Raw genomic sequence first — 49,164 nt, 5'->3', positions numbered from 1 at the left:
CCCCCSCCCACTTCGTCTGGGAAGTGCCGAGACCTCTGCCTGCGGTTCTTCAGACTGCTTGGCAGTAGAGATAGGTCATTCGACTCGCGGTGGTTTATTCCGGAGTGCGCGTGCCTTCTTGTATCGACCAAAGCCGAGGGCCATACAGATTGACGAGGGAACAACGAGTGCGTTCCCCAGAAAGTGGCTGAAGCCTGCAAAGACGGCGAAGCTTGCGTAGTAGCCGACCATCGAGAGTGCCCAGAACAGAATGGCCGTTTGCACGAGCCGTTCTCGAGACACCGCACGTTGCCTCACTTGGGGGCCGAGGTCCGGCACTGGATGACACTTCCGCCCCGCACGTCGTACCAGTACAGGGTTCTGTTTCGCGAGCACACCCCGGTCCTGTGAATGTAAGTGACTGCGAGTCCCACCTTGCGTTCCTTTCTCGGCGCCCAGTTCGCACCACCTCTCGAACTATTCCGAACATCTACGTCTATTCAAATATCAAGTTGGCACAGCTCGCTTAGGGGCTAGTCGCACGCGGAAGGGGTTATACCCCGAGGGCGCGTTCGTGGAATCGAGTAGTGCGCCTGGGTGTCTGATCGTGCCCTCTTGATGCATGGTGCCTCGGTTCGTCGACGGGGTGCCCTTGGCGGTCGCGCAGGCCGTGATCGTGGAAGCCCCTCATTGCGGTCCGGTTGAAACATATTGGATTCTAGATTCCCGACAAGGTCTACGCTTAGTCTGTGTCGAAATCCAACACCAGCTCGCTCTCGCGGCGCACACTCCTGACGACCGCGCTGGGTGCTTCGATCGCGGGTGCCCTCGCGCCGGCGTCGCCCTCACAGGCCGCGACGAGGCAACCGAGCCCCGAGCGACGGTTCTTCTACCTCGCTTCAACCGGCGACAACAGCGCCGACGGGCGCACACCCGCAACAGCCTGGCGGTCTCTCAACCGGTTGGGCACAGCTCTCTACACGGGCGCCGTAACTCGGGGCGACAGCGTCCTGTTTCGGCGTGGTGACACGTTCTACGGGCACATCGAGCACATCCCCGCCCTCGAATCGACGGCGGAGACGCCCGCCCCGCTCGTCCTCGACGCCTACGGCGAGGGCGACCGCCCGGTGATCTGCGGATACAAGATCTGCGACGACCCCACCCAGTGGAAGCCGGTCGGCGACGGCCTCTGGAGCCTCGACCTCACCCTGCGCTCCGGCGCATACACGGGCAACGTCGATTCGCAGAACGTCGACGTCGGCTTCGTAAAGGTCGACGGGATGATCCATGGCCAGAAACGCTGGAGCAGATCCGAGCTCGTCAACGACTGGGATTTCGTCTCGAACGCCAATCCGTTCGTCATCCGGTCGCAAGAAAACCCGTCGCTACACGGGCGGCGGGTCGAGATGGCGGTCGGCGAGCATCTCATTGCATCTCAGAGCGGAATGGCCGTCTCCGGTCTGGAATTGCGCGGTGGCGGAGCTCACGGGGTCCGCACGCCGTCCGGAGGAGTCCACAACCTCCACCTCAGTGATCTGGTAATCACCGAGATCGGCGGTGGGGAGCTGTTCGGCTCACCGGGGGCTCGCTTCGGCAACGGCATCGAGATAGGCATCGGAGCCTCGGGCGTTCTGGTCGAGAACTGCTCCGTGAGCCAGTGCTACGACGTCGCGTTCACCTGTCAAGGGCCGCAGACGCCGACCGCGCGGGGATGGCGTGACGTGGTGTTCCGCGGCAACACGGCCGTCGACAACACGCAGTCTTTCGAGGTGTGGTCGAGCGGCACCGACCGGGGCCCGGGCTCCGGCTTCGTCGATTGCGCCTTCGTCGACAACGTCTGCTCGAACGCCGGCGGTGGGTGGGGTGCGCGCGTCCGCCCCGACAACGTCGGTAAGAGCACCCACCTGCTCTTCTACGGAATGGAGCTCCCGTCACCCATCGACATCTCGGGCAACACCTTTCGTTACGCGGCTCAGAACTACGCGTACTTCCGTGCCGGCATACCGCCAGAGCTCCGACTCGATCGCAACACCATCGAACTGGACCCGACCACTCCGCTGCAGTTCGGCAAGCCCTTCACCGTCGCGACGGCCGCCGAATGGACGGCCGCCGCGGGGGTAGAGCGGAACAGCAGGTTTACTGCTCGGTGACTACTTCGCCTCCCACCACGGCGCGATGACGGCGCGCGCGAGGGTGTGCGAGAAGAGGTTGAAGCCGAGGAACGCCGGCGATGCGGTGTCGTCGATGCCGAGGGTCTCGACGTCGACGGCGTGCACGGCGATGAAGTAGCGGTGCGGGCCGTGCCCGGCTGGCGGTGCGGCGCCGAGGAAGTGCGCGAGACCACCGTCGTTCTTCAGCTGGAAGGCACCGTCGGGTAGCCCGGAGCCCTCGGCATCGCCCGCTCCCGACTCGAGCGATGTGACCGACACGGGCACATCGACGACGGCCCAGTGCCAGAAGCCTGCTGCGGTGGGCGCATCGGGGTCGTACATGGTGACGGCGAAGCTCTTCGTCTCATCGGGGAAGTCCGACCACGACAGCTGCGGGCTGACGTCGTCGCCGCCGGCCCCAAAGATGCCCGAGACCTGAGGCGTCGAAAGCGGGGCGCCATCCTGAACGTCGGTCGAGGTGAGGGTAAAGCTCGGAACGTCGCCGATGGCGTCGTACGGCGAGGGGGTCGAGGTGCTGCTCATGAAAACTCCTTCTGTTGCGTCTGTCGCCTTCGTTCTACACGAGCCCACCGGCTTTGCGCTCAGCTGCCGCCGCCCCGCCGCCTCTTGAGGCCCGCTGGTTTGCCGAGATCGCAGTTCGCGTCGGGTCATCGCGACCTGTACTGCGATATCGGCACCGGAGCTCGCCTGTGGAAAGCGCGAGCGAAGGATCCGGCAACTCACCAGGCTTGCCGAAATGAAAGCTTCGCGTCTTCCAGCGTCACTCCGTAACCAACCGTTTCGAGTGCGTGATGCCGTGCCGATTGTCGGGCGTAATCGCCTGCGGCGGTCAGACCTCATCGTCGTCACGCGTGGATTGCGCCTGCATAGATCGCTCCGCTCCCTGACGGATGCGCAGCGCTTCGCGCCCGGGCTCGGGGCGGATCAGTTCTTCAGCCATACGACAGCCGCGGGCATCTGGGGAATGCCCGTACCGGGAGGCCCACTTCACGTCACAACTCTCGGTAGTGGTCCGATCATGAGGCGTCGGGGCGTGACCGGGCATCGTGTCTCACGCGAACGTGCCCAAGTCGTCACAAAGAACGGTCTCCGGGTAAGTGATGCCGTCACCTCCTTCTTCGAATCCGCCGCACTCACTGGAGCGGACGAGGTGGACGACGACGATCTCGTAGCCTTGGCCGATTGGCTCGTGGGTAGGGCTTGTGGTCTCGATTTGGATGATCTGAGACGGACTGCCGCTCGTTCAAGGGGACAGCGTGGAGTCCTTCGCATTCGACGGGCCCTCGATCTCGCGAGGGTCGGCTCCGAGTCGCGGAGGGAGACCCGGCTTCGACTCCGACTCGGGCGCGCCGGCTTCCGGCCGCCTCTGCTCAACTGTGATGTCCACGACGCGGACGGTCGATTCATCGGCAGGCCCGACATCATCTACGGGCGAGAGCGCGTTTGTATCGAGTACGACAGCGATCACCACCGGACAGATCGTAAGACCTTTCGAGAAGACATCCGACGGCGTGAGCGGTTCTCGGCGGCAGGGTGGCACAGCATCCATGTGTCGGACGATGATCTGTTCGGTTCGAACTGGGACCAGTTCGTTCAGCATGCCGAGGCGGCGCTTGCCCGGGGGAGACGCGAGGCCGACGCGCGGGACGCCGCGCGAATCGCGCCGAGATCGCAGTAGTGGTCGGAGCCACCCGACCACAAGTGCGATCTCGACGTCCCGCGCGCGCCGGGCGCGCCACGGGACGCCCGCCACAACCGCCCGCACGTGCCACGATCAGACCATGAGCACACTCGCGACCGCAGCCGCAGCCGACGCCGTCAAGGGCCGCTCCCGGCTCCGGTTCGCAGCGATGATCGCGATCGGCGTCGTGGTCGGAGGAGCCGCGGGCCTGTTCGGAGCTGGCCTCTCGTCGATCGTGATCGGCTGGGCCGCCGCGTGCCTCAGCTACCTCGTCTGGGTGTGGCTCGCCGTCGGGCGCTTGAGCGGCGAGCAGACCCGTCAGCATGCGACCCGCGAAGACCCCTCGCGCCCCACGAGCCATCTGCTTCTCATCGTGGCGTGCACCGCGTCGTTGGCCGCGGTCGCCACGCTCGTCGTGTCGGCCAACCGCGCCTCGGGAGCGGAGGCTGGCCTCCTCGCGGGGCTCGCGGTAGTGAGTGTGGCGCTCTCGTGGTTCCTCGTGCACACGCTCTTCATGCTCCGCTACGCCGTGCTCTATTACAGCGGCACCGCCGAGGGCGGAATCGACTTCAACCAGCCCGAGCCGCCCGACTACGCCGACTTCGCCTACCTCGCGTTCGATCTGGGGATGACGTTTCAGGTGAGTGACACCACGGTGTCGTCCAGCGCGATTCGGCACGTCGTGCTCCGGCACTGCCTCCTGTCGTACCTGTTCGGCACGGTGATCCTGGCGACCCTGATCAACCTGGTCGCCGGGCTCGGATCCTGACCGGCGACGCTCGGAGTATCGCTCGATCCGCTCCTGTCAACCCGTGCGGCTGCACCCGAGTGAGCGCTCACCCGCGGAGTAGCGTTGGCGCGGGCGCACCGACGCGCCCACGACAAGGAGCATCGTTCGCATGGAATTCAGGTATCTCGGCAACTCGGGCCTCAAGATCTCCGAGCTCACCTACGGCAACTGGCTGACGCACGGCTCCCAGGTGGAGAACGACACGGCTACCGCGTGCGTGCGTAAGGCGCTCGACGTCGGCATCTCGACCTTCGACACCGCCGACGTGTACGCCAACACTCAGGCCGAGACGGTTCTCGGCGAGGCACTGAAGGGCGAGCGTCGCGAGTCGCTCGAGATCTTCACCAAGGTCTACGGGCCGACCGGGCCGAAGGGTCACAACGACACCGGTCTGAGCCGCAAGCACATCACCGAGTCGATCAACGGGTCGCTGAAGCGTCTCCAGACCGACTACGTCGACCTCTACCAGGCGCACCGCTACGACGTCGAGACCCCGCTCGAAGAGACGATGCAGGCGTTCGCCGACGTGGTCCGCCAGGGCAAGGTGCTCTACATCGGCGTCAGCGAGTGGAACGCGCAGCAGCTCCGCGACGGGTCCGCCCTCGCGAAGGAGCTCGGCATCCAGCTCATCTCGAATCAGCCCGAGTACTCGCTGCTCTGGCGCGTAATCGAAGACGAGGTCGTGCCGGCGTCGAAAGAGCTCGGTATCTCGCAGATCGTCTGGTCGCCCGTGGCTCAGGGCGTGCTCACCGGCAAGTACAAGAAGGGTGCAGAACTGCCCGCAGGATCCCGCGCGACCGACGAAAAGGGCGGCGCCGGCATGATCTCTCGCTGGATGGGCGATGACGTGCTCGACGCCGTGGCTCAGCTGGAGCCGATCGCGAGCGATCTCGGTCTGACCCAGGCGCAGCTGTCGCTCGCCTGGGTTCTGCACAACGACAATGTCGCGTCGGCGATCATCGGCGCGTCTCGCCCCGAGCAGGTCGAGTCGAATGCGGTCGCGGCCGGCGTGAAGCTCGAGGCCGACGTCGTTGCGCGCATCGAGGCGGTGTTCGAGGGGCTGGCCGAGACCGACCCGTCGAAGACGCAGATGCCGGTGGGCCGCGAAGCCTAGCGAGTTCGGGTTCGGCCCCGGCGCATGATGCGGGGCCGAGCCCGAGGATCCTTCGGGGTTACGAAGAAAGAAGGCTCAGCACGAAGAACGGACCGCCGTTGTCGTGCTGGATCGCCGCACTCCCCGCAAACCGAGCGAAGTCGCCCGTGCCCGAGCCCGGCACGATGTTGCCGAACTGACCGGAGTCGCTCGGAGTCTGCATCGCACCGTGGTGGATGGTGATGGCACCCGATCGACCGTCGTCGAGGGTTCCCGACAGGCGCTCGACGGCGACGTAGCCGCGACCGGTCTCTTCCTCGCCCGAGGTGAGAAAGACCAGGTCGCTCTGCCCGACGAGCCCGGCCGTGAACGTCTTGTGCATGGCCAGGCCCTGCACCCACGACGCGTCGGCGCCCGGGATCTCGACCGGTGTAGCCGCCGTGACGTCGAAGCGGAGGGTCAGGGTCTCGACGATGTCCATGCGCTCACGCTACCCGACGGCCCCGACGGCGAACCGGCCCCGATGGCGAACCGGGCACGACACCACAATTCGGCCCCGACACCGCAAATCGGGCCCGACCCCGCCGAAAGGCGGTGCCGGGCCCGAAAGGGAGTGTCGTTACGAGCTACGCGGGAATGCTCGCCGCTTCGAGGCGGCCGAACTCCTCGTCGCTTAGCTTGATCGACGCGGCTGTCGCCGAATCCATGATCGACTGCGGACGCGACGACCCGGGGATCGGGATCACGACCTCCGACTTCTTCAGCTCCCACGCCAGCGTGAGCACCTGCGGGCTGACCCGGCGGGCGTTCGCGATCTCGGCGAACACGGCGTGGTTCTGACCGAGGTCGGCCGCGTTGGTGATGCCGCCGAGGGGGCTCCAGGGGAGGAACGCGACGCTCATCTCGTCGCAGAGCTCGAGCTCGGCCGTCGACGACAGGAACGCCGGCGAGAACTGGTTCTGCACGCTGACGAGTCGACCGTCGAGGATGTCGTTCGCCTCGCGGATCTGGTCGACGTCGGCGTTCGAGATACCGGCCATCCGGATGACGCCCTCGTCGAGCAGTTCGACCAGTGCACCGATCGAATCGGCGTAGGGCACCGAGGGGTCGGGTCGGTGGAACTGGTAGAGCCCGATCGACTCGACGCCGAGCCGCTTGGCCGAAGCCTTCGCGGCCTCTTTCAGGTGCTCGGGGCGGCCGTCCTGATCCCAGCCGCCGTCTTTATTGTGGACGCGGGTGTGGCCGCCCTTGGTCGCGACGAGGATCTCGTCGGTGTTGCCGTGCCAGGCATTCAGGGCTTCGGCGATGAGGATCTCGTTGTGGCCCTCGTCGTCCAGCTTGCCCGACAGGCTGTAGGCGTCAGCGGTGTCGATGAACGTGATACCGGCTTCGAGAGCGGCATGGATCGTGGCGATCGACCGCTTGCGCTCGGGGCGCCCTTCGATCGACATGGGCATGGCGCCCAGTCCGATGGCGCTGACGGTGACGTCTCCGATGGTGCGTGTCTTCATGAGTTCTCTTTCGACGATGAAAAGAAGGGCTTGAGGATCCGGCTGGTCACCACGCGTAGTCCTCGGGAGCGGGCTGGTGGCCGGGGAAGATCGCGTCGAGCTTATCGAGGGCGTCCTGGTCGAGCTTGATGTCGACGGCGGCGACGGCCGAGTCGAGCTGCGCCATGGTGCGCGGCCCGGTGATCGGGCCGGTGACTCCGGGCTGGTGCAACAACCAGGCGAGAGCGAGCTCGCCGGGCTCGTGGCCGAGCTCCTTCGCCAGGTTCTCGTACGATTCGAGCTGAGCGCGGTGGCTGTCGACGAACTCCTTCGATCGACCTTCGAGACGACGCTTTCCGCCGTCTTCCTTGCCGATGATGCCGCCGAGGATCCCGCCCTGAAGCGGCGACCACGGGATCACGCCGAGGCCGTAGTGGCGCGCCGCCGGGAGCACCTCGAGCTCGATGTCGCGGGCGATGAGGTTGTAGAGCGACTGCTCGCTGACCAGCCCGAGGAAGTGCCTCGACTTCGCGGCCTCCTGCGCCTGGGCGATGTGCCAGCCGGCGAAGTTGCTCGACCCCGCGTAGAGGATCTTGCCCTGTGCGACGGCCACCTCGATGGCGCCCCAGATCTCGTCCCAGGGGGTGTCACGGTCGACATGGTGGAACTGGTAGACGTCGATGTAGTCCGTCTGCAGTCGCTTCAGGCTCGCGTCGAGAGCGCGACGGATGTTGAGGGCGGAGAGTTTGCCGTCGTTCGGCCAATCTCCCATGTCGCCGTAGAGCTTCGTGCCGAGCACCGTCTTCTCACGACGCCCACCGCCCTTGGCGAACCAGCGGCCGATGATCTGCTCGGTGATGCCCTCGCCCTTGGCCCAGCCATAGACGTTGGCCGTGTCGAAGAAGTTGACGCCCTTGTCGTGGGCGGCATCCATGATCGCGTGGGAGTCGTCTTCGGTCGTCTGCGGGCCGAAGTTCATGGTGCCGAGAATGGTTCGGGAGACGGAGAGTCCCGTGCGTCCGAGATGTGTGTAGTCCATACCTCCTGCCTAGACCCTCGGGTCGGCGTTCGCCCGTCTCGCGCACAGGCGCTGTTCACCCGGCGTGCCGGTTGTTCCCACGCAGGATCGGTACGATCCCCGAATGTCGATGCACGAGGAGAACCACCCCGCGCACCACCACCGACTTCGCAACTCGAAGGTGGCGAAGCGGGGTCGTCTCTTTCGCGCGCGCCTCAACCTCTACCCGCGCCTTCGTCTCGCCTACAAGATCCTCATCGGCGTGCTCGGGGTGACGGTCGTGATCATCGGGCTGATCCTGATCCCGCTTCCCGGTCCGGGCTGGCTCGTCGTCTTTCTCGGCCTGGCGCTGCTCGGCACCGAGTTCCCTGCCGCCCACCGGTTCAACATGTGGGTACAGCGCAAGGTCAAGGCAGTCATCGCCTCGTTCCAGGCCCGGCGTCGCCGTCGGGCGGCCGAGCGAGCGCAGCGCTCTCAGCGGGCCACTGCCCAGCGCTAGACCTCAGCGGTCGCTTCGGTGCCCCACGTCGTGATCTCGCGGGGAACGGCGAGTTCGTGGCCGCCGGCCTCGGCGAGCACTTCGACGGCCCGCACCCGGTCTGACACCACTCCGCCCGTCGACACCATCCACGATCCGACCAGCACGCTGTCATCGACGGTCGAGTGCACGGCGACACCAGCGATGTCGAACACCCCGTAGGCGGGTTCCGCGAACGTGACGCGCAGCAGCGCCCCGTGCGCCACAGTGTCGCCCACCGCGGGTGGCGAGGTCGGCAGTGCCTCTTCCGCCGCTGCGCGTTCGGCCGAGTGGTACGTGCGCAGCAGCTGAAGGGTGCGCTGCGGCTTCTTGTTCGAGTCGAGCGGGTGGCTGCCGAGCGTCGAGCCGGCGAGCGACGTCGAGTACATGACCGAGCCCCGCACGGCGAACACGCCGTACCGCTCGGTCGAGAAGGTCGCGACGACGGCGTCGCCTTGCTCGAGCTCGGCGAGGAACGCCGTCAGAGCCTTGACGTTGCGCTTCGCCGGGGGAGTGAGGTCGTCGTCAGTCACGGAACGAGCCTAACGAGAGATCGGTGGGCCGCGCTGACGTCGGGCCGGATCCTCGGTGTTGGCGGACTCCCGGGCTGCGCGCCGATGGTTTCCAGCGACCGCCCGGTATTCTCTCGATACTCATGTCTGACAGCCCCGCCGCCGCCACCCCGTACGAGGTTCTCGGCGTCGACGCGAGCAGCAGCCAAGACGACCTCCGCAAGGCCTATCGCCGCCTGGCCCGCGAGACGCATCCCGACCTCGGCGGCACCCCCGAGCGGTTCCGGCAGGTGCAGATCGCCTGGGAGCGCATCGGCACCCCCGAAGACAGGGCCCGCTACGACAGCGGCACCGCGCGTCCGCGCTCGTCGGCGTCATCCGAGGGCTCCGGCCACACCTGGGCTCCGCGACCCCCGCGACCGCGCGCCGAGTCGAAGCCGCGTGCCCGCGCCTTCGGGCACCCGGGCGGCCAGGAGCGCGTGAGGTTCCTCGAGCTGATGCGCGAGTGGGTCGGGCGAGGAGAGCCGCTCGACGATCCGTACGACCCGGCGCTCGTGCGGTCGGCACCCTCAGAGATCCGCAGGATCCTGGCGAAGGCCGTTGCCGAAGAGACCACCGCGACCGCTGTCGTCGACCTGGGCATCGCCTACACGATCTGGAGCAACGTCGCCTGCGGGCGCGAGCCCGAGCTCGACCACATCGTCCTTGCCCCCACGGGCCTCTATGCGATCAACTCCGAAGACTGGGGTTCGTCGGTGCGACTCGTCAGGGGGGAGGTCGAGACGGCCAACCTGGTGGCGGGGGAGCAGCCGGTGCGAACCCTCACCCGCAGCGCACGGGCGTTCGAGAAGTCGAGCCGGGTGCCCTTCACCGCGCAGCTCATCGTCGTGCCCGACGAGGCTCTCGACGACCCGGTCGAACCGGCGGGCAAGGGTCGGCGCAACTCGACGTTCCTCGTGCGCCGGTCAGTGCTCCCGCACGTGCTCCGTGGTGCTCTCACCGGGGGCGAGAGCACCGACCGCGTCGACGTGTTCGAGCTGCGGGACCGACTCCAGCAGGCAGTGCGATTCGTCTGATCCGCCTGTGGCTCGCAACGCTCCGCCCTCGGGTCTTCGGCACCGCCACGGTCCGGTGAGTGGCCCCGATCTGCTGGTGTGAAGCGAGCCGCATCATCAGATCCAGCACAATCACCCGGTGGAGCGACGGGTAGCCTGGAGGGCGAACCAGGAGGATCCGTGCCAGACGACGACGACGAGCTCGCCAGCAAGCCCGCCCGGCCCGTGACGTCGATGACGCTGCGTGCCGAGAGGCTGCGCCGCCAGTTCGCGCAGGCCGCGGGGGCGAAGGTCGACGCGTCGGATCCTGGTCTCTCGGTGGCGCCGACTCCCCGCGATCCCGAGCTCACCAACGTCTTCGCCGTGATCGGCTTCGTCGCCGGGATCGTCGCGATCTTCCTCGACTTCTATTTCGTGCCGACAGTCGTCGCGGCGGTGTTCTGCGTGCTCGCGCTCCGCCGTGCGCACGAGCTGGACGCCCGGGGCAAGGGCCCGTTCGGCCGTCGTCGCGCTCTCTGGGGTTTCGGCCTCGCCGGTTTCGGGGCGCTCGGCATCCTGTTCCAGCTGTTTGTCCGTCCGCTCTTCTGACGGGAGCGGGAGGCTTAGGGCGGCGTCTGCCTCTCCCGGAACGTGGCAAGCTCGTGTCGTGAGCATCCACGGACCCGCCGACGGTTGGGTCGTAGCGCCCGACGGCCGTAAATTCTGGGGCAAGGCCGGTGCGGCCGGTTTGCTGATCGTCGATGCGTCCGGTCGCGTTCTTCTTCAGCACCGCGTCGAGTGGAGCCACTTCGGCGGCACCTGGGGTATCCCCGGCGGGGCTAGGGCGTTCGACGAATCTGCAGTCGACGGTGCCCTGCGCGAGAGCGCCGAAGAGGCGAGCGTTCCGGCGTCGGCGCTTCGGCTCCTGTTCACCTCGGTGGTCGATCTGGGGTTCTGGTCGTACACGACGGTCGTGGCCGAGGCCGTCGTCCCGTTCGAGCCGGTCATCGGCGATGGCGAGAGCGAGGCGCTCGAGTGGGTGCCGATCGACTCCGTCGACGCTCTGCCCCTCCACCCGGGCTTTGCGTCGTCGTGGGCTCGGCTTCGGCCCCTGCTCTCGTCGCGGCTGACGCTCGTCGTCGACGCCGCGAACGTCGTCGGATCCACCCCCGACGGCTGGTGGAAGGATCGCGCCGGGGCCACGTCTCGCCTGGTCGGGCGGCTGTCCGCGCTCACGTCTGACGGACTCCCTGCGGCTTCGGTGGCCGACGACGACTCGGTCGCCGTCCGCTGGCCGTCGGTCGTCGTCGTCGTCGAAGGGCAGGCGAAAGACCTCGAGGATCCGCCGGCCGACCCCGCTCTCCGCATCGTCCGGGCCGCCTCCGACGGCGATTCCGCCATCGTCGCCGAGGCCGCTCGTGCTGTCGGCTCTGGGCGTACCGTCGTCGTCACCGCCGATCGCGGCCTCGCCGTGCGTGTCGAGGCACTCGGTGCCGTTGTTATGGGCCCCCGCGCCTTGCTCGACCTGCTGCCCTAGCTGCGCCCCTAGGCCCGTGCCCGGGGCAACGTCGCTGACGCACCCCCGCCTGGCCGGATTGACCCCGGCATTCGGGGGTTATCTGGCCATCCGGGGGTGCCTCACGCTCGTGAGGATGCGGGTGAGCCAGTTCCGGCACGCCTCCCGCGAGACCTGAGTAGTTGCGGGTCGTGCCGGCCCGCACCCACAACTACTGGAGTCTCGACGTGGCCCACGCCGCCGCTGCCACCGAGCAACGCAGTGAGACTCCGCAAATGGCCCATGGCGGCCGTCCGCATGGGCACATTGAGGAGTCTCGCGAGCGGGAGCGGGAGCAGGAGCGGAGTGGCAGCACCAACCGCACACAGCACGAGGCCGCCCTCCCGGCAGGGAGAGCGGCCTCGGAGCGACGCGGGGGTCAGGCGGCGGGGCCCTCACCGAGCGTCACGGTGACGGTCTTGCTGGCGCCGTTGGCGTCGGTGTAGGTGACCTTGACCGAGTCGCCCGGGTTGTACGACTGGATGGTCGACGTGAGCGAATCGGCGTCGGTGACAGCCTTGGAGTCGATCGCGGTGATCGTGTCTCCGGCGACGAGACCAGCCTTAGCGGCGGCGCTGCCCGAGACGGTGCCCGCGATGGTGACACCCGAGCCGGTCGTGCCGGTGCCCGTGCCGCCGTCGGTGCCGGTGCCCGATCCGGTACCCGTCGACGAGATCTGCGCGCCCAGGAACGCCGGGAGCCCGATCTGGATCGTGCCGGACTCGTTGCCGTCGAGGATGTTGCTGGCGATCGACAGCGCGCTCGAGATCGGGATCGCGTACCCGGTCGTGTCGGAGGTTCCCGACGACGCGGCCGTGATGATGCCGATGACGTCGCCGTCGGCGTTGCGCAGCGGCCCGCCGGAGTCGCCCGAGACCACGTCGGCGCTGACCTCAATGAGGTTCTTCAGCGACTCGGTGCCGGAGCCCGATTCGCTCTGCACGGTGATCGACTGATCGGTGGCGAGCACGGTTCCCTTGGCCGTGACGAGGCTTCCTGTGCCCTCGGCGTTGCCGGTCGAGTGCACGGTGTCACCCGCGGCGACGGTGTCGTTCTCCCCGAACGAAACCGTCTGCAGCCCGCTGGCGTCTTCGAGCTTGAGCACGGCGACGTCGTTCGTGGCATCGGTGCCGACCACCTTGGCCGTGTACGTCTTGCCAGTCGAGACAACGGTCACCTGGATGCTGGTGGCACCCTGCACCACGTGGTTGTTGGTAAGGATCTCACCGTCGCTGGTCATGACCATGCCGGTGCCGGCCGACTTCGACGACTCGTTGTAGTCGAGCGTCGACACGATGGTGACGACACCCTGCTTCTCGGTCGCGGAGGCGCTGGTGGCGTCGCTCGGTGTGGTGCCGGTTCCGCTCGAACCATCAGAACCAGAGGATCCGTCGGTCCCGTTGCCCTGGCCGAAGCCGTAGGCGCCGAAACCGCCCGAGGAGTCGCTGCCGCTCGAACCGGAGCCGCTCGAACCGCCCGGCAGCTGCAGGGTCTGGCTCTGACCGGCCGCATCGGCCGCCTTCTCGCCGGTCGAGTGACCGATGGCGTAGGCACCGCCGCCGGCGGCTCCGGCGATGATCACACCGGCTGCTGCGGCGCCGGCGATCGTCATCCAGCGCTTCGGGCGTCGCTTCGGGTTCTGGAACGCCGGGGGAACTGGTCGGGTGCCGTACGGCGACTGCGCGGCCGGGCCGTACTGGCCGGGAGCCTGCGGGTACTGGCCCGACTGCGCGTACTGGCCGGCGGGGGAGCCGCCCTGGTTCTGCGTGGCGTAACTGTCGTGGCCCATCTCGGCCCACTCGGATCCTGGTGTCGCCGACTGGGTGGGGTGCGCCTCGCTGACGAAGTGAGCGGGCGTCGGTCCGGTGCGGTACGGAAGCGTGTGCGCCGTCGGAGCCTCGACGGTCGGAGCCTCGACGGTCGGGGCGTCGTCGCCCGGCGTCGCTGCGAGGGGCTCGGTCGCCTGGTTCTGCTCGTTGGTTACGTTCTGGTCGTCGCCGGTGCCGTGGGATTCGGGGGTTCCAGGTGCACCGGGAGTGGTGTTGCCGCTGTCGTTCTTGCTGCTGTCGGTCATGATTGCCTTCCTGGGGCGGGGTGGTGACGTGCATTCATCCAATGCGCCCATGCATGGAAATCCCTATGACGACTCTGAGTGGCAGTGGTGAAGAGCGCAATAAGAGCCTTGGAGCCCAACCCGTGAATTGGGTGCTGAAGGCGCGTAACGATTCCGCTACGCTTGGTGGCCACAGGAGGTCCACGATGGCAGAGTCAGCCACCCCACCGAACGACGCGCACGATCAGCGTCGAGAGGTAGACACGACCCTCAGCTTCAATGAGGAGTTCCAAGCCCAGCTCGCCGCGCTCGAAGGGGGCGTCTCGTCCGACGAGCGCGAGGCGGTTTCGTCCCTCCCGTCGGGCTCAGCGCTTCTCGTGGTCCGCCGTGGGCCGAACATCGGTGCGCGGTTCCTCCTCGACGCCGACGTCACCGTCGCCGGTCGTCACCCCGACGCGGGCATCTTCCTCGACGACGTCACCGTCAGTCGCAAGCACGCCGAATTCCACCGTCACGGCACGTCGTTCAGTGTCAAAGACCTGGGTTCGCTCAACGGCACCTACTTCGACGGCGTCCGCATCGACGAGGCCCTCCTCAGCGATGGCGCCGAGGTCCAGGTCGGCAAGTTCCGCCTCACCTTCTACGCATCTCGAGTCGATCTCGCGAACCTGGCGACGAGGTAGTGCCCCGCGCACTGGCTCGGGCGGTTTCCGCCCCGGGCTCCTCCGACCTGTTGACGATCGGTCAGGTGCTGGCTCGTCTGAAGCCCGATTTTCCTGATCTGTCGAACTCCAAGCTGCGCTTTCTCGAAGAGCGCCAGCTGGTCACCCCGGTTCGCACCGAGTCCGGCTACCGCAAATTCTCGGGCGACGACGTCGAGCGGCTGCGCTTCATCCTGGGTCTGCAGCGAGACCACTACCTTCCGCTGAAGGTCATACGTCAGCACCTCGACGACCTCGATGCCGGTCGCCCCCTGTCTCTGCCCACCGGTGCGGCACCCACATCGATGCTGTCAGGCGGTCGTCGACTCGGCCGCGACGAGCTGATCGCCGAGTCGGGCGCCTCCGCGGCTCTCGTCGACGACGCCGTCCAGACCTCCCTTCTTCCGGCCGCCGACTACTACGGCGACGATCACGTCAAGGTCATGACCGCACTCGTCGAACTGGCCAAAACCGGCATCGAACCGCGGCACCTCCGGCCGTTCCGAGCCGCCGCCGAGCGTGAGATGGGTCTCATCGAGAGCGCCGTCGCACCGACGGCCAGACGCCGCGATGCGGCGGGTCGCGCCCGCGTGGCCGAGATGGCCCGCGAGATCTCCGAGCAGCTCGAGATCGTCCGCACTTCGCTCATTCGCTCGGCGCTCGGCCGCCTCGACGCTTAGACTTCTTTCGGGTTCGAGCCAATCCGAAGACACGCCGTCGTGTCGGAGCGGATGTGGCCCGGTCGGGTCGGGGTTGTCGCTACGGTTGACCTCGGTACAACCATCAACCCGATGTTGAACCTTAAAGTTGGAAGGCGCTTAATGAGTGAGTCAGGTTCCCCCGAGGAGTCCCTCGGCGACGCACCGCACCAGGCATCAGCGCCCCGCTCGTCGTACGGCGAAGAGCTCCTCTTCACCGACGGCATGATCGAGCTCGAAGACGACCACGGCTACCGCGGCACCGCCGCCGCTCGTGCCGCCGGCATTAGCTACCGTCAACTCGATTACTGGGCTCGCACCGGTCTCGTCGAACCGACCGTCCGCGGAGCCGCAGGATCCGGCACGCAGCGTCTCTACGGATTCCGCGACATCCTGGTGCTGAAACTCGTCAAGCGGCTCCTCGACACCGGCATCTCCCTGCAGCAGATCCGCACCGCGGTCAACCAGCTCCGTGAGTCGGGCGTCAATGACCTTGCACAGACCACCCTCATGAGCGACGGCGCCTCCGTGTACCTGTGCACGTCGAACGACGAGGTCATCGACCTCGTCTCGCGCGGTCAGGGTGTCTTCGGCATCGCCGTCGGCAAAGTGCTGCGTGAGGTCGAGAACAGCCTCGTCGAGCTCGACTCGACGCCGGCCGCCGACCCCGCCGACGAACTCGCAGCAAGAAGAACCCGCGCCTCCTAGCGCGAGACCTCAAAAAAGACCGCTTGGCGAGCTGCCAAGCGGTCTTTTTTGAGGTCTCGGCGCGCGAGCGCCGGGCTAGCGCTGAACGGCAGGCTCGGCGTAGTCGCCGATCTTCGCCGTGCGCATGATGCGCTCGAGCAGCTGGTCGAAGTTGCGCGCCATCTCTTGCGCGCTCTCGCCCGGCCACACGTGGAGCGGCTTCGCGGCTCCCTGAGCCTGCTGAAGCGAGGTGCGCTCCGGCAGCTGGGGGGAGAGCACGAGGGGCCCGAACATGTCGCGTAGCTCTTTGATGCGGAACTGGTGCTCGAGCGACTGCACGCGAGCGCGGTTCACGATGATGCCGAGGGGCTGAAGACGGGGGGAGAGGCCGCGACGGATCTCTTCGATGGCGCGGAGCGCGCGGTCGGCTGCGGCGACGGAGAAGAGGCCGGGCTCGGTCACGACAGTCACGCGGTCGGATGCGGCCCAGGCCGTCCGGGTGAGCGCGTTGAGCGAGGGAGCGCAGTCGATCAAGACGAGGTCGTAGTCGGCTTCGACGTTCGCGAGAGCCTCTTCGAGCTTCCAGATGTCGCGGATCGAGGGGTGGGGCCCGTCGAAGTTGATCGCCGAGGGGCTGCCGATCATCACGTCGATCTTGCCCGTGCGGCCCTTCGTCCAGCCCGACGGAGCGATGGCCGCGCGGACCGTCTTCTCCTTCGGCGAGGCCAGGACGTCGGCCACGTTGAGGTGCCCGGCTACGTTGATGTCGAGACCCGTCGACACGTCGGACTGGGGGTCGAGATCCACCACGAGGGTCCGGAGACCCTTGGCGAAGGCAGCCGACGTGAGTCCGAGCGTCACGGTCGTCTTGCCGACGCCGCCTTTGAGAGAGCTGACGCTGAGTACATGCACGAACAAGACGATACCTTCACTACTGTTGAAGCACCTAAAAGCGGGCCGCGAGGCGCGGCGAAGAAAGGCTCCTCCTTGTTCTCCAAGATCCTTGTCGCAAACCGCGGAGAGATAGCGATCCGGGCCTTCCGAGCCGCTTTCGAGCTGGGTGCGAAAACCGTTGCTGTGTATCCCTGGGAAGACCGCAACTCCATGCATCGGCTCAAAGCCGACGAGGCCTACCAGATCGGCGAAGTCGGGCATCCGGTCCGCGCGTACCTCGACGTCTCCGAGATCATCCGGGTGGCCGTCGAGTCCGGCGCCGACGCGATCTATCCCGGCTACGGCTTCCTGTCCGAGAACCCGGAGCTGGCCGAAGCCGCGACGAGGGCGGGCATCACCTTCATCGGTCCGGGCCAGCACGTGCTCGAGATGGCCGGCAACAAGGTCACCGCAAAAGAGAAGGCCATCGCGGCCGGAGTGCCGGTCTTGAAGTCGACGCCCGCGAGCCGCGACGTCGAGGCTCTGATCATCGGTGCCGACGAGATCGGCTTCCCCGTGTTCGCCAAGGCCGTCGCCGGCGGCGGCGGTCGCGGCATGCGCCGGGTCGACAAGCCGGAAGACCTCCGGTCGGCCCTCGAGGCGGCGATGCGCGAGGCCGACAGCGCCTTCGGTGACCCGACGATGTTCATCGAGCAGGCGGTCGTCCGCCCTCGTCACATCGAGGTGCAGATCCTCGCCGACGCGACCGGCGAGACGGTGCACCTGTTCGAGCGCGACTGCTCGGTGCAGCGGCGACACCAGAAGGTCGTCGAGATCGCCCCGGCACCGAACCTCGACGAGACCACCCGCCAGGCGATGCACCGCGATGCGATCGCCTTCGCCCGATCGATCGGCTACGTCAATGCCGGCACCGTCGAGTTTTTGCTCGACACGGCGGGGGAGCGCCGCGGCGAGCACGTCTTCATCGAAATGAATCCGCGCATCCAGGTCGAGCACACCGTCACCGAAGAGGTGACCGATGTCGACCTGGTGCTCTCGCAGATGCGCATCGCGGCAGGGGAGACCCTGCACGAGCTGGGCCTCACCCAGCCCGAGATCCACCTCCGCGGCGCCGCTCTCCAGTGCCGCATCACGACCGAAGACCCGAACGCCGGTTTCCGCCCCGACACGGGTCGTATCACGACCTACCGCTCGCCGGGTGGCGCCGGCATCCGACTCGACGGCGGAACGATCAACCCGGGCACCCAGATCAGCCCGCACTTCGATTCCATGCTGGCCAAGATGACGGCCCGGGGCCGCGACTTCCCCGCCGCCGTCGTGCGAGCCAAGCGCGGTCTCGCCGAGTTCCGCATCCGCGGCGTCTCGACGAACATCCCGTTCCTCCAGGCGGTGCTCGAAGACCCGGCCTTCGCTGCGGGCGACCTCAGCACCTCCTTCATCGAGGAGCGCCCCCAGCTCTTCGAGGGCCACGTCTCGAAAGACCGCGGCACGAAGATCCTCACCTGGCTCGCCGACGTCACCGTCAACAGGCCGAACGGCCCCGGCGAGGGCGCCATCGACCCGGCTGTGAAACTCCCGTCGATCGACCTGCGGTCAGAACCGACCGAAGGATCCCGGCACCGCCTGCTGACCCTCGGCCCGGTCGGCTTCGCGTCGGCCCTCCGCGCTCAAACCGCCCTCGCGGTGACCGAGACCACGATGCGTGACGCCCACCAGTCTCTGCTCGCGACGCGTGTCCGGTCGAAAGACCTCCTCGCTGTCGCGCCCCACGTGGCGCGCATGACGCCGGAGCTGTTCAGCGTGGAGGCCTGGGGTGGCGCGACCTACGACGTCGCTCTGCGGTTCCTCGGCGAAGACCCCTGGCAGCGTCTGGCGAGCCTCCGGGAGGCCCTGCCCAACATCGCCATCCAGATGCTCCTGCGCGGCCGCAACACGGTCGGCTACACGCCGTACCCGGTCGAAGTCACCGACGCCTTCGTCAAGGAGGCCGCGGCGACCGGTGTCGACATCTTCCGCATCTTCGACGCCCTCAACGACGTCTCCCAGATGCGTCCGGCTATCGACTCTGTGCTCGAGACCGGCACCACGGTCGCCGAGGTGGCGCTCTGCTACACCGCCGACCTCCTCGACCCGGCGGAAGAGCTGTACACGCTCGATTACTACCTCCGGCTCGCCGAGCAGATCGTCGAGGCCGGCGCGCACATCATCGCCATCAAAGACATGGCGGGCCTGCTCCGAGCCGGCGCGGCTGAGAAGCTCGTCGGCGCCCTCCGCGAGCGCTTCGACCTCCCGGTGCACGTGCACACCCACGACACCGCGGGCGGCCAGCTCGCGACCCTCCTCGCCGCGAGCCGCGCCGGGGCCGACGCCGTCGACGTGGCAAGCGCCCCGATGGCCGGTACGACGTCTCAGCCCTCGGCTTCGGCTCTGGTCGCCGCCCTCGCCCACACCGAGCGCGACACCGGCCTGTCGCTCGACGCCGTCAGCGATCTCGAGCCGTACTGGGAGGCCGTCAGGCGCGTCTACAAGCCCTTCGAGTCGGGTCTCGCGGGCCCGACGGGCCGGGTGTACAAGCACGAGATCCCCGGCGGGCAACTGTCGAACCTGCGGCAACAGGCGATCTCCCTCGGCCTGGGTGACCAATTCGAGAAGGTCGAGGACTGGTATGCCGCGGCCAATCGGATCCTCGGCCGCCCGACGAAGGTCACGCCGTCGTCGAAGGTCGTCGGCGACCTCGCTCTGCAGCTCGCGGCGGCAGACGCCGATCCGGCCGAGTTCGAGCGCGATCCGGCGAAGTTCGACATCCCGGACAGCGTGATCGGGTTCATGGCCGGCGAGCTCGGCGACCTGCCGGGCGGGTGGCCCGAGCCGTTCCGGAGCAAGGTGCTGGCGGGCCGCGACGTGAAGATCGGTGTGGAGCCCGTGGATCCTTCGGATCTCGCCCTTCTCGCCGAGCCCGGTCGTACCCGCCAGGAGACGCTGAACCGTCTGCTGTTCGCGGGGCCGACGAAGCAGTACCGCGAGATCGTCGACTCGTACGGAGACCTGTCGGTCGTCTCGACGCCCGACTACCTGTACGGGCTCAAGCCCGGTGTCGAGCACACGGTGCCGGTCGCGAAGGGCGTCAACCTCTACATCGGGCTGGAGGCGATCGGCGAGGCCGACGACAAGGGCGTTCGCACGGTGATGACGACGCTCAACGGGCAGCTGCGGCCGGTGTTCATCCGCGACCGGTCGATCGAGGTGTCGGCCCGTGCCGCTGAGAAGGCCGATCGGACTGCTGCCGGCGAGATCGCCGCACCCTTCTCGGGCGTCGTCACGCTCAAGGTGGCTGCCGGAGACCGCGTCGAGGCAGGCGCCCCGGTCGCTACCATCGAGGCGATGAAGATGGAGGCGGCGATCACGACACCCGTCGGCGGAATCGTGGAGCGTCTCGCGATCCCGACCACCCAGCAGGTCGACGCCGGCGATCTGCTCGTCGTCGTCAAGTAGCCCAGCCCTCGCCCGCCCGCCCCACCTGCAAATTTGAAGGAGATTCTCGACCCGGACCCCCGCCGATCGGCTTGTCTCCGTCGGCGACCGGGCGTTTTTCCTTCAAATTTGCACCGCTGCACCCGCACGACCAGCACCAGCACGACCAGCACCAGCATTACCAGCACCCGCTCGCCCAGCACCAGGAGAATTCTGCAGTGACCGACCGCCCCATCCGCCTCTTCGGCGACCCGATCCTCCGCTCGCCCTCCGACCCGGTCAAGCTCGATGACCCCGGGCTCGCCGGCCTCGTGAAAGACCTGATCGACACCGTGACCGTGCCCGGCCGCGCCGGGGTCGCCGCCTGCCAGATCGGAGTCGGACTCCGCGCCTTCAGCTACAACGTCGACGGTGAGATCGGTTACGTGCTGAACCCGGTGCTCGTCGAGGTGCGAGGCGAGGCCGATCTGGTCGACGAGGGCTGCCTCTCGGTGCCCGACTTCTACTTTCCGCGCCGTCGATACCCGTGGGCGCGAGTCGAGGGGGTCGACCTCGACGGCAACCCGGTCGTGCTCGAGGGCGAAGGGCTGATGGCTCAGGCGCTACAGCACGAGACCGACCACCTCGACGGAAAGCTCTACGTGATGGGCCTCGACCCCGAGATCAAGCGCGATGCGATGCGTCAGATCCGCGAGTCCGACTGGTTCTGATCGGGCTGACCGCACCTGCCCGAAGCACGCCGCGAACGGCTCAGGCCTCGTCGGGCTCGGGAGAAGACCCGTCGTCCTCATCGGCGTCTTGCGCCTTCACGACGACGAGGCTCTCGCCCACGAGAGTCACCTCGAGTGGCACGACGTCGAGACCCCGGATGACCCTGCGGAGCGGCTGAGGCAGCAGCGGATCACTGCCGATGGGCCCGCCGATCACGACGGCGGCACGAATGCGTCCGCCGACGGTCTTGCGGAGGCCCCGCAGCACGAGTGTGTCGGCCACGGCGTAGCGCGTTTTGAGCCCGCGTGACGCCGAGCCCTCGGCATTGGCGTCGGCGTACTCGATCGCGACGTCGAGCGCCTGCCGGAGCGCGGGGCCCCGACCGGCCTGGTCGGCGCGCTCGTACGTCGCCGTCTCGATCTCGACGTAGGTGCCGGGGTGGGCGACGAGAAGCGTGGGGCGGAACGAGGCCAGCGAGGCGATCAGCTCGTGACCGAGCGCGAGATGACCGAGCCGGGTAGACGTGGCCACCGCGAGAGTCGCCGTCAGACGCGCGAACGGGTCGGTCGGAGCGAGGATCTGCAGGATCCCGGAGTCGTCTGCATCAACGGCGCCGAGCCCATCGAGGGCGACTGCGAGGTCGGCCACTCGCGTGAGGATCGTCGAGTGGCTGACGGCCATGAGTCGATCGTCGTCGCGGACGAGCGCCGCAGCGGTGTCGGGCGTGACCATCAGGATTCTCCCGTCGAGGATCTCGTCGGCGACCGTGCGACCGAGGTCGGCGAGCTTGTCGAGGTCGGCGAGGCCGACCTGCCAGACGTCGGAGACGAGCGGGAGGTCGCCCTGGATCTCGTCGACCCGGGCGAAGTCGCGCACCGACTCGACGATCACGGCTCGGGCTCGGCTGCTCTCGAGGGTGGCGACCAGTTCGGCCTGCTCGGACTCCGGCTCGAGCGGGAGGACCGAGACACCGATCGCGGCCGCGGCGAAGTCGATGAGGGTCGTCTCGTAGCGGTTCGAGCAGAGCACCGCGACGGTGTCGCCCACCTGGAGTTCGGCCGCCAAGAAGCCCTTCGCCAGAGCCCGCACCCGGAGCACGAACTCGGCACCGGTCAGGTCGAACCAGCCGCCGAACGAGTCGGGGATCGAGAAGAGCCGAGCCGAAGGATCCTGCTCGGCCGTCTCGAAGAGAAGGTGCGTCAGCGTTCCGGCGGCTGCGGTTTCGGCTGCTGTCTCGTGATGCTCCACCGGTGGCTCCTCCCGGGTCGGTGACGGGTCGACTCACTGTACCGAAGGGGGTGACCGGAACGTGTCCGGCGCAAGCCCCGCGGTCCGCGAACGGGTCGCCGTGGCGCTCGGAGGTAGAGTGTCTGCTCGTGCAGGCCATCGGAATCGACATCGGCGGAACCAAGATCGCGGGGGGCGTGGTCACCGAACTCGGTGACATCGTCGCCGAGCGGAGGGTTCCGACTCCCGCCGGAGATTCCGAGTCCATCGTCTCGGCGGTCGTGTCGATGATCCGCGAGCTGCAGGACGCAGCTCCGGCGTCGGGTGGCGAGGTCGTCGCCGCCGGGGTGGCGGCGCCCGGCTTCATCGACGCCGCTCAGTCGACCGTCTACTACACGCCGAACATCCCGTGGCGGAACGAGCCGCTTCGAGCGCGCCTCAACGACCAGCTCGACCTGCACATCACGATCGACAACGACGCCAACGCGGCCGGCTGGGCGGAGTTCCGTTTCGGCGCCGGGCGCCTCGTGAGCGACATGACCATGCTGACCATCGGCACGGGCGTCGGCGGCGCAATCGTCACCCAGGACCGCCTCCTTCGCGGAGGCTTCGGCACGGGGGGCGAGCTCGGGCATATGCGCATCGTCCCCGGGGGCATCCTGTGCGGCTGCGGTGCTCGCGGTTGCATCGAGCAGTACGGTTCGGGCCGCGCCCTGCTCCGGATGGCCGGCGAGGTCGCCGATCGCGGGGGTGCCGCAGGCAAAGCTCTGGCCGACATCCGCGCAAAGAACGGCGTGCTGACCGGGCACGACGTCGCCGGGCTGATGAGTGCCGGAGACGCGGGCGCCCTCGAGGCTCTCCGCGAGCTCGGCTCCTGGCTCGGGCAGGCGGCGGCCTCGCTGAGCGTCATCCTCGACCCTCAGCTGTTCGTCTTCGGCGGCGGCGTCGCACAATCGGGCGAGCTGTTGCTGGCCCCGATCCGAGAGGCCTACGAAGCGCACCTGCCGGCCCGCGGCTTCCATCCCGAGCCCGACTTCGTGATCGCCGAGCTCGTCAACGATGCCGGGGTCGTCGGGGCAGCCGACCTGGCCCGTCTCCACGTCGCCGCGCTCTAACCGGCGCTCCCGATAGACTTCGACCGTTCGGGCAGGAGGAGACGCCGTTGTTCTACTGGATCATGAAGACGTTCTTGTTTCGGCCCATCCTGCTTTCGGTCTTCCGGCCCTGGGTCGTCGGCAAAGAGAACGTTCCCGAGTCGGGCCCGGTGATTTTTGCGAGCAACCACCTCTCGTTTGTCGACTCGATCTTCCTGCCGCTCGTGCTCGAGCGTCGGCTCTCGTTCCTCGCGAAGAGCGACTACTTCACGGGACGCGGCATTCGAGGCATGGCCACGCGCCTCTTCTTCAACGCGACCGGCCAACTCTCGATCGACCGGTCCGGTGGCAAGGCCTCCGAGGCATCCCTGAACACCGGGCTCGCAGTGCTGGCTCGGGGCGAGCAGCTCGGCATCTATCCCGAGGGCACCAGGAGCCCCGACGGGCGGCTCTACCGCGGACGCACGGGAGTCGCGCGGATGATCCTCGAGGGTCGGGTCCGGGTGATCCCCGTAGCGATGATCGACACTCAGAAGGTCATGATCACCGGATCCAAGCGGCCGCACCTGCACCGCATCGGCGTCGTGTTCGGCGAGCCCCTCGACTTCAGCCGGTTTGAGGGTCTCGAGGGCGACCGGTTCATCCTCCGGTCGATCACCGACGAGATCATGTACGAGCTCAACGTCCTCTCCGGCCAGGAGTACGCCGACGTCTACGCCTCGTCGGTCAAAGAGAGGCGAGCCGCCCTTTCGCGATAGGCTCCCAGGGTCGCGATCGATCGATCGCCGACCTTCCGTCACGCGATGAGGACACAGTGCTCCAGACCGATTACCCAGTTATTTCTGCTGATCCCGATGTGATCGCCGGACTGGATTATTGGCGCACCCTCCCCATCAAGCAGCAGCCGGAGTGGGCCGACCCGTCCGCGGTCGAGGCGGCCTCCGCCGAGATCGCCACGTACCCTCCGCTCGTCTTCGCCGGAGAGGTCGACACCCTGCGAGATCGGCTTGCCGATGCCGCCGCTGGTCGCGCCTTCCTGTTGCAGGGCGGTGACTGCGCCGAGACCTTCGCCGGTGCGACCGCCGACAACATCCGCAACCGGGTCAAGACGATCCTGCAGATGGCCGTCGTCCTGACCTACGGCGCGAGCGTGCCGGTCATCAAGATGGGCCGCATGGCCGGTCAGTTTGCCAAGCCCCGGTCGAGCAATTTCGAGACCCGTGACGGCGTGACGCTTCCGGCCTACCGGGGCGACATCATCAATGGCTACGACTTCACGCCCGAGTCGCGGCAGCCGGATCCTGCTCGCCTCGTCCGTGGCTACCACACGAGTGCCTCGACCCTGAACCTCATCCGCGCCTTCACGCAGGGCGGTTTCGCCGACCTCCGTCAGGTGCACTCCTGGAACAAGGGTTTCGCGTCGAACCCGGCCAACTCGATGTACGAGCACCTCGCGCACGAGATCGACAAGGCCGTCCGGTTCATGGAGGCGGCCGGTGCCGACTTCGACGAGATGCGGCGCACCGAGTTCTACACCTGCCACGAGGCGCTCCTGATGGACTACGAGCGGCCCATGACGCGCATCGACTCGCGGACGGGCGCGCCCTACGCACTGTCGTCGCACTTCCAGTGGATCGGCGAGCGCACCCGAGACCTCGACGGTGCTCACGTCGACTTCCTGTCGCGCGTCCGCAACCCGATCGGCGTCAAGCTCGGCCCCACCACGACGCCCGACGACATGCTGCGTCTGATCGACAAGCTCGACCCCGAGCGTGAGCCGGGGCGCCTCACCTTCATCACGCGGATGGGCGCCGGAAAGATTCGCGAGTCGTTGCCCCCGCTCCTCGAGGCGATCAAGGCGGCCGACGCCACGCCGCTCTGGGTTTCCGACCCGATGCACGGCAACGGAATGACGACTCCGTCGGGCTACAAGACGCGTCGCTTCGAAGAGATCGTCGACGAGGTCAAGGGGTTCTTCGAGGCGCACCGTGCGGCCGGCACCCACCCGGGCGGCATCCACATCGAGCTCACGGGCGACGACGTCACCGAGTGCCTGGGCGGGTCGGAGCACATCGACGAGGCCACCCTCGCAACGCGCTACGAGAGCCTCTGCGATCCGCGACTCAACCACATGCAGTCGCTCGAACTCGCGTTCCTGGTCGCCGAAGAACTGTCGGCCGCAGCCGAATAGTCCTAGTCGGCACTACCGAAAGTGCCCAGGTGGTCACTGTCCCTGCGGGTCAGCGACTACCTGGGCACTTTCGGCGCATCCGGCGCCGCAGCCCCGGGGGCTACGGCGACTGCCCGGTGGCGCTAAGCCCGCCGGTGGCGCTATGCCTACTGGTTGTAGCTGAGCTTGACGGTGTCGCCCTTGAACGCTGTGGTGCCGGCACCCGGCTCCATCGACGACACTTTCAGCGTCGACTTCCAGTCGATCACGGCGCAGAGGATGTTGGTGCAGGTCGGGTACGACGCGATCAGGCCGAGCCCTTCGAGTTCGGTCTGGGCGCTTCGCAGGGTCTTGCCCGAGACGTTCGGCACCTCGATCGGCATCGGCCCCTTCGAGACGACCAGGTTGACGGTCGCACCCTCGACGACCGGGCCGTCGCCGGCCATCCCCTGCCGGATCACGAGGCCCTGCGAGACGCTGTCGCTGTATTCGCTCGACGTCTCGACACCTTTCAGGCCCACTTCGCTGAGGGTCGCTATGGCGTCAGAGAAGGCCTTGCCGCTCACGTCGGGCACGGGTCCGAGAGACACCGTGAGCGTGATCGGTCGTTTCTCTCGATACGTGGACGCGGATCCCAGATCTACCGTCGCTCCCGCCGAGTTCTTTCCTGAGATGGCCAGGACGGTGCCTTTTGCGGCCGCATCGAATCGATGGTTCGACTGCTGGAGGGTGAACGACGAGGAGAGTTTCGACTTCGCTGCGCTCTCGGACGAGCCGACGACGTCGGGAAGCGGAAGCGAGCGTGGCCCCTGCGAGACGATGAGAGTCACCGTCGAGCCCTTGCCGACGACCGCCCCACCGCGTGGCTTCGTGCCGGTGACTTTGCCCGAGGGGATGACGGCGTCGTAGGTTTTGGCACGCGTCTTCGCGACGGTGAATCCGCGACTCTCGAGCACGGACGTCGCATTCGCGACGCTTGCATCCGAGATCGAGGGCACCGAGGCATGAGCGCCCGGGCCCGTGCTGAACCACCACGCCGTTCCTCCCGCGCCGAGGGCGAGTACGAGCAGGATGACGAGCCACACCACGCCGCGCTTGCGGCGGGCAGTGGCCTTCCGCGACAGCGCGTCGGCGTTCGACGAACCCGCCGGGAGAACCGGCCCGGTGCGGTGACGCGCGCCCGAGAGGATCTGCGTGTCACCGGTCGGCCCCTGGCCTGCGGCGTCGCGCCCCGACGGGCCCACGGGAGCCATGGCCGGCGGCAGCACCATCGTGCGGTTGATCGCGGTGGCACCGGGCTCGACCCCGCCGCGCTGCAGCTCGAACAGGTGGTCGAGCATGGCGCGGGCGTCGCGCGGTCGTTGATCAGGGTCGCGGGCCGTCGCCCAGAGGACGAGCTCGTCGAGCTCGGCGGGAACGCGGGGGTTGACTGCACTCGGCATCGGCACGGTGTCGTTCGCGTGCTGATAGGCGATCTGCATGGGCTGGTCGCCCTTGTACGGCTGCTCGCCGGTGAGCATCTCGTAGAGCATGATGCCGAGAGCGTAGATGTCGCTGCGGGTGTCGGCGATGCCGCGGGTGACGAGCTCGGGGGAGAGGTAGGCGATCGTGCCGAGCAGGGCCGCACCGGTGGCGGTGTTGGCCGAGGCGGCCCGAGCCAGACCAAAGTCGCCGATCTTGATGCGGCCGTCGTCGGCGAGGAGCACGTTCTCGGGCTTGAGGTCGCGGTGGACGATACCGGAGCGGTGGGCGGCAGCCAGACCGGCGAGGACGGCCTCGAGGATGTCGGTGGCCTGCTCGGGCGTGAGGACCTTGTGGTCGTGGAGGAGCTCACGGAGGGTGATGCCCGGCAGGTACTCCATCACGATGTAGGCGGACTCGTCGTCTTGCCCCTGGTCGTAGACGTTCACGACGTTGGGGTGCGCCAGACGCGCGGCGGAGCGTGCCTCCTGGATGAACCGCTCTTTGAAGTTCTCGTCGTCGGCGAGATGGCCGTGCATGATCTTGACGGCGACGGGCCGTTCGAGCCGCAGGTCGGAGGCGAGATAGACCGTCGCCATCCCGCCGCGGGCGATGCGTGAGCGGACCTGGTATCGACCGTCGATAAGACGTCCGATCATCGGGTCGGTTTGATTGGCACTCACCCGAGGAATGTTACGGACGCCACGCCGGGAGAGAGCAGAGGCTCACCGGATCGGCGCAAACCGTTATCGACCTGTCGACTAGAGAGTGGCGAGCCACAGGCGCGCAGAGCGCTCCCACTTGGCGTACGCGGTGGGGTAGGCCGAGATCTGGACGGCCTGGGCGGCCTGCGTGACGGTCATGCGAGACCAGCCGCTCACGTCGAGGAGGCCGGAGGTTTTGCCCGCGTTGGGGTTGTGAGCTCCGCCGAAAAAGAGTCGCGTCGCGTGGGCCGTGTCGAGCAGCTTGGCGCGCGAACCCCACCCTATGCTCGGGCGCTGCTGGAACAGCCCGACGGAGTCGCGGTCTCCGCGATTCAGGTTGTACAGGCTCGACTCCTGCGCGGCGGCCGAGAGTGCAATCACGATGCCGTAGTCGCTCACTCCGAGGGAGCGACCGACCGAGATGATCGTGCGGGCGTTTCCGCGCTGTTCGGCGTCGAGCGCCGAGGCCGAGACCGAGCCGCTCGAGGCGATGGGCTTGGCGGGCGAGCTCGAAGCCGGGGCGACGCTGCCTCCGCGCCCGGGGATGGTGAGCTTCTTTCCCGCGTAGATCGTGCTGGTCCAGCTCAGACCGTTCGCCTTCAGCAGCTTCTCGACCGTGGTGGAGTGCTTCTTCGCGATCGACGAGAGGGTGTCGCCCGACTTGATCACGTAAGAGGACGCACTCGACGGCGACGATGCCGAGCCGCCGGATGCCGACGACCCGGAGCTCGCCACGGGCGAGGCGGTACCCGAGGACCCGGGGATCCTGATCTTCTGACCGGGGTAGATGATGCTCGTCAGCCCGAGGCCGTTGGCCTTCAGGAGCGCCTGCGTCGAGACCCCGTGGCGGCTCGCGATGGCGGACAGGGTGTCGCCGCGTACGACGGTGTGGGTCGACGCCGTTCCGGTCGAGGAGGCGGGCTTGGCGGTGGACTTGGCCGGCGCCTTCGCCGGCGCCTTCGACGAGAGGTGCAGGGTCTGGCCGGGGAAGATCGTCGACTTCCAGCTGAGGCCGTTGAGAGCCAGAACCGAGGCGGTCGACAGGCCGTAGCGACCGGCGATGGCCGAGACGGTGTCTCCGGTCTTCACCCGGTAGGTCGTCGGAGCCGAGGCGGTCTCAATGGTGGCGTCGCTCGTGACGGCGGTCAGCTCGACCGCGGCTCGCTCGTGCTCGACGGCGCCGAGGTCGATCGTGGTCTTGGGCGCCGGGCTGATACCGGGCTTCTTGGGCTGCGGCTGAGCCTGGTCGTGCAGAAAGAGGGGGCCGGTCAGGTTCGCGCTGATCACCATCGACGAGGCGATCACGATCGGAACCGTGCCCAGCATGCCGCGACCGATGCGGTAGGCGGCGCTGCGGTTGACGGGAAGGTCGTGCTCGGTCATGTGATCCCCTGATCGTGGCGGTGCCGGTCGGCCGGGTCGGCGTGTCGTCGAAGGTCAACGCTGGCACACATGTATAGGCAAGTCAATTAACGAGGCTGGTGTGACTGGAGTGATCGAGGCCCCAAACCGGGGGAGTACGACACGCGACGCAGTCCGTGGCACAGTTATCGAGTGACAGACATCTCGACGCGCCCCTGGTTCTCCGACATCACCTGGTTGACCCTGCCCGACGCCGCAGACCGACTCGGCACGACCGCGAGCCGCGTGCGACGCATGCTCGACGAGCGGGTGCTCGTAGCTGCCTACGTCGACGGAGTCCGCAAGATCCCGGCGCTGTTCATCGTCGACGGCGAGCCGATGCACGAACTCCGCGGCACCCTGACCGTGCTCCACGACAACCACTTCAGCGACGACGAATCGCTCGACTGGATGCTCTCCGACGAAGAATCGCTCGGCACGTCGCCCGTCGCCGCGCTGCAGGCGGGGCGCAAGGCTGAGGTGCGGCGCGTCGCGCAGTCGTTGCTGTAAAGGCGTAGGTCAGCGCCGCTGAGAAGGATTGGCAGCCGGGCTTCGCCCGATGCACAGCCCGTCCCGTGGTCGTGCTGAAGAAACGACAGCTCAGGATCCGGGCGCTACGCCGTACGAGCCGTCACCGTCTCGGCCAGCTGCGACAGCTGGGCCCGGGCGCTCGGCGCGAGCGGAGCGGCGTCGATGGCCTGCCTCGCCTTCGACACCTGGTCGGCAATCGACTCCTCGATCGCGTCGACGGCCCCCGACTCGCGAATCGTCGCCTGGAGCATCGCGATCTGGTCGTCGTCGAGCTCGGCGTCGCCCAGGAGCTCGTCGAGAAGCCGGACGGCGCTCGGCGGCAGGTTCTCGCGAGCGGTCGCTATCAGCACCGTGCGCTTTCCTTCGCGCAGATCGTCGCCCGCGGGTTTTCCGGTGACGGACGGGTCGCCGAAGACGCCGAGGAGATCGTCGCGGAGCTGGTAGGCGATGCCGAGAGGGAGTCCGAAGTGGCGGAGGGCCTCGAGCTGGTCGGGTGTTCCGCCCGCCATGGCCGCGCCGATGGTGAGGGGCGCCTCGATCGAGTACTTAGCCGACTTGTAGACGATGACCCGCTGCGCGCGGCCCAGGAGCATCTCGTCGTCAACGCTCCGCCACGCGCTCTCTTCGAGGATGTCGAGGTACTGGCCCGCAGTGACCTCGGTGCGCATGCGGTTGAACTCGCGCCGCGCGGCCTTCGCGGCGTCGCGGGAGGGAAGCGAGTCAAATGCGTCGGAGACGAGCTCGTCGCTCCAGGAGAGGAGCAGATCGCCGAAGAGGAGTGCCGAGTTGGTTCCGAAGGAGGCGGCGTCGCCAAGCCAGGATTCGTCGCGGTGCAGTGATTCGAAACGTCGATGCGCGGCCGGGCGGCCGCGACGGGTATCGGAGTTGTCCATGATGTCGTCGTGAACCAGGGCGGCAGCGTGGAAGAACTCCAAGCCGGCCGACGCGGTGATGACCGTGGCCAGGCGGTCTGCGCCGGGGGCGGGGGCGAGGGGGTCGTCTGCAGTGTCAAGACCCGCGACGGACTGCCAGCCCCAGTAACAGAAGAGGGCCCGGAAGCGCTTACCGCCGTGGAGGAGGTCAGCCGAGAATCGGGCAAGCGGGTCGAGGTCGGATCCGATGGCGGCGAGATGCGGTCGCTGCCCCTCGAGGAAGGTGTCGATCCGCTCTTGAACGACGTCTACTAACCGCGTACTCTCAGCCACGCGCCTAGCCTAACCACAGGGGGCGGTCGTAAGATTCGTAGTTAGTCGGTACGCGTGAATCTCAGGCGTAGCCGACCACCGCAGAAGGCGGAATCCGTTCCCTCCCTTCTAGTGAGTGGGCACAGCTTTTGAAGGGAACCAAGATGCCTCTTTCCGAACAGGAGCAGCGGCTGCTCGAAGAGATGGAGCGAAGCCTCTATAACAACGACTCCGATTTCGTCACCACCATGAACTCGCGGCGAGGGCGCCCCACTTACACGCTGGTCGTCGTCGGAATCCTTGGGGCTCTCGCAGGTATCGCCGTCATCGTCGCCGGTGTCGCCTTCCGTCAGCCTCTCATCGGCGTCGCCGGTTTCGTTCTCCTCCTCGCGGGCGCGCTCTTCGCGATCGCCCCGCCGCGTCGCCGCGGAAACCTCGGCCCCGCCCCGGTTCCTCCCCCGTCCTCCACCGGTGGATCCGGTCGTGCCAAAGGGTCCTCGGGCGGAAGCATGATGGACCGCCTCAACCAGCGGTGGGAGCGCCGCCAGAACCCTGACGAGCGCTGAGCGAGTCCGCGTAACACCAGTTCGATAAAGAGAGCCGACCTTCGGGTCGGCTCTTTTTTTGTGCCCTCAGGCTCTCCATCTATGGCCGCGAGATGGCCGTATGTGCCAAAAATGCGGCGAGACACCGTCGAACGCGCCATTTCACGCGGCGAAACCTCCCATTTGAGCCAAAAACGCTCCCTTTTCCTCCACCCCGCGGATCCTTGTATTCGTGGGCTTCTTTATTCCCAAAAACCCCCTCTTTGGGGCAAACACTCGAATTGGTGGGGGAGCGTGGAGTAAAGTGGAGGAAACGGCGGGCGAGTGGGGGTGGTGGCATGTTCCTCGGCACCTATGCGCCCCGTCTCGACGAGAAAGGCCGCATCATCCTTCCTGCCAAGTACCGCGACGAGCTGGCCTCAGGCCTGGTCATGACGCGCGGGCAGGAGCGCTGCGTCTACGTGTTCAGCCAGCGCGAGTTCGAAGACGTTCACACGCAGATCCGCAAGGCGCCGATCACGAGCAAGCAGGCGCGCGACTACCTGCGGCTGTTCCTCTCGGGTGCCTCCGACGAGATCCCCGATAAGCAGCACCGCGTGACGATCCCGGCGAACCTCCGCGAGTACGCCGGCCTCGGCCGCGACCTCACGGTGATCGGCGCGGGCAATCGGGCTGAGATCTGGGCCACCGAGGCCTGGAACGCCTACTACACCGAGCAAGAAGCGCACTTCTCCGACACCACGGAGGAGGTGATCCCCGGCGTCTTCTGACCCTTCGGCCCTGACTCCCAGCCGTCCACCCCTGGCACACCTTCCCCGGTGCCAGGTGGGATGGATGGGGATCAGGGCCTAAGGATCCAGAGCCGGTCACCATGGCAGATGAACAAATCCACACCCCCGTGCTTCTCGAGCGATCGCTCGACCTGCTCGCCCCGGCCCTCGAAAAGCCCGGTGCCGTTGTCGTCGACACGACGCTTGGAATGGGCGGCCACTCACACGCAATGCTCACGCGCTTTCCGGGCCTCACGCTTGTCGGGCTCGATCGCGACACCGAGGCCCTGGCGTTGGCGGGGGAGCGACTTGCCGCGTTCGGCGAGCGGGCGAAGCTCGTTCACACCGAATACGACGGCATTGGCCGTGCTCTCGACGACCTCGGCATCGACGAGGTGGAGGGCGTCCTGTTCGACCTCGGCGTCTCGTCGCTCCAACTCGACCGCGTAGACCGCGGGTTCTCGTATTCGAAAGACGCCCCCCTCGACATGCGGATGGATCCCACTCAGGGCGTCACCGCCGAGACTGTTCTCGCGACCTACTCCGAGGCGGAGCTACGGCGCATCTTCTATCAGTACGGCGAGGAGAAGCTCGCCCCGCGGTACGCGCGCTTCATCGTCGAGCGCCGTGAGCAAAAGCCTCTCGTGCGCAGCGGCGAACTCGTCGACCTGCTTCAAGAGGCCACTCCCGCCGCCCTGAGCCGAGCCGGCCACCCCGCCAAGAGGGTGTTCCAGGCCCTTCGGGTGGAGGTCAACGCCGAGCTGGCGTCCCTCGAGTCGGCACTTCCGACCGCACTCGACCGCATCGGTGTGGGCGGTCGCATCGTCGTGCTGTCGTACCAGTCGCTCGAAGACCGCCTGGTCAAGCGCGAGCTGGCGGCGCGATCGAAATCGACGGCACCGGCCGGTCTGCCCGTCGAACTCCCCGAGCACCGGCCCGAGTTCTCCCTGCTCGTCCGCGGAGCCGAACTGGCCTCCGATGCGGAGAAAGACCTCAACCCCCGAGCGACCCCCGTCCGCCTCCGCGCGGCCGAGCGAATCCGGAGACACGTATGAGCACGAACCTCGCCCTCGCGCACCTCGACGACGAACGTGACGAGCACGACGTCCTCTCCGATCTCGGGCCGCGGCGCCGGCTCATCGAGATCGTCACGTCGAGGTCGCAGCGTCAGTCGCGCCCACGCCTCGTCTACGCGCTGATCGCGACTGCGGCGCTGTTCGTGCTGTTGCTCACCCAGCTCGGGCTGAGCATCGCGCTGAGCCGCGGTGCCTATCAGATCTCCTCGCTGCAGGGCGAGCAGACGTCACTGGCCCGCACCCAGCAGAAGTACTCCGAGAAGCTCGGCGTGCTGTCGTCGCCCCAGAACATCGCGAATAACGCCACGGCGCTCGGAATGGTGCGCAACCAGAACCCGGTGTACCTCGACCTCTCGAACGACCACGTCTACGGAACGCCGACTCCGGCCGCGAGCGACAAGGCGACCTCCGACAACCTGATCACGAACAGCCTGCTCGACGGCGTACCGGTCGTCACGAAGAAGGCCACCGACAAGACCTCGTCGAAGAAGGAGTCGGGCACATCCACAGCTTCTACTTCGGCGACTTCGGGCGCGGCAGCCTCGAAGTCGACCGGCGACTCGGTAGCGTCGCCCACGAATCAGCTCGCGGCTCCCGAGACCCGCTAGCGACACGCGGCCTGAAGCACCGGCTCGCATGTGACCCAGATGTGCGGCTCCGCCAGTCGGCGGCCGCGGTGAGGAACCTCTCGTGAGATCAGCCAGGCCAACACCCGCTACACGGCATCGTCGACACCGGACGACCATCGCTGCGATCGTCATCTTCGCCCTCGTGGCGGTGTTCGTGGTGCGACTCGTCGACATCCAGGTCGTGCAGGCATCGACGCTCAACAAGCAGAGTCTCGGCAAACGCTCGGTGCCGACGATCCTCTATGGCGATCGCGGGTCGATCGTCGACACGAACGGCAAGGTGCTGGCCAAGACCGTCGTGCGCTACGACATCACGGCTGTTCCGGCCTATGCCCAGAAGGGCTACAAGACCACGGTCGGCGGCAAGTCGGTCACATACACGCTCTCGCAGACCGCCGATCAGATCGCGGCTGCCACGGGTGCCAAGGCCTCTGACATCGTGAAGACGCTGACCGCCGACAAAAAGAGCGTCTACGCGAAACTCGTCGGGAGCGTCGACGTCGACGCCTACGAGAAGATCCAGAAGCTCGGCATTTCGTGGATCTACCCGAAGCGGACCACGGCTCGCACCTATCCGAATGGGGCCGTCGCCGGTAATCTGACGGGCTTCATGGGCACCGACGGTGCTCAGGCCGGGCTCGAGTTGGAGTACAACAAGTGCCTCGCAGGGACGAACGGCTCCGAGACCTACGAGCGGGGTCTCGACAACGTCAAGCTGCCCGGCAGCACGGTGACGACGAAGAAGGCAGTCGACGGGGGTGTGCTGGAGACCACCATCGACGAGTACCTGCAGTACCAGGTGCAGCAGGATCTCGCCGAGCAGGTCAAGGCAATCGGTGCCACATCGGGAACGGCGATCGTGATGAAGGTGTCTGACGGATCCCTTCTGGCCGTGGCCGACTCAGACAGCGTCGACCCGAACAACGTCGACGGGTCGTCGACATCGAACCTCGGATCGAAGGCGTTCACCGACTCGTATGAGCCCGGCTCGACCGTCAAGTCGCTGATCGCGGCCGCCGCTATTGACCAGGGCGTCGCGACTCCGGCCACGCAGGAGACGGTGCCGTACAGCCGCACCTTCCCGTGGGGCGGCCGCATCGCCGACGCCGAGTTCCACGACACCGAGCAGTTGACTCTCGCCGGAATTCTGGCGAACTCGTCGAACGTGGGCATCACCCAGGTCGGCGAGAGACTCTCCAAGCAGACCCGCTACGACTATCTGAAGAAGTTCGGCTTCGGCTCGAAGAGCGAGGTCAAGTTCAACGGCGAGTCCGTCGGACAGCTCGGAACGCCGAGCAGCTGGGACAGCCAGACCAACATCAACTCGATGTTCGGTCAGGGAATCGGCACGAGCGCCATCCAGATCGCCAGTGCCTATCAGACCCTGGCGAACGGCGGTGTGCGCATGCCGGTCACCCTGGTCAAGGGATGCAAGCAGAGCGACGGCACGGTCACCGACACGCCGAGCGCCAAGGGCACCCGCGTCGTCTCGGAGAAGGCGGCGGACGACGTCGTCGACATGCTCGAAAACACCATTCCCGAAGGAACCCTCGCAGGGATGACACCGATCTCGGGCTACAACGTCGCCGCCAAGACGGGAACGGCTCAAATCGCCGACGCACCCGGTGGTGGCTACGGAAGCGACTACATCATCTCCGTCGCGGGTATCGCACCCGCCGAGAACCCGCAGTACGTCGTGCTCGTCACCTTCACGAAGCCGACTACGCTGAAGACTTCGTTCGCGGCGGCACCCGCCTTCCGCGAGATAATGTCCCAGGTCCTCGAGAACTATCGAGTCAAGCCGTCGACCACCCCGGCGACGAACCTTCCCGATACGTGGTGAGAAGCGACCCGACCCGTTGCCCTTCCACCCGTTCCGACATATGACCAGGCAAGAAATGAGGATTCTTTGAGTGCCCGGATCCCCCCGGTTCTTCGACCGGAACATCCCTCGGCGAGGTCGCTCGGCCAACTGGCCAGCGAATTCGGACTCGAGCACATCGGCTCGCTCGACGGCATCGAGATCACCGGCGTCACACTGTCGACCGGCGATCTCCACCCCGGCGACCTCTACGTCGGAGTGCCCGGCGCTCACCGCCACGGCGCCGAGTTCGCGGAGAAGGCCCGCGAGGGCGGAGCCGTCGCACTGATGACCGACGCCCGTGGAGCCGAGCTCGCCAGCGGGTCCGGCCTGCCCGTCGTGCTCGTCGACTCGCCTCGTGCAGCCCTCGGCGACGTGTCGGCCTGGGTCTACCGCACCGCCGAGCAGACGCCGCTCCTCTTCGCCGTCACCGGCACCAACGGCAAGACCTCGACGTCGTACCTGCTCGAGGGCATCCTCAAGCAGATGGGCCTCGTCACCGGACTCTCGTCGACTGCCGAGCGCCACATCGGAGACCTCACCGTCGTCTCCCGTCTCACGACCCCCGAGGCGAGCGAGATGCATGCGCTCCTCGCCCGGATGCGTGAGAGCGAGGTGCGAGCCGTTGCCGTCGAGGTGAGCGCCCAGGCCCTCAGTCGACACCGCGTCGACGGCCTCGTCTTCGACGTCGCCGGCTTCACCAATCTCAGCCACGACCACCTCGACGACTACGCCGACATGGAGGAGTACTTCCAGGCGAAGCTGCCCCTCTTCCAGCCGGATCGCGCCAAGCGCGCCGTCGTCTCGCTCGACTCGCCCTACGGGCAGCGCGTGGTCGAGGCGTGCCGGATCCCGGTCACCACGATCACCATCAAGCCCGCGGGCACCGATGAGCACCGCGACGCCGACTGGACCATCGAACTGCTCGATGAGCAGGCGGCCTACACGGAGTTCCGTCTGAGTGGGCCCGAGGGCCGCTCGCTCGTCACCCGGGTGCCCATGATCGGCTGGCACATGGCGGCCGACGCCGCCCTCGCCATCGTCATGATGGTCGAAGCGGGCTTCGAGCTCGAGGCCATCGGCCAGTCGCTCGACGAAGACGGCGGCATCGTCGCGTACCTTCCGGGTCGCACCGAGCGAGTCTCCGGCGACCGCGGCCCGAGCGTCTTCGTCGACTTCGGTCACAGCCCCGATGCGTTCCTGAACACGCTCGCCGCCGTCCGCCGGTTCACCCCCGGCAAAGTCATCATGCTGTTCGGCGCCGACGGCGACCGCGACACCACGAAGCGGCCCGAGATGGCTCGGGTCGCGGCAGAAGGATCCGACATCCTGGTCGTCACCGATCACCACCCCCGTTTCGAAGACGCGGCGTCGATCCGCACCACGCTCGTCACCGCGGCTCGCGAGGCGTACCCCGATCACGAGATCCACGAGGTGAGCCCCCCGGAGGCGGCCATCCGCCGGGCCGTCGCGATGGCGGGGGAGGGCGACTCGATTCTCTGGGCCGGCCCCGGCCACCAGGATTACCGCGACATCCAGGGCGTGCGTACGCCCTACTCGGCTCGCGACGAGGCGCGCGACGCCCTCCGCGAAGCGGGGTGGGCCGAGTGATCGCTCTGACCCTTGCCGAGATCCACGCCATCGTGGGTGGCACCCTGGCTCTCACGCCCGAGACAACCGATCAGCTCATCGTCGACGGCTCGGTCGAAACCGATTCGCGCCTCGTCACTCCGGGGTCGATCTTCTTCGCGCTGCCCGGCGAGACCACCGACGGCCGCCTCTTCGTGCCGCAGGCGGTCGAGAACGGCGCAGCCCTTGTGATCTCGGAGGGCGAGGTCGAAGCGCTGGTGCCTCGGATCCTCGTCGACGACGGAGTGGCCGCGCTGTCGGCCCTTGCCACCGCGGTCGTACAGAAGGTGCGCGACGCCAAGACCCCGACCGAGCCCCTTCGCGTGGTCGGAGTGACCGGATCGAACGGCAAGACGTCGACCAAGAACATGCTGCGGGCCATCCTGTCCGACCTCGGCCCCACGGTGGCGCCGGAGGGGTCGTTCAACAACCACGTCGGCGCCCCGATCTCCATGCTGCGCGTCGACTACGACACTCGCTTCCTCGTGGTCGAGATGGGTGCCTCCGGCGCGGGCGAAATCGCTCGCCTCGTCGCGATCGCCCGCCCCGACACGGGAGTGGTCTTGAAGGTGGGCCTCGCTCACGCCGGTGAGTTCGGCGGAATCGAGGCGACGCAGAAGGCGAAGTCCGAGATGGTCACCGACCTGCCGGGCACCGCGACCGCGATCCTCAACACCGACGACTTCCGGGTCGCGGCCATGGCCGACCTCACCCGGGCCCGCGTCGTCTCGTTCGGATTCGGCGACTCGGCCGAGTACCGCGCCTCCGACATCGACGTCACCGCTGAGGGCACGGCTTTCATCCTGAACGCCCCCGGCCTGACGAAGAACGTGACCCTCAGAATTCTGGGCGAGCACCACGTCATGAACGCCCTGGCCGCCCTTGCCGTCACCGGCGAATGGGGTCTCGACGTCGACCGGGCCGCCACCGTGCTCGAGGGAGTCACCCGTGCGGAGCGCTGGCGCATGGAGGTCCTCGACGGGGGCCCCGGCATCACCGTTATCAACGACGCGTACAACGCCAGCCCCGACTCCGTCGCGGCCGCGCTCAAGACGCTCGCGCAGATCGTCGGCCCCGATCAGCGGTCGGTCGCCGTCATCGGCGAGATGGCCGAACTCGGCGAGTACGCGCAAGAGGAGCACGACCGGATCGGCCGACTCATCGTGCGCCTCAACATCCACAAGCTCGTCGTCGTCGGCGACGCCGCGCGGCACGTTCACATGGCCGCGGGTCTCGAGGGCTCGTGGAGCGGCGAATCGACGCTCGTGCCCGACATCGACGCCGCCTACGAGGCTCTTCGCGCCGACCAGCGCGAAGGAGACGTCGTGCTCGTCAAGTCGTCGAAGTCGGCCGGTCTCCGATTCCTCGGCGACCGCCTCGCGGGGGTGACGGCATGATCGCTCTTCTCGTCGGCGGCTCGGTGTCGCTGATCTTCACCCTGCTGCTCACGCCGCTCTTCATCCGGTTGTTCCACCACCTGGGGTGGGGCCAGTTCATTCGCAGCGACGGCCCGCAGTCGCACCACACGAAGCGGGGCACCGCCACGATGGGCGGGATCGTCCTGATCCTCGGCACGGTGCTCGGCTACTTCATCGGGCACCTCGTCGGCGGAGACCGCCTCACCTCGAGTGGGCTCCTCGTGCTGCTGATGATGGTCGGTCTCGGTTTCGTCGGGTTCCTCGACGACTTCACCAAGGTGCGCAACCAGCGCAGTCTCGGGCTGACCGGCTGGGCAAAGATCCTGGGTCAGGTCGTCGTGGCGGTCATCTTCGCCGTGCTCGCGCTGATGATCAAGGGGCGCAACGGCCAGACGCCCGCATCGACCTTCATCTCGGGTGTCCGCGACATTCCCTGGCTCGACCTGGCGTTCGCCGGGTCGCTGATCGGAGCGATCCTCTTCTGCATCTGGGTCGTCATGATCACGGCGTCGGCCTCGAACGGCGTGAACGTGGCCGATGGGCTCGACGGTCTCGCGACGGGCGCCTCGATCCTCGCGATCGGCTCGTACATCTTTATCGGCTTCTGGCAGAACAACCAGCTCTGCACGAGCGCTCAGGCGGTGCAGAGCGCCTGCTACACCACGACGAATCCCCTCGATCTCGCCGTGGTCGCCGCCTGCATCTCGGGAGGCCTCATCGGCTTCCTCTGGTGGAACACGTCGCCCGCGCAGATCTTCCTGGGCGACACCGGTTCGCTCGGTCTCGGCGGGGCACTCGCTGCTCTCGCCATCCTCAGCCGCACCGAGCTCCTCCTCGTGCTCATCGGCGGCCTGTTCCTCGTCGTGACCGGCTCCGTGATCCTCCAGCGGATCTACTTCAAGCTGACCCACGGCAAACGCATCTTCCTGATGAGCCCGCTGCACCATCACTTCGAGCTCAAAGGGTGGGCCGAGGTGACAGTCGTGGTCCGTTTCTGGATCATCGGCGGTCTCTTCGTCGCAGCCGGCGTCGGCACCTTCTACCTCGAATGGATCAGCAGGGTCTGATGCCCGATACGACACCCCTGGCCGACCGCCTCGCCGCTCTCACGAGCTGGCACGCCGACTGGAAGGGCCTCCGCGTCGCGGTGCTCGGCCTCGGGGTCTCCGGCTTCTCGTCCGCTGACACGCTGGCCGAGCTCGGAGCCGAGGTGCTGGTCGTCGCGCCCAACGACTCGTCCGATCAAGCGCAGCTGCTGCCCGTGATCGGCGTGCGGTTGGTGACGCAGAAAGACCTGTCGGATCCTCCGCTCGAGCTCATCCAGTTCGACGCCGACGTGGTCGTCGTCAGTCCCGGCTTCGCGCCGCATCACCCGCTGGTCGTCTGGGCCCTGTCGAGTAGAGCGGCCGTCTGGGGCGATGTCGAGCTGGCGTGGCGAGTGCGCGACAAGGTGCTGGGGGCGAAGACCGGTCGGCCCGCCGACTGGGTGCTGATCACCGGCACCAACGGCAAGACGACGACGACCCAGCTCACGGCCGCCATGATCGCCGCCGACGACCGGAGCGTCGCCGCCTGCGGCAACATCGGGCTGCCGGTGCTCGACGCCGTCCGTGAGCCCGAGGGGTTCGATGTCTTCGCGGTCGAGCTCTCGAGCCATCAGCTGCACTACCTGCCGATCGAGGGGCCGGGTGCGCTCCACCCGATCGCGAGCGTCTGCCTCAACATCGAAGACGACCACCTCGAGTGGCACGGCGGAGCAGACGCGTATCGCCGAGCGAAGGGCCGGGTCTACGCGAACACGGTCGTCGCCTGCGTCTACAACCGGGCTGACGTCGCAACTCGACTGCTGGTGCAAGAAGCCGACGTCGAAGACGGGTGCCGCGCCATCGGCTTCGGCCTGTCGACCCCGCCCGTTGGCGACTTCGGCGTCGTCGAAGACCTTCTCGTCGACCGTGCGTTCTTGGACCACCGGGCCCACCGGGCGCTCGAGCTGACCACGCTCGACACGCTCGCGGCGTCGGGCCTCGGCGCCGACCACCTCGTCGAAGACGTCTTGGCCGCTGCCGCGCTCGCTCGCGCCCTGGGGGTCGCCCCCGACGCCATCCATCTCGCCGCCGCCGCGTTCCGAGCCGACCACCACCGCTCCGAGGTCGTCGCGTCCCGCTCCGGCATCACCTGGATCGACGACTCCAAGGCGACCAACCCGCATGCGGCCAAAGCATCACTGTCGGCGGCGGGCAGCGTCGTCTGGATCGTCGGCGGCCTCTTCAAGGGTGTCGATGTCGCCCCGCTCGTCGACGAGGTGTCCCGCGCCGTCAAGGTTGCCGTGCTGATCGGAGCCGACCGGCAAATCCTCAGGGAGGCCTTCGCGCGACACGCGCCCGGCATACCCGTCTTCGAGGTCGACGAGCCCGACACTGAACGAGTGATGCCTCGTGCCGTGACGTTTGCGGCATCGGTGGCCGAGTCAGGAGACACCGTCCTGCTCGCCCCGGCTGCGGCATCGTTCGACCAATTCGCCGACTACGGCGCCCGCGGTGAGGCATTCGCCCGGGCCGTCCACGACCACCTGGCAGGAGACACCGATGGTGACCACCCCATCCAGCCTCCCGCGCCGACTGCGGGCTGAGCGCGCGGCCCGAAAAGCAGCAGGCGAAGGATCCCGCACGGCCGAACCCGACCAGACGCCCGGGGCGGCTCTCGTCGCCGTCCGGCGCCTCTTCGCCGCCGAGTCGACCGCGTTCTTCGTGATCCTCGGCACGGCCCTCTTCCTCGCCATCTTCGGCCTCGTAATGGTGCTGTCGTCATCGAGCGTCGAGCAGTACGTCGAGACGCACGACTTCTTCGGCGCCTTCCTGCGCCAGGGCATCTTCGCCGCGATCGGTATCCCGCTGATGCTCGTGGTGTCGCGGGTGCCCGTCTGGGCCTGGCAGCGCTACGCCTGGCACCTGCTCGTCGCGTCGATGTTCCTGCAGCTGCTGGTGTTCACGCCTCTCGGCGTCGAGGTGGGCGGAAACCGCAACTGGATTCGACTCGGTTCGTTCAGCGCCCAGCCGTCGGAGTTCCTCAAGCTCGCCCTCACCATCTGGATCGGGATGATCCTGGTGAAGAAAGAGCGCAAGCTCGGCGAGTGGAAAGAGCTGCTCGTGCCGCTGGTCCCGGTCGTCGGGATCGCCCTGGCCCTTGTGCTCAAGGGCGGCGACCTCGGCACCACCCTGATCTTGCTCATGCTGGTGGCGGTCGCCGTCTTCATCGCCGGAGTCAAGCTCCGGTTCTTCCTCGTCCCGCTCGCACTCCTCGCCGTCGCCATCCCGGTGATCACGGCCACAGCGAGTTCCCGTACCGATCGCATCGCCGCGTGGCTCTCCGGCTGCAGCTCAGAAGAGGCGTACCAGTCGACCTGCTGGCAGACGACGCACGGCCTCTGGGCGCTGGCATCGGGCGGTGTCTTCGGGGTCGGTCTCGGCAACTCGAAGGCGAAGTGGTCGTGGCTGCCCGAGGCAGACAACGACTTCATCTTCGCGATCGTCGGCGAAGAGCTCGGCCTCATCGGCGCGTGCGTCGTACTCGGCCTCTTCATCGTTCTCGCCGTCTCGTTCATCAAGGTGCTGCGCCGCTCCGACGACGCCTTCGTCCGTATCGTCACCGGCGGCATCATGACCTGGATCATCGGTCAGGCCCTCGTCAACATCGCGGTCGTCCTGGGCCTTCTCCCGGTGCTCGGGGTGCCTCTCCCACTCATCAGCGCTGGTGGTTCGTCGCTCATCTTCGTGCTGGTCGCGATCGGTGTCATCCTGTCGTTCCTTCACCGTCGACCGGGTGACGAGACGCCAGTTCGCGTCTCCGCCGAGACGGTAGGGTCTCTCCGGTGACGACGTACCTCCTCGCCGGCGGCGGCACCGCCGGGCATGTGAACCCCCTTCTCGCAACGGCCGACCGGCTTCGCCAGCGTGACCCCGGCGCGACCATCCTGGTGCTCGGCACCGCGGAGGGTCTCGAAGCCCGCCTCGTGCCGGCTCGGGGCTATGAACTGCTCACGGTTCCGCGTCTGCCCTTTCCCCGGCGGTTGAACGGTGCGGCGCTGCGTTTTCCCGCCAAGATCCTCGGCTCGATCGGCGGCGTGCGGCGGATCCTCAAAAAGCACTCGGTCGACGTGGTCGTCGGATTCGGCGGCTACGCGGCCGCTCCCGCCTATCTCGCCGCGAGGCGTAACGGCGTGCCGATCGTCGTCCACGAGGCCAACGCCAAACCCGGCATCGCGAACGTTCTCGGTGCGTTCTTCACGAAGTACGTCGGCGTCGTCTTCGCGTCGACCAAGCTGCGGAACTCCCGCCAGGTCGGCATGCCCCTCCGCGATGAGATCGAGAATCTCGACCGGGGAGCGGTGAAGAACGAGGCTCTGCAGTTCTTCGGCCTCGATCCGCACCTGCCGACGCTGCTCGTGACCGGCGGCTCGACGGGAGCGCGCAAGCTCAACGAGACTCTCTCGCGATCGGCCGAGGTCGTCATCGGGTCGGGCTGGCAGATCTTGCACATCACGGGGGAGAAGTCCGAGCTGACGTCGACGTCGCTCGGCAACTACCACCTGCTCAAGTACTGCGACCGGATGGATCTCGCCCTCGCCGCGGCCGACTTCGTCGTGTCACGGTCAGGATCCGCCACCGTCTCCGAGCTCACCGCTCTCGGCCTTCCCGCCGTGCTGATTCCCTATCCGGTCGGCAACGGCGAGCAGCGCTTCAACGCCACCGACGTCGTCGAGGCCGGCGGCGCCGTCCTCGTCCGCGACGCCGACTTCACGCCCACCTGGGTGCGACGCGATCTCGTTCCGCTCCTTCTCGACCGGTCGCGCATCGCCGACATGGCAGCCCGAGCCGCTTCGGTCGGAGTCCGCGACGGAGCCGACCGCACCGTCGATCTCGTCCTCGAGGCGACACCGGCATCCACTCCCTCACGAATCGCAGGCGCATGATCAAGCCCGACCTCACCCAGCCTCTTCCCGAGACCATCGGCCGAGCGCACTTCGTCGGCATCGGCGGCTCGGGAATGAGCGGGATCGCCCGCGTCTTCCTCGCGGCCGGGATCCCCGTCTCGGGCTCCGATTCGCGCGAGAGCGCCAACGTCGAGGCCCTCCGCGCGCTCGGGGCTCGAATCGCCATCGGCCACGCTGCGGAGAACGTCGGAGACGCCGACACCCTCGTCGTCACGGGTGCCCTCTGGCAGGACAACCCCGAATACCAGCTCGCTCTGGCAAAAGGGCTCCCCGTTCTGCACCGCTCGCAGGCCCTCGCCTGGCTCATCTCGGGGCAGCGGCTCGTCTCGGTCGCCGGCGCCCACGGCAAGACGACCTCCACCGGCATGATCATCACGGCGCTGCTCGAGGCAGGTCGCGACCCGAGCTTCGTCAATGGCGGTGTCATCCAGTCGCTCGGCGTGAGCGCGAAGGGCGGCTCCGACGACCTCTTCGTGATCGAGGCCGACGAATCCGACGGGTCGTTCCTTCTCTACGACACGTCCATCGCCCTCATCACGAACGTCGACGCCGACCACCTCGACCACTACGGCTCGCGGGAGGCATTCGACGAGGCCTTCGTGACGTTCGCCGCGGCGGCGAGTGAATCCGTCGTCATCTCCAGCGACGACGCCGGAGCGGTCGCGGTCACTGCGAAGCTCGACCATGCCCACGTAGTCACGTTCGGGCGCGCCGAGGGGTCTGACGTGCGTGTGACCGACGTCACCTCTTCCGGCCCGGTCGCCTTCACGCTCGGGCACGACGGCGTCGACCGACGCGTTCAGCTCAGTGTGCCGGGTCATCACAACGCGTTGAACGCCGCCGGCGCCTACGCCGTCCTCGTGGGTCTCGGACTCACGCCCGAAGAAGCCATCTCGGGGCTCGAGATCTTCGGCGGCACCCAGCGCCGCTTCGAGCTTCACGGCACCGTCCGCGGTGTCAGCGTCTACGACGACTACGCCCACCACCCCACCGAGGTCGCGGCTGCGCTGCAGGCCGCCCGCAGCGTTGTCGGCGACGGCCGTCTCATCGCCGTCCACCAGCCGCACCTCTACAGCCGCACCCGCATGATGGCCGGCGAGTTCGCCGAGGCGTACGAGACCCTCGCCGACCACACGGTCGTGCTCGACGTCTACGGTGCCCGCGAAGACCCCGAGCCGGGTGTGACCGGTGCTCTCGTGACCGAACGCTTCCAGGATCCCGCACACGCCGACTTCGTCCCCGACTGGCAGAGCGCGGCCGACCGTGTGGCCGAGATCGCCCGCGACGGCGACTTCGTCATCACGCTGGGGTGCGGCGACGTGTACCGAATCGTGCCGCAGCTCCTCGCGAGCCTGGAGGCGATCACTCCCGCGTCGACGGAAGCCCGTTCGTGACGCTGGCATCCTCGCCGGTGCTGCGGTGAAGCGTCCCGAGGGGTTCGACCGGAGCCCGGTGGCCAAGGCGAAGGCAACGCCCGAGCCGGAGCACGATGCTGCGTCGGCTGAGGCGACCGCGGCGTCCGCGGCGTCCGCGCCGGCGCCAGGAGACGAGGCGATGCCAGCCGCCGAGAAGTCGACGCGCACCCTGCCGAGGCTTCCGGCGCTTCCCTCTCTGCCGGTGCGTCCCCCACGGCCGTCGCGGGAGTCGGGTGCCGAGCCGTCGGATCCTGCGGTCATCACACCGGCGGCGACCGGCGCCCGTGACGCTCGTGATCGAGCCCGCGACGCCCGGCGACTCGCTCGTCGTGCCGCTGCCGCTCGCCGTGCCGTCGAACGTGTCGAGGTGCGTCGGTTCACTCGTCGCAGTCGGCATCGTCGTGCCGCCCTCATCACGGCGGCGGCGGTGGTGGTCGCCCTTGTCGGGTCGGTGGCCATCGCTGTCTTCTCGCCGCTGCTCTCGCTTCAGACCATCACCATCGAGGGCACGTCGCGGGTCGACGAGAAGGCGGTCTTGAAGTCGCTCGACTCGCAGATCGGCAAGCCGCTGGCCCTCATCGACTTCGCGGCGGTGAAGAGCGACCTGTCGGAATTCCCGCTGATCGAGTCGTACGTGACCGAGACGATGCCGCCGCACACGCTGGTTATCCGGATCACCGAGAGGTCGCCGATCGCCAGCGTCAAGATCGGCAAGACCTTCGAGCTCGTCGATCCGGCCGGCGTTGTCATCTCGTCGGCGACGAAGCGCCCTGCGGGCGTTCCCGTCGTCAAGGTCACGGGCGACGCGCTCGATGGCAAGGTGTACCGCTCGACGGCCGAGGTGCTGCTCGCGCTCCCGTCGCAACTGCTCAAGCGAGTCAACTCAGTGTCAGCTTCGACGGCCGACGACGTCACGCTGAAACTCACGACCGGTGAGACGGTTGTCTGGGGGAGTGCCGACCAGTCGACGAAGAAGGCGCTGCTTCTGACGGGGCTCATCAAAGACCACACGGCGAGAGACCCCGATCAGGCCGTCGAATACGACGTGTCTGCACCCGATAACGGCATCATCCGCACGAAGTAGCGGTCAGAAAACCGCGACACGCGGCACACATCTGAGCGGCCCCCAGCCGGGGCACCTACCTTGGCACTGCGAGATATGCATACTGAGCATAACATTAACCCTCGAGTAAAGCTTGAAGGTTTATGGCCTCAGAACCATACAGACCGCAACAACCAGACAGCACCACCCAGTTCCTGCAGGCGGAGGCCGACGTGACAACGAACCATAACTACCTAGCCGTGATCAAGGTCGTCGGTGTCGGCGGCGGTGGCGTCAATGCCGTCAACCGCATGATCGAGCTCGGGCTCCGCGGAGTCGAGTTCATCGCGATCAACACCGACGCCCAGGCGCTGCTTCTCAGCGACGCCGACGTCAAGCTCGACGTCGGTCGCGAGCTGACTCGCGGTCTCGGTGCCGGCGCCGACCCCGAGGTGGGTCGCCGCGCCGCCGAAGACCACGCCGAAGAGATCGAAGAGGCCCTGGCCGGGGCCGACATGGTCTTCGTCACCGCGGGCGAGGGCGGCGGCACCGGCACCGGTGGTGCTCCCGTCGTGGCTCGCATCGCGAAGTCCATCGGCGCGCTCACCATCGGTGTCGTCACCAAGCCCTTCGGCTTCGAGGGTCGACGCCGTCAGGCTCAGGCCGAAGCAGGAGTCGCCCAGCTCAAAGAAGAGGTCGACACCCTCATCGTGGTGCCGAACGACCGTCTGCTCGAGATCTCCGAGCGCGGCATCTCGATGGTCGAAGCCTTCGGCACGGCCGATCAGGTGCTCCTCGCGGGTGTCCAGGGCATCACCGACCTCATCACCACGCCGGGTCTCATCAACCTCGACTTCGCCGACGTCAAGAGCGTCATGCAGGGCGCAGGATCCGCCCTCATGGGTATCGGCTCCTCGCGCGGCGCCGATCGCGCCATCAAAGCCGCTGAGCTCGCAGTGGCGTCGCCTCTGCTCGAAGCGTCCATCGACGGTGCGCACGGCGTCCTTCTCTCGATTCAGGGTGGGTCGAATCTCGGCATCTTCGAGATCAACGACGCGGCGCGTCTCGTGCAGGAAGCAGTGCACCCCGAGGCCAACATCATCTTCGGTGCCGTCATCGACGACACCCTGGGTGACGAGGTGCGGGTCACCGTGATCGCGGCTGGCTTCGACGGCGGCGAGCCCACCACCAAGTCGGCCGAACGCCGGTCGAGCTTCGTCGAGACCGACGCCCCCGCGACGACGACGGTTGCGGGCGTCAGCGCGATCGCCGACAGCGGCACCGTGCCGAGCTACCAGCGCCCCGCGGAGCCCGTCAAGCAGGCGTCCGACCCCGTCTTCGACGACGGCGACGACGACCTCGACGTACCGGACTTCCTGAAGTAGAGCGTGACCGACGACTCTGTGTCTCCGGGGGAGGCGGCAGCCGACGAGGCCGCCGCGCCCTCCCTCGAGCTCTCGGGCCGCGTTGACGACGTCTTCGGACGCATCGCCGACGCGGCCCGTTCGGCGTCTCGCGAACCCGGCGAATTGACGACGATCGTCGTCACGAAGTTCCACCCGGTGTCGCTCGTGCGCGAACTGCACGCGCTGGGTGTTCGCGACGTCGGCGAGAACCGGCACCAGGAGGCGCAGGGGAAAGCCGCCGAGACGTCCGACCTCGACGGCCTCCGGTGGCATTTCGTCGGCCAGCTGCAGTCGAAGAAGGCTCGCCAGGCGCGAGCGTATGCGCACGCCGTGCACTCGCTCGACCGCGACTCGGTGATCGACGCCCTGGCGTCCGACGACGGTCTCGTCGTCGACGGGTTCGTGCAGGTCAACCTGACCGACGACGAGGGTCGGGGCGGAGTGGCGGAGGCCGATCTCGAACACGCGGTGACTCGGATCCTCGGCTCGCCCGGCATCCGACTCCGGGGCGTGATGGCTGTCGCGCCCCTCGACGAGGAGCCCCGCCGGGCCTTCGCCCACCTCCGCGAACTCTCGGAGCGGCTGCGGGCCATCGCCCCCGAAGCGGACCAGATCTCGGCCGGCATGTCGAACGACTTCGCCGACGCCATCGCCGAGGGTGCGACACACCTACGAATAGGCACGGCAATCACGGGAAACCGGCCGGTGGCTGGTTAATGTCGAGTCAGACGATCCGCGACCGGAGGACACCATGGCGAACCCGCTGAAGAAGAGCCTGATCTACCTAGGCCTGGCCGACGAAGAACTCGAATACGACGACCAGTCGCGTACCGAGACGCCTGCCCGAGCCGCGCAGGCCGAGCCCTCCTCTCGCCAGCAGACCGCGCCGTCCCCGGCCGCGGCACCAGCCCAGGCTGCCCCCGCGCAGGCCGCGCCGGTCCACAAGCGCGACGCGACGTCGCCGGTTCAGCCGGTGTCGACTCCCACGGCGAATCGCGCTCCCGTGACGCCCCTGCGTCGCACCACGTCGACCAAGAATGTGGTCCCCACCGAAATGGCAGCGTCCTCCGAAATGAACGAAATCCTCACTGTTCACCCCCGCGAATACAAAGACGCGCAGTCGATCGCGGCGAGCTTCCGCGACGGCATCCCCGTGATCATCAACCTGTCGCAGATGACCGAGAGCGACGCCCGTCGTCTCGTCGACTTCGCCAGCGGACTCTCGCAGGGTCTCTACGGCAAAATCGAGCGCGTGACCAACAAGGTGTTCCTGTTGTCGCCCGCGCACATCGCAGTGAGCGGAGATCCGGCTGAGGTAGAGTCCGACATCGAGGCGTCTTTCTTCGCCCAGTCCTGAGGGCTTCTGCCCCCGAGATTCTTCCTCCGCGGGCCGCGCCCGCGCCTGAACCGTGCGAGTTGAACGCCCCGTGTGCTTGGTAGTTTCGTGATCGTCAACCTGATAGCGACCATCGCCTATGTCGCGCTCCTCATCTTCTTCCTCCTGATGTGGGGGCGCTTCATCTTCGATCTGACCCAGTCGGTCAGTCGCTCGTACC

General features: G+C 67.4%; 45 protein-coding genes (1 of these 45 cut by a window edge). 34 read left to right on the top strand and 11 right to left on the bottom strand.

Annotated elements, in window-relative coordinates:
* The first annotated feature begins 728 nt into the window (after positions 1–728).
* On the top strand, positions 729–2,129 hold the full coding sequence (locus VH571_RS06210; protein ID WP_423263755.1) for a hypothetical protein: 1,401 nt from the start codon (positions 729–731) through the stop codon (positions 2,127–2,129).
* Here VH571_RS06210 and VH571_RS06205 read toward each other — a convergent pair whose 3' ends face one another.
* The gene (locus VH571_RS06205; RefSeq protein ID WP_423263754.1) at positions 2,130–2,672 is read right to left on the bottom strand and encodes a YbhB/YbcL family Raf kinase inhibitor-like protein; all 543 of its coding nucleotides are present in this window, start codon (positions 2,670–2,672) and stop codon (positions 2,130–2,132) included.
* A gap of 511 nt (positions 2,673–3,183) precedes the next feature.
* Here VH571_RS06205 and VH571_RS06200 point away from each other — a divergent pair.
* From VH571_RS06200 to VH571_RS06190, 3 genes are all read left to right on the top strand, one after another.
* Positions 3,184–3,828, top strand: coding sequence for a hypothetical protein (locus VH571_RS06200; protein ID WP_423263753.1), 645 nt, complete (start codon positions 3,184–3,186; stop codon positions 3,826–3,828).
* Positions 3,829–3,931: 103 nt separating this feature from the next.
* Positions 3,932–4,600 carry a DUF1345 domain-containing protein gene (locus VH571_RS06195; protein ID WP_123943641.1) on the top strand — a complete coding sequence of 223 codons (669 nt, stop codon included), beginning with the start codon at positions 3,932–3,934 and terminating at the stop codon, positions 4,598–4,600.
* A gap of 130 nt (positions 4,601–4,730) precedes the next feature.
* Positions 4,731–5,735: an aldo/keto reductase family protein gene (locus VH571_RS06190; RefSeq protein ID WP_423263752.1), complete on the top strand. Its 1,005-nt coding sequence runs from the start codon at positions 4,731–4,733 to the stop codon at positions 5,733–5,735.
* Positions 5,736–5,793: 58 nt separating this feature from the next.
* Here VH571_RS06190 and VH571_RS06185 read toward each other — a convergent pair whose 3' ends face one another.
* The 3 genes from VH571_RS06185 to VH571_RS06175 all read right to left on the bottom strand — a co-directional run bounded on the left by VH571_RS06185 (position 5,794) and on the right by VH571_RS06175 (position 8,243).
* Entirely contained in the window at positions 5,794–6,195 is a 402-nt protein-coding gene (locus tag VH571_RS06185) for a DUF3224 domain-containing protein (protein ID WP_055957445.1), read from the bottom strand.
* A gap of 145 nt (positions 6,196–6,340) precedes the next feature.
* Positions 6,341–7,225 carry an aldo/keto reductase gene (locus VH571_RS06180; RefSeq protein ID WP_423263751.1) on the bottom strand — a complete coding sequence of 295 codons (885 nt, stop codon included), beginning with the start codon at positions 7,223–7,225 and terminating at the stop codon, positions 6,341–6,343.
* Between the two features lie 46 nt (positions 7,226–7,271).
* The gene (locus VH571_RS06175; protein ID WP_423263750.1) at positions 7,272–8,243 is read right to left on the bottom strand and encodes an aldo/keto reductase; all 972 of its coding nucleotides are present in this window, start codon (positions 8,241–8,243) and stop codon (positions 7,272–7,274) included.
* 103 nt (positions 8,244–8,346) lie between these two features.
* Here VH571_RS06175 and VH571_RS06170 point away from each other — a divergent pair, with 103 nt between their 5' ends.
* Positions 8,347–8,721, top strand: a complete 375-nt coding sequence (locus tag VH571_RS06170) for a TIGR02611 family protein (RefSeq protein ID WP_199726209.1) — start codon at positions 8,347–8,349, stop codon at positions 8,719–8,721.
* On the opposite strand, the gene VH571_RS06165 is transcribed toward VH571_RS06170, so the two are convergent.
* The gene (locus VH571_RS06165) at positions 8,718–9,272 is read right to left on the bottom strand and encodes a hypothetical protein (RefSeq protein WP_055957457.1); all 555 of its coding nucleotides are present in this window, start codon (positions 9,270–9,272) and stop codon (positions 8,718–8,720) included. The two genes, VH571_RS06170 and VH571_RS06165, sit on opposite strands and share 4 nt — an antisense overlap.
* Positions 9,273–9,394: 122 nt before the next feature.
* Here VH571_RS06165 and VH571_RS06160 point away from each other — a divergent pair, with 122 nt between their 5' ends.
* The 3 genes from VH571_RS06160 (at position 9,395) to VH571_RS06150 (ending at position 11,822) form a co-directional block, all read left to right on the top strand.
* Positions 9,395–10,327 (top strand): J domain-containing protein, encoded by a 933-nt coding sequence (locus VH571_RS06160; protein ID WP_423263749.1) that lies wholly within the window; start codon positions 9,395–9,397, stop codon positions 10,325–10,327.
* Positions 10,328–10,486: 159 nt separating this feature from the next.
* The gene (locus tag VH571_RS06155) at positions 10,487–10,894 is read left to right on the top strand and encodes a hypothetical protein (protein ID WP_423263748.1); all 408 of its coding nucleotides are present in this window, start codon (positions 10,487–10,489) and stop codon (positions 10,892–10,894) included.
* Positions 10,895–10,952: 58 nt separating this feature from the next.
* Positions 10,953–11,822: an NUDIX domain-containing protein gene (locus VH571_RS06150; protein ID WP_423263747.1), complete on the top strand. Its 870-nt coding sequence runs from the start codon at positions 10,953–10,955 to the stop codon at positions 11,820–11,822.
* 397 nt (positions 11,823–12,219) lie between these two features.
* Here the strand turns inward: VH571_RS06150 and VH571_RS06145 are convergent, their stop codons facing one another.
* On the bottom strand, positions 12,220–13,914 hold the full coding sequence (locus tag VH571_RS06145) for a S1C family serine protease (RefSeq protein ID WP_423263746.1): 1,695 nt from the start codon (positions 13,912–13,914) through the stop codon (positions 12,220–12,222).
* Positions 13,915–14,099: 185 nt separating this feature from the next.
* Here VH571_RS06145 and VH571_RS06140 point away from each other — a divergent pair, with 185 nt between their 5' ends.
* From VH571_RS06140 to VH571_RS06130, 3 genes are all read left to right on the top strand, one after another.
* Positions 14,100–14,576 (top strand): FHA domain-containing protein, encoded by a 477-nt coding sequence (locus VH571_RS06140; protein WP_194606282.1) that lies wholly within the window; start codon positions 14,100–14,102, stop codon positions 14,574–14,576.
* Entirely contained in the window at positions 14,576–15,274 is a 699-nt protein-coding gene (locus VH571_RS06135) for a MerR family transcriptional regulator (protein WP_055957478.1), read from the top strand. The genes VH571_RS06140 and VH571_RS06135 overlap by 1 nt, the downstream gene beginning before the upstream one ends.
* 243 nt (positions 15,275–15,517) lie before the next feature.
* Positions 15,518–16,000, top strand: a complete 483-nt coding sequence (locus tag VH571_RS06130) for a MerR family transcriptional regulator (protein WP_123944210.1) — start codon at positions 15,518–15,520, stop codon at positions 15,998–16,000.
* Between the two features lie 75 nt (positions 16,001–16,075).
* Here VH571_RS06130 and VH571_RS06125 read toward each other — a convergent pair whose 3' ends face one another.
* Entirely contained in the window at positions 16,076–16,891 is an 816-nt protein-coding gene (locus tag VH571_RS06125; protein ID WP_055961752.1) for a ParA family protein, read from the bottom strand.
* 75 nt (positions 16,892–16,966) lie between these two features.
* Here VH571_RS06125 and VH571_RS06120 point away from each other — a divergent pair, with 75 nt between their 5' ends.
* A complete protein-coding gene (locus VH571_RS06120; protein ID WP_423263745.1) occupies positions 16,967–20,365 on the top strand; it encodes a pyruvate carboxylase in 3,399 nt (1,132 codons plus the stop codon).
* Between the two features lie 197 nt (positions 20,366–20,562).
* The gene (locus VH571_RS06115) at positions 20,563–21,054 is read left to right on the top strand and encodes a peptide deformylase (protein ID WP_055957485.1); all 492 of its coding nucleotides are present in this window, start codon (positions 20,563–20,565) and stop codon (positions 21,052–21,054) included.
* Positions 21,055–21,094: 40 nt separating this feature from the next.
* Here the strand turns inward: VH571_RS06115 and VH571_RS06110 are convergent, their stop codons facing one another.
* Entirely contained in the window at positions 21,095–22,303 is a 1,209-nt protein-coding gene (locus tag VH571_RS06110) for an AMP-binding protein (protein ID WP_423263744.1), read from the bottom strand.
* Positions 22,304–22,431: 128 nt separating this feature from the next.
* Here VH571_RS06110 and VH571_RS06105 point away from each other — a divergent pair, with 128 nt between their 5' ends.
* From VH571_RS06105 to VH571_RS06095, 3 genes are all read left to right on the top strand, one after another.
* On the top strand, positions 22,432–23,397 hold the full coding sequence (locus VH571_RS06105; RefSeq protein WP_423263743.1) for an ROK family glucokinase: 966 nt from the start codon (positions 22,432–22,434) through the stop codon (positions 23,395–23,397).
* 47 nt (positions 23,398–23,444) lie between these two features.
* Entirely contained in the window at positions 23,445–24,134 is a 690-nt protein-coding gene (locus tag VH571_RS06100; protein WP_055957495.1) for a lysophospholipid acyltransferase family protein, read from the top strand.
* Positions 24,135–24,232: 98 nt separating this feature from the next.
* Positions 24,233–25,567, top strand: coding sequence for a class II 3-deoxy-7-phosphoheptulonate synthase (locus VH571_RS06095; RefSeq protein ID WP_055957497.1), 1,335 nt, complete (start codon positions 24,233–24,235; stop codon positions 25,565–25,567).
* Between the two features lie 146 nt (positions 25,568–25,713).
* On the opposite strand, the gene pknB is transcribed toward VH571_RS06095, so the two are convergent.
* Together pknB and VH571_RS06085 are read right to left on the bottom strand one after the other, a co-directional pair.
* Positions 25,714–27,690, bottom strand: coding sequence for a Stk1 family PASTA domain-containing Ser/Thr kinase (pknB, locus tag VH571_RS06090; RefSeq protein WP_423263742.1), 1,977 nt, complete (start codon positions 27,688–27,690; stop codon positions 25,714–25,716).
* Positions 27,691–27,768: 78 nt separating this feature from the next.
* Positions 27,769–29,094 (bottom strand): LysM peptidoglycan-binding domain-containing protein, encoded by a 1,326-nt coding sequence (locus VH571_RS06085; RefSeq protein ID WP_423263741.1) that lies wholly within the window; start codon positions 29,092–29,094, stop codon positions 27,769–27,771.
* 171 nt (positions 29,095–29,265) lie between these two features.
* Between VH571_RS06085 and VH571_RS06080 the strand changes: the two genes are divergently transcribed.
* Entirely contained in the window at positions 29,266–29,622 is a 357-nt protein-coding gene (locus tag VH571_RS06080) for an Rv2175c family DNA-binding protein (protein WP_255410126.1), read from the top strand.
* Positions 29,623–29,726: 104 nt separating this feature from the next.
* Here VH571_RS06080 and VH571_RS06075 read toward each other — a convergent pair whose 3' ends face one another.
* On the bottom strand, positions 29,727–30,848 hold the full coding sequence (locus VH571_RS06075; protein WP_423263740.1) for a polyprenyl synthetase family protein: 1,122 nt from the start codon (positions 30,846–30,848) through the stop codon (positions 29,727–29,729).
* 143 nt (positions 30,849–30,991) lie between these two features.
* Between VH571_RS06075 and VH571_RS06070 the strand changes: the two genes are divergently transcribed.
* The 17 genes from VH571_RS06070 to VH571_RS05990 all read left to right on the top strand — a co-directional run.
* Entirely contained in the window at positions 30,992–31,393 is a 402-nt protein-coding gene (locus tag VH571_RS06070; protein ID WP_423263739.1) for a DUF3040 domain-containing protein, read from the top strand.
* 317 nt (positions 31,394–31,710) lie between these two features.
* Complete coding sequence (gene mraZ, locus VH571_RS06065; RefSeq protein ID WP_123943673.1) at positions 31,711–32,142, top strand: division/cell wall cluster transcriptional repressor MraZ; 432 nt, start codon at positions 31,711–31,713, stop codon at positions 32,140–32,142.
* A 101-nt stretch (positions 32,143–32,243) separates the two neighbouring features.
* On the top strand, positions 32,244–33,197 hold the full coding sequence (rsmH, locus tag VH571_RS06060) for a 16S rRNA (cytosine(1402)-N(4))-methyltransferase RsmH (RefSeq protein ID WP_423263738.1): 954 nt from the start codon (positions 32,244–32,246) through the stop codon (positions 33,195–33,197).
* Positions 33,194–33,826, top strand: a complete 633-nt coding sequence (locus tag VH571_RS06055) for a hypothetical protein (RefSeq protein WP_055957516.1) — start codon at positions 33,194–33,196, stop codon at positions 33,824–33,826. The genes rsmH and VH571_RS06055 overlap by 4 nt, the downstream gene beginning before the upstream one ends.
* Positions 33,827–33,908: 82 nt before the next feature.
* Positions 33,909–35,690 carry a peptidoglycan D,D-transpeptidase FtsI family protein gene (locus tag VH571_RS06050; protein WP_423263736.1) on the top strand — a complete coding sequence of 594 codons (1,782 nt, stop codon included), beginning with the start codon at positions 33,909–33,911 and terminating at the stop codon, positions 35,688–35,690.
* 66 nt (positions 35,691–35,756) lie between these two features.
* On the top strand, positions 35,757–37,319 hold the full coding sequence (locus VH571_RS06045; protein WP_423263735.1) for a Mur ligase family protein: 1,563 nt from the start codon (positions 35,757–35,759) through the stop codon (positions 37,317–37,319).
* Positions 37,316–38,734, top strand: coding sequence for a UDP-N-acetylmuramoyl-tripeptide--D-alanyl-D-alanine ligase (locus VH571_RS06040; protein WP_423263734.1), 1,419 nt, complete (start codon positions 37,316–37,318; stop codon positions 38,732–38,734). Before VH571_RS06045 ends, VH571_RS06040 begins: the two co-directional genes overlap by 4 nt.
* Complete coding sequence (gene mraY, locus VH571_RS06035; RefSeq protein ID WP_423263733.1) at positions 38,731–39,822, top strand: phospho-N-acetylmuramoyl-pentapeptide-transferase; 1,092 nt, start codon at positions 38,731–38,733, stop codon at positions 39,820–39,822. Before VH571_RS06040 ends, mraY begins: the two co-directional genes overlap by 4 nt.
* Positions 39,822–41,384: a UDP-N-acetylmuramoyl-L-alanine--D-glutamate ligase gene (gene murD / locus VH571_RS06030; RefSeq protein WP_423263732.1), complete on the top strand. Its 1,563-nt coding sequence runs from the start codon at positions 39,822–39,824 to the stop codon at positions 41,382–41,384. Before mraY ends, murD begins: the two co-directional genes overlap by 1 nt.
* Positions 41,341–42,627: a putative lipid II flippase FtsW gene (gene ftsW, locus VH571_RS06025; RefSeq protein WP_084815844.1), complete on the top strand. Its 1,287-nt coding sequence runs from the start codon at positions 41,341–41,343 to the stop codon at positions 42,625–42,627. The genes murD and ftsW overlap by 44 nt, the downstream gene beginning before the upstream one ends.
* Positions 42,624–43,724, top strand: coding sequence for a UDP-N-acetylglucosamine--N-acetylmuramyl-(pentapeptide) pyrophosphoryl-undecaprenol N-acetylglucosamine transferase (locus VH571_RS06020; RefSeq protein ID WP_423263731.1), 1,101 nt, complete (start codon positions 42,624–42,626; stop codon positions 43,722–43,724). The genes ftsW and VH571_RS06020 overlap by 4 nt, the downstream gene beginning before the upstream one ends.
* Positions 43,721–45,139, top strand: coding sequence for a UDP-N-acetylmuramate--L-alanine ligase (gene murC, locus VH571_RS06015; RefSeq protein ID WP_423263730.1), 1,419 nt, complete (start codon positions 43,721–43,723; stop codon positions 45,137–45,139). Before VH571_RS06020 ends, murC begins: the two co-directional genes overlap by 4 nt.
* 58 nt (positions 45,140–45,197) lie before the next feature.
* Positions 45,198–46,244 (top strand): FtsQ-type POTRA domain-containing protein, encoded by a 1,047-nt coding sequence (locus tag VH571_RS06010; RefSeq protein WP_423263728.1) that lies wholly within the window; start codon positions 45,198–45,200, stop codon positions 46,242–46,244.
* A gap of 191 nt (positions 46,245–46,435) precedes the next feature.
* Positions 46,436–47,587 (top strand): cell division protein FtsZ, encoded by a 1,152-nt coding sequence (gene ftsZ, locus VH571_RS06005; protein ID WP_055957541.1) that lies wholly within the window; start codon positions 46,436–46,438, stop codon positions 47,585–47,587.
* 3 nt (positions 47,588–47,590) lie between these two features.
* Positions 47,591–48,325, top strand: a complete 735-nt coding sequence (locus VH571_RS06000) for a YggS family pyridoxal phosphate-dependent enzyme (protein WP_423263727.1) — start codon at positions 47,591–47,593, stop codon at positions 48,323–48,325.
* A 34-nt stretch (positions 48,326–48,359) separates the two neighbouring features.
* Positions 48,360–48,965: a cell division protein SepF gene (locus VH571_RS05995; RefSeq protein ID WP_123943694.1), complete on the top strand. Its 606-nt coding sequence runs from the start codon at positions 48,360–48,362 to the stop codon at positions 48,963–48,965.
* 72 nt (positions 48,966–49,037) lie between these two features.
* Positions 49,038–49,164 carry the 5' portion of a YggT family protein gene (locus VH571_RS05990; RefSeq protein WP_235480896.1) on the top strand. 194 nt of this gene lie beyond the right edge of the window, so the window shows 127 of its 321 coding nt (coding positions 1–127); it begins with the start codon at positions 49,038–49,040; the stop codon falls past the right edge of the window.

This window comes from Frondihabitans sp. 4ASC-45, from assembly GCF_049472575.1.
Taxonomy (GTDB): Bacteria; Actinomycetota; Actinomycetes; order Actinomycetales; family Microbacteriaceae; genus Frondihabitans.
Note: the sequence above shows the minus strand (reverse complement) of the source record. Positions and strands in the feature narration are given on the sequence as shown.

What these genes read in the sequence shown, in the direction of transcription:
- VH571_RS06160 (WP_423263749.1), top strand. Translation starts at nt 9,395, where the DNA reads ATGTCTGACAGCCCCGCCGCCGCCACCCCGTACGAGGTTCTCGGCGTC.
- VH571_RS06205 (WP_423263754.1), bottom strand. Translation starts at nt 2,672, where the DNA reads ATGAGCAGCACCTCGACCCCCTCGCCGTACGACGCCATCGGCGACGTT.
- VH571_RS06175 (WP_423263750.1), bottom strand. Translation starts at nt 8,243, where the DNA reads ATGGACTACACACATCTCGGACGCACGGGACTCTCCGTCTCCCGAACC.
- VH571_RS06145 (WP_423263746.1), bottom strand. Translation starts at nt 13,914, where the DNA reads ATGACCGACAGCAGCAAGAACGACAGCGGCAACACCACTCCCGGTGCA.
- VH571_RS06085 (WP_423263741.1), bottom strand. Translation starts at nt 29,094, where the DNA reads ATGACCGAGCACGACCTTCCCGTCAACCGCAGCGCCGCCTACCGCATC.
- murC (WP_423263730.1), top strand. Translation starts at nt 43,721, where the DNA reads ATGATCAAGCCCGACCTCACCCAGCCTCTTCCCGAGACCATCGGCCGA.
- VH571_RS06185 (WP_055957445.1), bottom strand. Translation starts at nt 6,195, where the DNA reads ATGGACATCGTCGAGACCCTGACCCTCCGCTTCGACGTCACGGCGGCT.
- ftsW (WP_084815844.1), top strand. Translation starts at nt 41,341, where the DNA reads ATGGTGACCACCCCATCCAGCCTCCCGCGCCGACTGCGGGCTGAGCGC.
- VH571_RS06130 (WP_123944210.1), top strand. Translation starts at nt 15,518, where the DNA reads ATGATCGAGCTCGAAGACGACCACGGCTACCGCGGCACCGCCGCCGCT.
- murD (WP_423263732.1), top strand. Translation starts at nt 39,822, where the DNA reads ATGCCCGATACGACACCCCTGGCCGACCGCCTCGCCGCTCTCACGAGC.
- VH571_RS06180 (WP_423263751.1), bottom strand. Translation starts at nt 7,225, where the DNA reads ATGAAGACACGCACCATCGGAGACGTCACCGTCAGCGCCATCGGACTG.
- VH571_RS06170 (WP_199726209.1), top strand. Translation starts at nt 8,347, where the DNA reads ATGTCGATGCACGAGGAGAACCACCCCGCGCACCACCACCGACTTCGC.
- VH571_RS06190 (WP_423263752.1), top strand. Translation starts at nt 4,731, where the DNA reads ATGGAATTCAGGTATCTCGGCAACTCGGGCCTCAAGATCTCCGAGCTC.
- mraZ (WP_123943673.1), top strand. Translation starts at nt 31,711, where the DNA reads ATGTTCCTCGGCACCTATGCGCCCCGTCTCGACGAGAAAGGCCGCATC.
- VH571_RS06140 (WP_194606282.1), top strand. Translation starts at nt 14,100, where the DNA reads ATGGCAGAGTCAGCCACCCCACCGAACGACGCGCACGATCAGCGTCGA.
- rsmH (WP_423263738.1), top strand. Translation starts at nt 32,244, where the DNA reads ATGGCAGATGAACAAATCCACACCCCCGTGCTTCTCGAGCGATCGCTC.
- VH571_RS06055 (WP_055957516.1), top strand. Translation starts at nt 33,194, where the DNA reads ATGAGCACGAACCTCGCCCTCGCGCACCTCGACGACGAACGTGACGAG.
- mraY (WP_423263733.1), top strand. Translation starts at nt 38,731, where the DNA reads ATGATCGCTCTTCTCGTCGGCGGCTCGGTGTCGCTGATCTTCACCCTG.
- VH571_RS06070 (WP_423263739.1), top strand. Translation starts at nt 30,992, where the DNA reads ATGCCTCTTTCCGAACAGGAGCAGCGGCTGCTCGAAGAGATGGAGCGA.
- VH571_RS05995 (WP_123943694.1), top strand. Translation starts at nt 48,360, where the DNA reads ATGGCGAACCCGCTGAAGAAGAGCCTGATCTACCTAGGCCTGGCCGAC.
- VH571_RS06195 (WP_123943641.1), top strand. Translation starts at nt 3,932, where the DNA reads ATGAGCACACTCGCGACCGCAGCCGCAGCCGACGCCGTCAAGGGCCGC.